This window comes from Paracoccus sp. IB05 (genome assembly GCF_016405985.1).
Lineage (GTDB): Bacteria > Pseudomonadota > Alphaproteobacteria > Rhodobacterales > Rhodobacteraceae > Pseudogemmobacter.
This window is the reverse complement of record NZ_JAEFCF010000009.1, coordinates 1-57,671: the sequence shown is the minus strand read 5'-3', so window position 1 is coordinate 57,671 and position 57,671 is coordinate 1. Positions and strand designations below refer to the sequence as shown.

The 57,671-nt window shown below is 64.0% G+C and carries 40 protein-coding genes and 2 pseudogenes (1 of these 42 running past the window's edge); 15 read left to right on the top strand and 27 right to left on the bottom strand.

The window, feature by feature from the left end; all coding sequences use genetic code 11:
• The 3 genes from JC607_RS08235 to JC607_RS08225 all read right to left on the bottom strand — a co-directional run.
• Positions 1–458: the 5' portion of a hypothetical protein gene (locus tag JC607_RS08235; RefSeq protein WP_370584773.1), read on the bottom strand. The gene continues 253 nt to the left of window position 1, outside the view; only the first 458 of its 711 coding nucleotides appear in the window; it begins with the start codon at positions 456–458; its stop codon lies off the left edge, out of view.
• 156 nt (positions 459–614) lie between these two features.
• Positions 615–4,022, bottom strand: coding sequence for a caspase family protein (locus JC607_RS08230; protein WP_198836459.1), 3,408 nt, complete (start codon positions 4,020–4,022; stop codon positions 615–617).
• Between the two features lie 234 nt (positions 4,023–4,256).
• Complete coding sequence (locus JC607_RS08225; protein WP_198836458.1) at positions 4,257–6,089, bottom strand: ABC transporter ATP-binding protein/permease; 1,833 nt, start codon at positions 6,087–6,089, stop codon at positions 4,257–4,259.
• A 255-nt stretch (positions 6,090–6,344) separates the two neighbouring features.
• Here JC607_RS08225 and JC607_RS08220 point away from each other — a divergent pair, with 255 nt between their 5' ends.
• Positions 6,345–6,797 (top strand): helix-turn-helix transcriptional regulator, encoded by a 453-nt coding sequence (locus JC607_RS08220; RefSeq protein ID WP_198836457.1) that lies wholly within the window; start codon positions 6,345–6,347, stop codon positions 6,795–6,797.
• Here the strand turns inward: JC607_RS08220 and JC607_RS08215 are convergent.
• Positions 6,778–8,292 carry a LysM peptidoglycan-binding domain-containing protein gene (locus JC607_RS08215; protein ID WP_233092776.1) on the bottom strand — a complete coding sequence of 505 codons (1,515 nt, stop codon included), beginning with the start codon at positions 8,290–8,292 and terminating at the stop codon, positions 6,778–6,780. The genes JC607_RS08220 and JC607_RS08215 overlap by 20 nt on opposite strands.
• A gap of 169 nt (positions 8,293–8,461) precedes the next feature.
• On the opposite strand from JC607_RS08215, the gene JC607_RS08210 reads away from it, so the two are divergent.
• Positions 8,462–9,028: a TIGR00730 family Rossman fold protein gene (locus tag JC607_RS08210; RefSeq protein WP_092896542.1), complete on the top strand. Its 567-nt coding sequence runs from the start codon at positions 8,462–8,464 to the stop codon at positions 9,026–9,028.
• A 63-nt stretch (positions 9,029–9,091) separates the two neighbouring features.
• Here JC607_RS08210 and JC607_RS08205 read toward each other — a convergent pair whose 3' ends face one another.
• From JC607_RS08205 to JC607_RS08175, 7 genes are all read right to left on the bottom strand, one after another.
• Positions 9,092–10,156, bottom strand: coding sequence for a TraB/GumN family protein (locus tag JC607_RS08205; RefSeq protein WP_198836456.1), 1,065 nt, complete (start codon positions 10,154–10,156; stop codon positions 9,092–9,094).
• 233 nt (positions 10,157–10,389) lie between these two features.
• Positions 10,390–10,989: a superoxide dismutase gene (locus JC607_RS08200; protein WP_198836455.1), complete on the bottom strand. Its 600-nt coding sequence runs from the start codon at positions 10,987–10,989 to the stop codon at positions 10,390–10,392.
• 229 nt (positions 10,990–11,218) lie between these two features.
• Positions 11,219–11,677, bottom strand: a complete 459-nt coding sequence (locus JC607_RS08195; RefSeq protein WP_198836454.1) for a hypothetical protein — start codon at positions 11,675–11,677, stop codon at positions 11,219–11,221.
• Between the two features lie 192 nt (positions 11,678–11,869).
• Entirely contained in the window at positions 11,870–12,418 is a 549-nt protein-coding gene (locus JC607_RS08190) for a sarcosine oxidase subunit gamma (protein ID WP_198836453.1), read from the bottom strand.
• Entirely contained in the window at positions 12,411–15,422 is a 3,012-nt protein-coding gene (locus tag JC607_RS08185; protein ID WP_198836452.1) for a sarcosine oxidase subunit alpha family protein, read from the bottom strand. The genes JC607_RS08190 and JC607_RS08185 overlap by 8 nt, the downstream gene beginning before the upstream one ends.
• Positions 15,419–15,742 (bottom strand): sarcosine oxidase subunit delta, encoded by a 324-nt coding sequence (locus JC607_RS08180; protein ID WP_092896530.1) that lies wholly within the window; start codon positions 15,740–15,742, stop codon positions 15,419–15,421. The genes JC607_RS08185 and JC607_RS08180 overlap by 4 nt, the downstream gene beginning before the upstream one ends.
• Positions 15,743–15,827: 85 nt before the next feature.
• Positions 15,828–17,075: a sarcosine oxidase subunit beta family protein gene (locus JC607_RS08175; protein ID WP_198836451.1), complete on the bottom strand. Its 1,248-nt coding sequence runs from the start codon at positions 17,073–17,075 to the stop codon at positions 15,828–15,830.
• A gap of 335 nt (positions 17,076–17,410) precedes the next feature.
• Between JC607_RS08175 and ccmI the strand changes: the two genes are divergently transcribed.
• From ccmI to JC607_RS08160, 3 genes are all read left to right on the top strand, one after another.
• A complete protein-coding gene (gene ccmI / locus JC607_RS08170) occupies positions 17,411–18,820 on the top strand; it encodes a c-type cytochrome biogenesis protein CcmI (protein WP_198836450.1) in 1,410 nt (469 codons plus the stop codon).
• Positions 18,817–19,293 (top strand): Holliday junction resolvase RuvX, encoded by a 477-nt coding sequence (gene ruvX / locus JC607_RS08165; RefSeq protein ID WP_198836449.1) that lies wholly within the window; start codon positions 18,817–18,819, stop codon positions 19,291–19,293. Before ccmI ends, ruvX begins: the two co-directional genes overlap by 4 nt.
• Positions 19,294–19,381: 88 nt before the next feature.
• Positions 19,382–19,621 (top strand): DUF1289 domain-containing protein, encoded by a 240-nt coding sequence (locus JC607_RS08160; RefSeq protein WP_198836448.1) that lies wholly within the window; start codon positions 19,382–19,384, stop codon positions 19,619–19,621.
• A 615-nt stretch (positions 19,622–20,236) separates the two neighbouring features.
• Here the strand turns inward: JC607_RS08160 and JC607_RS08155 are convergent.
• The 3 genes from JC607_RS08155 to JC607_RS08145 form a co-directional block, all read right to left on the bottom strand.
• On the bottom strand, positions 20,237–20,590 hold the full coding sequence (locus tag JC607_RS08155) for a hypothetical protein (RefSeq protein WP_198836447.1): 354 nt from the start codon (positions 20,588–20,590) through the stop codon (positions 20,237–20,239).
• A 310-nt stretch (positions 20,591–20,900) separates the two neighbouring features.
• Positions 20,901–22,481 carry a chaperonin GroEL gene (groL, locus tag JC607_RS08150; protein WP_198836446.1) on the bottom strand — a complete coding sequence of 527 codons (1,581 nt, stop codon included), beginning with the start codon at positions 22,479–22,481 and terminating at the stop codon, positions 20,901–20,903.
• 131 nt (positions 22,482–22,612) lie between these two features.
• A complete protein-coding gene (locus JC607_RS08145; RefSeq protein ID WP_198836445.1) occupies positions 22,613–22,855 on the bottom strand; it encodes a hypothetical protein in 243 nt (80 codons plus the stop codon).
• A 158-nt stretch (positions 22,856–23,013) separates the two neighbouring features.
• Between JC607_RS08145 and JC607_RS08140 the strand changes: the two genes are divergently transcribed.
• From JC607_RS08140 to JC607_RS08130, 3 genes are all read left to right on the top strand, one after another.
• On the top strand, positions 23,014–23,742 hold the full coding sequence (locus tag JC607_RS08140; RefSeq protein WP_198836534.1) for a Crp/Fnr family transcriptional regulator: 729 nt from the start codon (positions 23,014–23,016) through the stop codon (positions 23,740–23,742).
• Positions 23,743–24,036: 294 nt separating this feature from the next.
• On the top strand, positions 24,037–24,318 hold the full coding sequence (locus JC607_RS08135; protein ID WP_198836444.1) for a hypothetical protein: 282 nt from the start codon (positions 24,037–24,039) through the stop codon (positions 24,316–24,318).
• 518 nt (positions 24,319–24,836) lie between these two features.
• Positions 24,837–25,724, top strand: a complete 888-nt coding sequence (locus tag JC607_RS08130; RefSeq protein WP_233092774.1) for a transglutaminase family protein — start codon at positions 24,837–24,839, stop codon at positions 25,722–25,724.
• 39 nt (positions 25,725–25,763) lie between these two features.
• Here the strand turns inward: JC607_RS08130 and JC607_RS08125 are convergent, their stop codons facing one another.
• The 3 genes from JC607_RS08125 to JC607_RS08120 form a co-directional block, all read right to left on the bottom strand.
• The gene (locus JC607_RS08125; RefSeq protein WP_370584772.1) at positions 25,764–34,109 is read right to left on the bottom strand and encodes a GH36-type glycosyl hydrolase domain-containing protein; all 8,346 of its coding nucleotides are present in this window, start codon (positions 34,107–34,109) and stop codon (positions 25,764–25,766) included.
• Between the two features lie 152 nt (positions 34,110–34,261).
• Complete coding sequence (locus JC607_RS25780) at positions 34,262–34,396, bottom strand: hypothetical protein (RefSeq protein WP_255532403.1); 135 nt, start codon at positions 34,394–34,396, stop codon at positions 34,262–34,264.
• A gap of 813 nt (positions 34,397–35,209) precedes the next feature.
• Complete coding sequence (locus JC607_RS08120; RefSeq protein WP_198836442.1) at positions 35,210–35,455, bottom strand: hypothetical protein; 246 nt, start codon at positions 35,453–35,455, stop codon at positions 35,210–35,212.
• Positions 35,456–36,047: 592 nt separating this feature from the next.
• Between JC607_RS08120 and JC607_RS08115 the strand changes: the two genes are divergently transcribed.
• Entirely contained in the window at positions 36,048–40,352 is a 4,305-nt protein-coding gene (locus JC607_RS08115; RefSeq protein WP_198836441.1) for a CheR family methyltransferase, read from the top strand.
• 157 nt (positions 40,353–40,509) lie between these two features.
• Here the strand turns inward: JC607_RS08115 and JC607_RS08110 are convergent, their stop codons facing one another.
• The 6 genes from JC607_RS08110 to JC607_RS08085 form a co-directional block, all read right to left on the bottom strand.
• Entirely contained in the window at positions 40,510–41,880 is a 1,371-nt protein-coding gene (locus JC607_RS08110; RefSeq protein WP_198836440.1) for an HlyD family type I secretion periplasmic adaptor subunit, read from the bottom strand.
• Positions 41,877–43,685: a type I secretion system permease/ATPase gene (locus JC607_RS08105; RefSeq protein WP_198836439.1), complete on the bottom strand. Its 1,809-nt coding sequence runs from the start codon at positions 43,683–43,685 to the stop codon at positions 41,877–41,879. Before JC607_RS08105 ends, JC607_RS08110 begins: the two co-directional genes overlap by 4 nt.
• Positions 43,686–43,753: 68 nt before the next feature.
• Complete coding sequence (locus tag JC607_RS08100; RefSeq protein ID WP_198836438.1) at positions 43,754–46,906, bottom strand: calcium-binding protein; 3,153 nt, start codon at positions 46,904–46,906, stop codon at positions 43,754–43,756.
• A gap of 266 nt (positions 46,907–47,172) precedes the next feature.
• On the bottom strand, positions 47,173–47,448 hold the full coding sequence (locus JC607_RS08095) for a hypothetical protein (protein WP_198836437.1): 276 nt from the start codon (positions 47,446–47,448) through the stop codon (positions 47,173–47,175).
• 197 nt (positions 47,449–47,645) lie between these two features.
• Positions 47,646–49,112 carry a calcium-binding protein gene (locus JC607_RS08090; protein ID WP_198836436.1) on the bottom strand — a complete coding sequence of 489 codons (1,467 nt, stop codon included), beginning with the start codon at positions 49,110–49,112 and terminating at the stop codon, positions 47,646–47,648.
• Positions 49,113–49,292: 180 nt separating this feature from the next.
• On the bottom strand, positions 49,293–49,991 hold the full coding sequence (locus JC607_RS08085) for a response regulator transcription factor (RefSeq protein WP_233092773.1): 699 nt from the start codon (positions 49,989–49,991) through the stop codon (positions 49,293–49,295).
• 671 nt (positions 49,992–50,662) lie between these two features.
• Here JC607_RS08085 and JC607_RS08080 point away from each other — a divergent pair.
• Positions 50,663–50,911, top strand: coding sequence for a hypothetical protein (locus JC607_RS08080; protein WP_198836435.1), 249 nt, complete (start codon positions 50,663–50,665; stop codon positions 50,909–50,911).
• Positions 50,912–51,359: 448 nt separating this feature from the next.
• Here JC607_RS08080 and dusA read toward each other — a convergent pair whose 3' ends face one another.
• A complete protein-coding gene (gene dusA / locus JC607_RS08075; protein ID WP_198836434.1) occupies positions 51,360–52,343 on the bottom strand; it encodes a tRNA dihydrouridine(20/20a) synthase DusA in 984 nt (327 codons plus the stop codon).
• A gap of 113 nt (positions 52,344–52,456) precedes the next feature.
• On the opposite strand from dusA, the gene JC607_RS08070 reads away from it, so the two are divergent.
• Positions 52,457–53,545 carry a site-specific integrase gene (locus JC607_RS08070; protein ID WP_198836433.1) on the top strand — a complete coding sequence of 363 codons (1,089 nt, stop codon included), beginning with the start codon at positions 52,457–52,459 and terminating at the stop codon, positions 53,543–53,545.
• 55 nt (positions 53,546–53,600) lie between these two features.
• Positions 53,601–53,954: a DUF1304 domain-containing protein gene (locus JC607_RS08065; protein ID WP_198836432.1), complete on the top strand. Its 354-nt coding sequence runs from the start codon at positions 53,601–53,603 to the stop codon at positions 53,952–53,954.
• A 19-nt stretch (positions 53,955–53,973) separates the two neighbouring features.
• On the opposite strand, the gene JC607_RS25355 is transcribed toward JC607_RS08065, so the two are convergent.
• Positions 53,974–54,741 carry a S9 family peptidase gene (locus tag JC607_RS25355; protein ID WP_233092769.1) on the bottom strand — a complete coding sequence of 256 codons (768 nt, stop codon included), beginning with the start codon at positions 54,739–54,741 and terminating at the stop codon, positions 53,974–53,976.
• Positions 54,742–54,773: 32 nt separating this feature from the next.
• A pseudogene (locus JC607_RS25775) lies at positions 54,774–54,929 on the bottom strand (ClbS/DfsB family four-helix bundle protein); the annotation flags it as partial.
• Between the two features lie 53 nt (positions 54,930–54,982).
• On the opposite strand from JC607_RS25775, the gene JC607_RS08055 reads away from it, so the two are divergent.
• Together JC607_RS08055 and JC607_RS25995 are read left to right on the top strand one after the other, a co-directional pair.
• A complete protein-coding gene (locus JC607_RS08055) occupies positions 54,983–55,333 on the top strand; it encodes a DUF1801 domain-containing protein (protein ID WP_198836431.1) in 351 nt (116 codons plus the stop codon).
• Between the two features lie 228 nt (positions 55,334–55,561).
• Positions 55,562–55,750: pseudogene (locus tag JC607_RS25995) on the top strand (MliC family protein); the annotation flags it as partial.
• 38 nt (positions 55,751–55,788) lie between these two features.
• Here the strand turns inward: JC607_RS25995 and JC607_RS08045 are convergent.
• Complete coding sequence (locus JC607_RS08045; protein ID WP_198836429.1) at positions 55,789–56,679, bottom strand: LysR family transcriptional regulator; 891 nt, start codon at positions 56,677–56,679, stop codon at positions 55,789–55,791.
• A 78-nt stretch (positions 56,680–56,757) separates the two neighbouring features.
• Between JC607_RS08045 and JC607_RS08040 the strand changes: the two genes are divergently transcribed.
• On the top strand, positions 56,758–57,657 hold the full coding sequence (locus JC607_RS08040; RefSeq protein WP_198836428.1) for an NAD-dependent epimerase/dehydratase family protein: 900 nt from the start codon (positions 56,758–56,760) through the stop codon (positions 57,655–57,657).
• Positions 57,658–57,671: the final 14 nt, after the last annotated feature.

Here is a 57,671-nt window from a genome sequence, read left to right as displayed (position 1 = left end):
GCGATGGCCTCAAGCGCCGCACGACGCTCGGCTGCGGGCTGATCCGCCCCTGCGACAATCACCCGCCGCAGAATCGCAAGATCACGCCAGGCCGGGTCAAGGGTCTGATCGGCGATCACCTTGTCCAGCGCTGCCAGCGTGGCCGGCCTGTCTTCCTGCGGGTCCGAGGCTTCGATCATATCGCGGATCACCGCCTGGGAGCCGGTGGCGGGAATCGCCGCCAGCGCCTCGCGCCGCGCTTCGGGCGAGCCGGTATCCAGCGCCTCGAGAAGCGCGTCGCCAAAAAGCTCGGCCCGTGCCGCGTCCCGGGCCTGTGACCATTGCTGCCAGCCCGAACCGGCCACGATCACCAGGATCAGGACGCCGCCGACCCAGCCCCAGCGGCGGAAAGCCCGTGTCAGCTTTTCGCGGCGAAGCTCGTCGGTGACTTCGTCAATGAAACTGTTGGTGTCGCTCACTTGCCCCGGGCCTTCCTGCCGTCAGTCCTTGTTCCGCCACGTCTTACAGGGATTCCGGCAATCTTGCCAAGTCCCGCGCGCCCCTTTAGGCCCCTATCCGCCCCCATGACCTGTGCCAGGGGCCTGCCTCTGCCGCCCGCGCCTGCCCCTGCCGGGTCAGGGCACCGGCGCGGCATCCGCCCCCGTCCCGGCCCGCAGGGCCGCAAGCCTTTCGCCGTAAATCGTGATCCAGTCGTGGAACGGCCCCTCCGGCAGCCGCCCCGCGCTTTCAAGCCCGTTCAGAAGCGCCACTGACTCGGTGAGATAGACCGAACCATCGCGGTAGTAGAAACTCGCGCGATACAGGCTCTGCGCCAGATCGGTCACATTATAAGGGTTTTCCGGTTCGACCCCGGCAAGCCAGCGCAGGATCGCCAGCGCTTCTTCCTCATTGCCGCGCCCGGCTTCGAGCTCCGCGAGGAAGTAGTTCGCGTCTGACAGAAAGCGCAGCGCATAGGCCAGGGCACGCTGATCGACGAGAGAGGCCGGCTTTTGCCCCGCGATCCATTTCCGCAGCGCCACCGCCGCCTCGTAATCCTGTTTTGCGGCGGTGAAATTCTCCTGCGCCATCAGCACCCGGCCCGCATTTTCCAGCGCCGAGGCGTAATCCTGGGCGGCCATCACATTCCAGGGATCCGCGGAGGACGCCGCGAAAGCAAAGCCCGCCGCCTCGCGATACGCCGCAAGCGCCGCCGTGAGATCACCCGAGGCTTCCAGCGCGCTTGCCAGCCGGTTGGCGGCGAACATCCGGTCCAGAAGCAAACTGGGGTCATTCGGGCGCAGCACAGCCACCCGGTCCATCCGTTCAACCGACTGGCGGGCAAGATCGATTGCGCGGGGAATATCCTGCAAAGCCAGCAGAACCTGGACCTGGATGTTCAGGCCGATGCTCAGCTCGCGCAAAAGCGAGACATCCTCGGGCCGGTCTGTGGGCGCCGCCGCCCGCACCGCCTCGCGGATCTCGCGGCTTTCATCCAGCAGCGGCAGCGCCGCCGCCGGCTCATTACTGCGCCAGAGCGCCTCGCCCATCGAGACGAGGGTAAAAGCGACATCCAGCTGGTAAAGCTGCACCGTCGGCGCGGTCGCGGCCAGCCAGCGACGGATCTCGAGCGAACGCGTGTAAAATTCGCGCGCGGTGGTCGCATCGCCCAGTTCGCCATAAATCCGCGCCAGCCGCTCCAGCGAGATCGTCAGATCGCGTTGCGGCGGCAGGTTTTGCGGGTCGATATCCACCACCGCCTGCCGCAGGATCAGCGCCTCATTCGCCGCCTCAAGCGCCTCGTCAAGCGCGCCCTCGCCGAGATAGAGGCCGCCGATCCGCTCATAGGAAATCGACAGATCACGCAGCCAGATCGCGTTTTGCGGGTCAAGATCGACCAGCTCACGCCGGAGCCCGAGCGCATGCTGCCAGTTCATCAGCGCAGAGCCGGTGTCACCCATTGCCAGCAGCACATCACCGATCCGCGACAGGGTGACGGCGCTGTCGCGCTTATGCACGACATTGCCCGGATCCTTCGCCTGCTGTTCGTCGCGGATCTTCTGCGCCTCCATCAGCACCGCCAGCGCCGAATCATATTGCTGCTCGCCCATCAGCATCTCGCCCAGCCGCTCATAGCCAACCGCCAGATCAAGCTGGTAGCCCGCGATGCCCGGATGTTTGTTGACGAGGTCCTGGCTGATCCCGAGCGCGATGTCATAGGCCGCGCGGGCGCGTTCATAATCGCCAAGCGCCGACCAGACATCGCCGAGCTTTTCCTGCGTGAACGAGACATCGCGCGCATGGGTCACGCTGTCCGGCGACAGGTCATAAAGCGCCAGCGCAATCTCCAGCGCCGCCTGATGCGCGGCAAGCGCGCCCTGGAAATCCGACAATGTCAGCCGGATCGAGCCTCGGCTGTTCAGGATCACCTCGCGCTCGCGACGCAGATCCTGGTCCTCGGGCCAGGCGGCTATCAGCGCGGCGGTCAGGTCATCGGCACGGGCATAGTCTGCATCGGCCTCGGCCAGGAAGCCCTGCTGCGCCTTGATCTCGCCCGATCCTTTCAGCGCCCACATCAACTGGCGGCGCCAGCCGATATCATCCGGTTCGGCGCGGGTCAGGCTGTCAAGATAATCCACCTGGCTGAGCGTGATGCTCAGCGCGGAAGAACTGTTGCCCGCAACCAGATAGAGCCAGGCCAGATCGCTGAGGGCCAGCGCATAGGCCTCTTTCGCATCACGGTCAGGCAGATCGGCGCGGACCCGGTTGTAAAGCTCGGTCGCATGGGTGAGATCGCCGATCGCCAGATCATAGCGCAGGCTGGCCCGCGCCGCATTGGCATTCAGCACATGGGTCGCCGCCTGCGACAGGGTGCGTGCCACGAGATTGTCGCGGATCGAGCTTTCCGATTTCGCATCAATTGCCGCCGCTTCGGCCATCAGCACACGGCCAGCCTCCGAGGCCCCAAGCGCGAATTGCTCCTCGGCCTTTGCCCTGAGTTCCGAGACCCGCGGATCATCCGAGGCCAGCCGGAGCAAATCGGATTCAAAAGCCGTATAAGACAGGGCAGCCTCTTCCAGCTTGATCCGGCGCTCCCCGGCTGAAAGCTTTTCCAGATCCCCCGTCACCACCGCACGGTAAAGCGGCGCCAGCGGCATGTCATTTTGCGCCGCCACCGCCTCGACCTCGCCGCGCAGGTCGGGCGGGTATTTCTCCATCGCGACCAGAAGAAGCTCGCGTTCCGGCAGATCCCCTTCGCCCGAGAGGTAGACGAGGCGCGGCAAGCCGCTTTCGATATAGGGCATCTGGCGCCCGCGCGAGCGGTCATAGACATCTTGCTGCACGAGGGTCAGTGAAAGCCGCAACTCGGTGCCTTCGCGGCCGAAATGACGCAAAAGCGCCTCGGTGAAAGGCGAGTTCTTGCCATTGCCATCGGCAGCGGTCTCGCCCGGGGCGGCGGCAAAAGCGATCAGCGCGCCATCGGCCCGCCCGATGCGACCAAGTCCCGGCACGGTCTTTGGCGCATCACCGCTGTCATCCGCCAGAGCCACCGCGCCGCGCCCGTCCGGATCCGAGGCGCCATTGCCGGCAAAAGGATCGTCGCGACAGGCATCGAGCAGAAAGACCGCATTGGGCGAAATGGCCGCGAGCGTCTCCTGCACCTCGGACAACGGCAGGGATGAGGCCGCGAGCCCGGCGGCGCTTTTCGCCTCGGCATCGACCGGCAGCAGGTAATTCACCCCGTCAATCGCCACGCCATGCCCGGCATAAAAGACCAGCGCCAGATCGGCGCCGGCACCATCCGCGCGAAAATCCTCCAGCGCCCGGCGCATCCGCCTCAGATCGCGGTCCGTCTCGGTCCAGACCTCAAACCCGAGCCCCTTGAGCATATCCTCAATCGCACGGGCATCATTCACCGGGTTCGAGAGCGGGCGCAGATGGCGATAGTCCTGCGCGGCCAGCACAAGCGCCACACGCCGTTCGGCCAGAGCCGGCGCCGCGAGGCCGAATATCAGCAGGAGAACAAAGAGAAAGCGGCGCAGCATCTGAGTGATCCGGAACTGTGGCCAGTCTCGCGCTGCGACACGCCCGGGTCAAAGGGAAAATCCGCACCGCCGGCTGAGGGAATCCTGACCGGGCAAGAAAGGGGGCGCTGCCCCCTCGCGGCTTTGCCGCTTCCCCCGGGATATTTAGAGACAGAAAATGAAGAGATCCGGGCTCATTTTCTGTCTCTTAAATATCCCCGCCGGAGGCATCCGGGCTGCAAAGCCCGGAAAAGGTCATGCCGCCGCGTCCTCTTCTTCGGCGCGCTGCTGCGCCCACATCGCAGCATAGCGGCCGCCTTTGGAAAGAAGCGCGTCATGGCGACCCTGTTCGATGACACGGCCCGCTTCCATCACCAGGATGCAATCCGCATCCGCAATGGTCGAAAGCCGGTGCGCGATGGTGATCACCGAGCGGCCCTCGCCCATTTCATGCAGGCTCTCCTGGATCGAGCGCTCGGTCTGGGTGTCCAGCGCCGAAGTGGCCTCATCGAGGATCAGGATCGGCGGGTTCTTCAGGATGGTACGCGCTATACCGACCCGTTGCTTTTCACCGCCCGAGAGCTTCAGCCCGCGTTCACCGACGGTGGTGTCATAGCCGTCCGGCAGGCTCTCGATGAAGTCATGGATCTTTGCCGCCCGCGCCGCCGCGATGATATCTGCCTCGGTCGCATTGGCGCGGCCATAGCCGATATTATAGCGGATCGTGTCATTGAAGAGCACCGTATCCTGCGGCACGACGCCAATCACGTCATGGAGCGAGCTTTGCGTCACATCGCGAATATCCTGGCCGTCGATCCGGATCGCCCCTCCGGTCACGTCATAAAACCGGAACAGGAGCCGCGCGATGGTCGACTTGCCCGAACCGGAATGCCCGACCAGCGCGAGGGTCTCACCCGGGGCCACCCGCAGGCTCACGCCTTTCAGGATCTCGCGCGAGGGATCGTAGGAAAAGAACACATTGTCGAAGGTGATCTCGCAGCCGTTAACCGCGATCGGCTTTGCATCGGGGGCGTCCACAACTTCAGCTGGCTGCGACAGAAGGCCAAACATCGCCCCCATATCGACCAGCGCCTGGCGGATCTCGCGGTAAACCGTGCCCAGAAAGCCGAGCGGCAGGGTGATCTGGATCATATAGGCATTGACCATGACGAAATCGCCAACCGTCAGCTGCCCCTGCTGCACGCCCAAAGCCGCCATCACCATCACCGCGATCAGCCCTGCGGTGATCAATAGCGTCTGGCCGACATTGAGGATCGAGAGCGAGAGCCCGGTCTTCACCGCCGCCGATTCGTACAGCTTCATCGCGCCGTCATAGCGCTCGGCCTCGCGAGCTTCTGCGTTGAAATATTTGACGGTTTCATAGTTCAGCAGGCTGTCCACCGCCTTTTGATTGGCGTCGGTATCCTGATCATTCATCTCCTGACGGATTTTTACCCGCCATTCGGTCACCGCGAAGGTGAACCAGACGTAAAGCGCAATCGTCACCGCGACGACGACCGCATAGCTCACCCCGAAGGCAAAAGCGAAGATCAGCGTCACCAGCACCAGTTCGAGGATCAGCGGCCCGATCGAGAACAAGAGGAACCGCAAGAGGAACTCGACCCCTTTCACACCGCGTTCGATGATCCGCGACAGTCCGCCGGTGCGGCGCGAGATATGGTAGCGCATCGACAGCCGGTGAATATGGCTGAAGGTCTCAAGCGCAAGCCGCCTCAGCGCCCCCTGGGCGACCCGCACGAAGACCGCATCGCGCAATTCCTGGAACAGCACCGCGCCAAGCCGCGCCAGCCCGTAAGCCACCACCAGCCCCACCGCGCCAAGCGCCATGATCCGCGCCGGATCCGCCGCGCCCTCGCCGGCAAGGCCGTCCACCGCCAGTTTGTAAAACCAGGGTGTGATCACCGAAATCACTTTGGACACCAGGAGGAAGGCCAGCGCGATCATCACCCGGCGCCGGACCCAGAGCTGGTCTTTCGGCCACAGATGCGGCGCAACCCGCAGGATGGTCTGCCAGCCGGAGGCCGGCGCATCGGGCGATGCGGAGGGAATTGGGTCGGGAGCGGACATGGATGGCCTTCGCGAAGAGCTGCCATTGCGGGCTTTATGTGCTGCGGCCGCAAATTCTGCGGCCTGGCGCAATGGTGGCTTGAGTTATTTCAAGGTTTCATGAATAGTTGAAACATGGATCAGAGTAAAGACCCCGATCACCCAGGCATAACGGATCTTCCGGACCTGGCACGCCCCGCAGATCTCGCCGCCAGGCCGGGACCTGCGGCGTTCCGTGCGGCGCCCTCCGGCGAAGCCGGTCTGGACGCTCCCGGGATGGCCGCTCCCTTTGATCCGCTTCAGCGCGGGCAGGCCCTGCGCGCTTTCTCGGCGCTGTCACATGGCGACCGGCTTGATCTGATCCGCCTGCTGGTTCCCGCCGGACCGGACGGGCTGGCTGCGGGCGAGATCGCGCGCCTGCTTGGGCTTTCGGCCTCGCGGCTGTCGTTCCACCTGTCGCAACTGGAGCAGGCCGGGTTGCTGACCGCCCGCAAAGTGGCGCGGCATGTGTTCTACGCGGTTGATCCCGCCGGTGTCGGAGCCGCGATTTCGCATTTGCTGAATGATTGCTGTGCCGAGCATCCCGAAGTGATTGCCTGCTGCCAGGGCAATATGACCAGGGCCGGGCCGCCGCAAAGCGGCAGGCCCGTCGCGAACCAGCCCGTTGCGGAACAGACTGCCGCCAACCAGTCTGGCGCAAACCAGCCGGTCAACGCCCCGGAATCGTAAAGACCTGGCCGGGATAGATCAGATCCGGATCGATGATACGGTCGCGGTTGGCCTCGAAAAGCTGGACATACAAGACCCCCTCACCGAATTCCTCGCGCGCGATGGCCCAAAGCGTATGGCCAGGCTGCACCGTCACCGAAATGGCGGGCGACGCCGGCAAGGCGGTCTGTATCGGGATCCCCGGCACAGCCGGAGCGGGCGCTTCAGCACCGGCGGGCGCCGCTGACGCGAGCGGCTGTTCTGATGTTTCCGGCAAGGCGGCTTCTGCCCTGGCCAGCGCGGCAAGCTCTGCAGGTACTGCCTCGCTTGCGGCCTGAGCCCCGGGCTGCGGCTCCGGCTCCGGCTCAGGCGCCGCCGCCACGACAGCAAGAGCCGCGGCCTCTGCCGGCTGCGGCGCTGCTTCAGGCGAAAGCCCCTCGGGCCGGGTATTTTCGGGCGGCGGCGTCCCGGTGGCAGCCGCATCGACACCGCCCCCCGCCAGCGTCGCCAGCGCCTCGGGTGTCTCACGGCGGAACGGGATCTCGACCCGCGAGGTCACCTTGCCCCCGCCATCCAGCTGATCAACCCGCAACGTATAGAGCCCCGGCGCAATGGCCGGGATCTCTGCCTGCCAGCCGCCCGCCCCTTCGACCCCGACCTCTGCCGGCCCCACCGGCTGGTCATCAAGATAGAGACGGATAAAGGCCCCGGGCGCGCCACTGCCGCCGATCTGCACGATGCCGGGCGACAGATAAGAGATGGTCTGGACAAGCACCGGGGACACCAGATGTGTGTCCGCCGGGTTTGCGGGCTGGAGGAGCACGACCCCTTCCTCGCTGATCTTCAGCGCCACCGGAGCAGCCTCTGCGCCTGCTTCGGCAATCGCAACCGGTGCGAAATCGGGAAGCTGCTCCGCCGTGGCTGCGGCTCCCGTTGCGGTCTCTCCTGTTGCGGTCTGCGCCGCAGCATTCTCCGCAGGCGGCACAACCGCACCAGTCACCGGCCCCATCGCGATCACCTCGGCCGACGGGATCCGCCTTCCATCCTCCAGCACCATCACAAGGCTGAGGATCGCGGGCGACGGATTGGGCGCGAGCGTGGTCACCAGCGCAAATTCGCCGCCACGCGTCACCCGCGTCATGCCGATCTCGGCCCCGTCGATAAGAACCAGCACCTGCGCATCCGCCTCGCCGAGCCCGCCGATGGTCGCATGACCGCCCGGAGCCACCGCCCAGGTGGTGATGACCGGCGCCGCAATATCTGCGGCCCCGGAAGGCGCATCGGCGGCAGCAACCGCCCCGCCCTGCCCTGCCTGTGCGGCACTGTCCTCAGCCTGTCCATCCTGCGGAAGCTGCGCGATCTGCGCGGCAGGCTGCGTCCCCTCGTCCCCGCCCGTGCCACCACCGGCGTCCGGTCGCCAGCCCGATATCATCACCCCCAGAGCAAGAGCCGCACCCGCACCCGCAACCGATACCACCGTACGCGCGCCCGCGCCCAAGTCACTCCAGGCCTTCATCCGTTCCCCTCTCCGTCACCGTCGCGCGATCCGCGCGGCCTCAGCCCCCTTCCGGCCGGACAGGTTTCCCCGACGCCTCTTCGTCAGGTTTCCCATCGCATCCCGGCAGGTTTTCCCCTAAAGGAAACCCCGATATCGCCCCCGCTGGCAATCGAATTCAGGAGTCCCAATGCAGCTTCCCTCAATCTGCGTCTTCTGCGGCTCGCGCCCCGGATCCAATCCCGCCCATGTCGCCACCGCCCAGAGCTTCGGGCGTGAAATCGCCGCGCAGAAATGGCGCCTCGTCTACGGTGCCGGCGATGTCGGCCTGATGGGCGAGGTCGCCCGCGCCGCCCAGGGGGCCGGCGCCACCACACTTGGCGTGATTCCGGTGCATCTGCTGGGGCTTGAAAAAGGCAAACGCGATCTGACCACTTTTGTGATCACCGAAGACATGCATGAGCGCAAAAAGGTCATGTTCATGAATTCGGATGCGATTGTGGTGCTGCCGGGCGGCGCCGGCAGCCTCGACGAATTTTTCGAAGTGCTGACCTGGGCGCAGATCGGGCTGCATAAGAAACCCATCTTCCTGCTCGATACCGATGGCTACTGGCAGCCGCTGCTCGCGCTGATCGACCATATCATCCGCGAGGGCTTTGCCGATGCCTCGCTGAAAACCCAGTTCAGCGCCGTCCCCGATGTCCCGGCCCTGACAGAGGCGCTCACAGCCGCGCTCCAGGCCCGCCTCACCGCCTGAGCCATTCCTCTTGACCCAAATACTCCCGCCGGAGGCATACCCGGCGGGCCATGGTCACCGGGCTCAGGGCCTCTCGCCCGGCAAAACCACCCGCTCCACATGGTAGCCGGCATCGCGGATCATGCTCACCAGCCCCAGATCCCCCGGCAGATGCGAGGCCCCGACCGCAATCACCGCATTGCCCTGACCGGCCAGGCTCCGGATCTTTTCCATCCAGATCGCATTGCGTTCGACCAGCAGATAGCGCTCGGCAAGATCCACCACCTCACGCCCGCGCGCCGCACCCAGCACCTGTTCCGCCCAGGCATCCGACCAGGCATCCATCAGCCCGATCCGGCCCTCGAGATAAAGCGCGAAACCGGTCTCCCGCAGCCCGGCAAGCGCGGAATCCGGCCCGAGATAAAGCCCGTATAGCAGCAGCGCCGCCCGTGCCGCCGCCGCGCGTTCCGGCGCCGTCAGCTCTGCGCCCAGCTCCCATGGCTCTTGCAGCCCCGCGATCCGCGCCCCCGCAAGCCAGCCGGTCTGAGCGATGAAATAGTCCTGGGCCGGCATGAAGGGGGTGAAATCCGAACAGGGGTCTGACAGCAACAGGCTGAACAGACCGGCATCGGTCATCATCGACATATAGCCCGGATCCCAGCCAAAGGTCTCAAGCCGCAGCGCGATATGCTCGAGGATCTGTGGCGGGAAATCCGCGCGGTCATCCGGCGCGGCGCCCGGGCGGATGAACATCCAGGCCTGGTCATTGGCGCGGCGGATATCGGCGCGGGTGTCGGGCTGCGCATTGAACTCCAGCGCCACAACATCAGCAGTTTCAAGCACCTCGCGCAGCTCTTGTGGCAAATCAAGCAGGCGGCGCTCAGAGACATGATAGGTGCCCCAGAGCCAGGAGATCTGGCCGCCCGGCGCGGTGATCTTCCAGAACCGCCCGAGGCTGTTCGGCACCTCCCCGGCGATGGCAGAATAGCGCGCCTCTTCCGCGACGGACAGAACCTCGCGCCAGACCCGGATCTCACCCGTGCTACAGGCCTCGCGCGTGAACCAGTCCTGGGCCGCGGCCGGCTGCGGCAGCCCGGGCATTGCGCTGAGCGCCAGGCAAAGCGCCGGTACCGTTTTTCTCCACCCCATGCCGCCGGCTCCTGCCCTTAACCATTCTCCGGCGCCGACTTTCGCCCCGGGCCAGGGGAAAGGGAAGATGCGTTCCGTACAGGTCCGGAGCATCCGCGACGCGCCGGGCTGCCCCTGGTCAGGAGGCGCAAAGCCAGGATCTTGCGCACAGGATCCCGTGGCAAAGCCGCGCCGAAAAAAGGCCCCGCCAGCGCAATGCGGCGGGGCCCCTTTTGTCATCCGTCAGGGACGGATCAGAGTTTCGCGGCGACGGCTTCCCAGTTCACCAGCTTTTCGAGGAAGTTCGACAGGTAGGCCGGACGCTTGTTGCGGAAGTCGATATAGTAGGAATGCTCCCACACATCGCAGCCCAGAAGCGCGGTCTGACCAAAGCAGAGCGGGTTCACGCCATTCTCGGTCTTGGTGACCTTGAGCGACCCGTCCTTGTCTTTCACCAGCCAGGCCCAGCCCGAACCGAACTGACCAGCGCCGGCTGCGGCGAAATCTTCCTTGAATTTCGCAACCGAGCCGAAGCTCTCGGTCAGCGCCTTTTCCAGCGCGCCGGGGATCCCGACCTGGTCCGGCCCCATGATTTCCCAGAACAGATTGTGGTTCCAGTGCTGCGAGGCATTGTTGAAAATGCCATTCTGCGCCACAGCGCCAGCCTGATAGGTGCCGACGACGATCTCGTCGAGCGACTTCTTCTCCCATTCGGTGCCGGCAATCAGCTTGTTACCATTGTCGACATAGGCCTTGTGATGCAGGTCATGGTGGAATTCCAGCGTTTCCATCGACATGCCAAGCGGCTCAAGGGCGTTGTATTTATAGGGCAGATCGGGAAGATGAAACGTCATCGGACTCACTCCTGTTCGGATGGGGCGTTACGTCTGGAATAAGGGCGCATCCGCCCCGAAGGTCAAGCCCGGAGAGGCAAATGAACCCGCTCGCATTGCGGCGGCGAGGAGAAAAACTGGCCTCTCGCGCCAATATCCGCCAGGGAAACACGGTCACGCGCGCCCGGGATTTGCGTCATATCGCCGGACCCAAACAACATACCGCGCTGCAAAAAGCGGGGATCAGGGGTCAGCCCCGCGACTTGCCCTTGCGCCGCGTTTTCTGCTGTTCTTCCTTGCAATTGCCGTAAACAACAACCGGCGTATTGTCATAGCCATGCGCATGGCTGCGGACCGAGATCCGCCCATCGCCCTGGTTCCATTTCGCGCTGTAGCCAAAATTCGCCCGTCGGCCAGTCTTCTCGTCGCGATGGTTTTTAACCACCCATTCCAGCCTGATCTTCTTGCTTTCCGCGGTCTGACTGGCCTCGATCGGCTCGCCATAGATTGCATGAATCAGCGGATCATAGACCGCAACCGGGCCCTTGCCCGGCTCAAGGGAGATGACCAGCGGTGTGGTGCTGAACCCTCGATTTGCTTTGACATCGAGATCGCAGATCAGCACCAGCGCATCGGCGCGCGTGGCTGCGAGCGTCCCGGCAAAGGCAAAGACAACGATGGGAAGGAAGCTGTTAAAATACCGGATCATCTATATTTCTCGCTGGAATCGCTGGCCGGTCATGGCCCGCAGTCAGGAGACCCTGCAGCAACGGTGTTTTCAAGCCTGAACTTCCGTCACAAAGATGAAAGCGACGCCGGGAGGTTCCGGCGCCGCTTTCAATCATGCAGGGTCAATGACAGAGGGGGGCGGGGCGCTCATCCCCGGGCAAAAGTCCAGAGATCAGATCTCGCTGCCCGATTGCGCCGCATGGGTCAAAAGCCCCATCACATAGCCCGCGACAGAACGGAAGCAGACCAGCGTATAGCCGCCATCTGCCGGCCAGAAGGCCGCCGCCACCTGGGCAAAGCGCGAACGGCGGATCTCATCCGCCTCCACCTTATCCAGATCGGCCGGGGTCAGCTTGCGCAGCACCTGATCGGCCTCTGGCCCGGTCACGCGAAACACCGCCCGCGCATCCGAGACATCGACCGCCAGGTGATGCGCCCCCTCCAGCGCCGCCGCAATCGCGCCGAGCGCTTTCGCCACATCGGCGTAAGGCAGGACGAGCAGGAATTCGTCATTGCTCATCCAGCCGCAGCTTTTCGCGCCCTGATGGGTGATCTTGCGCGCCCCGGGCAGATCGCAGCCGGTTGCGGCTTTGATCGCCGCCTCCAGCCCCTCAGTGCCGGGTTTGGCGCGCAGCGTGATCATCCCCAGCGGGCCGATCTCTTCCACGCGGGCAAAGCCCTGGGCCACCGCGCCTTGCAGGGCAGAAACCGGATCAGACATTCTGCTTCTCCCCTTCCTTGTCATAGAAAACCGGGTCAACCACCTTTGCCGCGACCGAGACGCCGCCGGTCATGGCGGTGAATTCGACCACTTCGCCCATCCGTGCCGGGCCATCCTTCAGAAGCCCCATCGCGATGCCTCTTTTCAGCGTCGGCGAATGATAGGTCGAGGTGATGCGGCCCTGGGAATTGCGGAACCCGTATTCATTTGTGCCCGCCGCGATGACATAGGCGCCATCCGGGATCACCGAACCGTCCAGGCTTTCAAAGCCCACCAGCTTCCAGCGGTCTTTTGCAGCGAGGAAGGTGCGCTGCTGGCCGCGTTTGCCGAGGAAGTCTTCTTTCTTCTTCGAGATCGCCCAGTCGAGATTGAGATCCTGCGGGATCACCGTCCCGTCGGTCTCATCCCCGATCATGATAAAGCCCTTTTCGGCGCGCAGGACGTGCAGGCCTTCGGTGCCATAGGTCTGCAGGCCCAGGGCCTGGCCCTCGGCATACAGGAGCTCCCAGAAGGCAAGCGCATGGCTCGCAGGCACTGCGATCTCGTAGCTGAGTTCCCCCGAGAACGAGATGCGGTGGACGCGGACGGGGAAGCCCGCAAGCTCGCCATCTTTGAAGGTCATGAAGGGGATCGCCTCTTTCGAGACATCCATGCCACCCAGTTTCTCCAGCAGTTTGCGCGCATTGGGGCCGACAACCGCGATCTGGCCATATTGCTCGGTCAGATTGGCGGTATAGACCTGCCAGTCCCACCATTCGCATTGCAGCCAGTCTTCCATCCAGCCATGGATCCGGTCCGCCCCGCCCGAGGTGGTGTGGCAGAGCCAGGTGTCCTCGGCGATGCGGATCACCACACCGTCATCGGACAGGAAGCCCTGCTCATTGCACATCAGCCCGTAGCGGCATTTGCCGATCCCGAGATTCGACATGACATTGGTGTAGAGCATATCGAGGAATTTCCCCGCATCCGGCCCTTTCACGAGAATCTTGCCCAGCGTCGAGGCATCCAGCAGGCCCAGCCTTTCGCGGGTGTTCAGCACCTCGCGATTGACGGCCTGGTCATGCGTTTCACCCGCACGCGGATAGGTATAGGGCCGCTGCCAGAGGCCGACCGGCTCCATATAGGCGCCATGGGCGAGGTGCCAGTCATGCATCGGCGTCTTGCGCAGCGGCTGGAAGATATTGCCCCGAGCCTCACCCGTCAGCGCGCCGATGGTGACGGGCGCATAAGGCGGGCGGAAAGTGGTGGTGCCGACGCGCGGGATCTGTTCGCCCAGAGCATCAGCAAGCACCGCGAGCCCATTGATATTCGAGAGTTTTCCCTGATCCGTCGCCATGCCGAGCGTGGTGTAGCGCTTGGTATGTTCCACCGAGACATAGCCTTCGCGTGCCGCAAGCTGGACGTCGGAAACCTTCACGTCATTCTGGAAATCGAGCCACATTTTCGATTTCAGATCGATCCCGGCCGAGGCCGGCATGATCCAGACCGGAAGCATCGCGCCTTCTTCTACGACATCCGCCGAAGCAGTCGCAGCCGCGCCCGTCTTATGGCCAGTGGCCTCAACCGCCAGAGCCGCCTGCGCGGCCGCATCGCTCAGCGCCTCTGCCGCCGCCAGCGCGCCATTGGCGGCGCCTGCCGGGTAGACCATGGCGGTGCCGTCCTCACCCAGCGGCGGGCGGGTGGCATCGGGGCGGAACAGCGCGCGCGCCTCGTCCCAGATCAGCTTGCCGCCGCAATGCGACCACAGATGCACGACCGGCGACCAGCCGCCCGACATCGCGACCGCATCGCAGGCGATCTCTTCCACCGCGCCGCCCTCACCGGCCTGGAGGCCGATGGCGACGCCGGTGACGCGCTTGCCACCTTTCACCTTAACGATGCCGCGCCCGGTCTCGATCCGGATGCCCATGGCACGGGCACGGGACGGCAGCTCACCGGAGGTCGAGGCGCGCGCATCGACCACGGTGACCTCAAGCCCCGCCTCTTTCAGCGTGATCGCAGTGCGGTAAGCATCGTCATTATTGGTGACGACAACCGTGCGCTCGCCAGGCGAGACCGCGAAATTCACGGCATAATCGCGGGTGGCAGAGGCCAGCATGACGCCGGGAATATCATTGCCGGCAAAAGACAGCGGCCGCTCCAGCGCGCCGGTTGCGGCAATGACTTTGGTGGCCCGGATGCGCCAGAGGCGTTTCCTCGGCCGCCCGTCGCCGGGGGTGTGATCGGCGATACGTTCCTCGGCCAGAACATAGCCGTGATCATAGACGCCAGAGACCATCGTGCGCGCACGGAAGCTGACATTCGCCATGCTGCCAAGGGTTTGCAGCGCCTGGGCGATCCAGGCTTCGGCCGGTTTGCCATCGATGATATCGCCATCGACCGGCGCGCGGCCGCCCCAATGCGCGGTCTGCTCGAGGAGGAGCACTTTCGCGCCCGAAGCCCCCGCAACCAGCGCCGCCTGCAGACCGGCAATACCGCCGCCCGCAATCAGGATATCGGCATGGCCATAGGTATATTCATAACGGTCGGCATCTGCCTCTTCCGGCGGTTTTCCGAGGCCGGCCGAGCGGCGGATGATCGGCTCGAAGAGATGTTTCCAGGCCGAACGCGGATGGATGAACGTCTTGTAATAGAAACCTGCCGGGAGGAAGCGCGCAAGTTTGTTGTTTACCGCGCCGATGTCGAATTCCAGCGAGGGCCAGTGGTTCTGGCTGGCGCTGGTCAGCCCGTCAAAGAGCTCGGTCGTGGTGACGCGCTGATTGGGTTCGAACCGCGCGCCCTCGCCCAGGGCGACCAGCGCATTGGGTTCTTCCGGGCCCGAGGCCATGATACCGCGCGGGCGGTGGTATTTGAACGAGCGCCCGACCAGCAGCTGATCATTGGCCAGAAGCGCCGAGGCGAGAGTGTCGCCGGCAAGGCCGCTCAGCTTTTTGCCGTTGAAGGTGAATTCCATCCGGGCCGATCGGTTGATCAGGCGCCCGCCTTTTTGCAGCCTCGCGCTCATTTCCAGCCCTTCCAACCCGGCCGTTTCGCCTGGATCTTTGCAATCAGTTCCGCAGGGGGTTCCGTGGTCTGGGCCGGATATGTCCCGAAGACCTCGAGCGTCGCGGTGTCGCGCGCGGCAAGGAACCATTTGCCGCAGCCATAGGCATGGCGCCAGCGTTCAAAATGCACGCCTTTGGGGTTCTTGCGCGCGAACATATAGGTCTCGAATTCGGCGTCAGAGGAGCCTGGGCCAAACCGTTTCAGATGCGCCTCGCCACCGGGGGCAAGTTCGGTTTCCTCGGCTTTGACGCCGCAGCAGGGACATTCAAGGATCAGCATTGGTGCGCCCTCGGGCTGGCCGCGAGCCGGGGGCGCTGCCCCCGGGCCCCCGGGATATTTAGAGACAGAAAATGAGCGGGAACCATCAATGGGCCACCCCGGCGGCGACGGATTCGTCGATGAAGCGGCCTTCCTTGAAGCGCCACATGTCGAATTCCCGGGCCAGAGCGCCCGGCTCGCCTTTGGCGATCAGCTCGGCCATGGCCCAGCCGGAGCCCGGGATCGCCTTGAAGCCCCCCGTTCCCCAGCCGCAATTGATGAAGCAATTGCCGAGCGGGGTTTTCGAGATGATCGGCGAGCGGTCGCCGGTCATATCGACGATGCCGCCCCATTGGCGCAGCATCTTGAGCCGCGAGATGATCGGGAAGGTTTCAACAAGGGCGCGCAGCGTTTCCTCGATATGATGGAAGGAGCCGCGTTGGGTATAATTGTTGAACCCGTCGGTGCCGCCGCCGATCACCAGCTCGCCCTTGTCGGACTGGCTGATATAGCCATGGACAGTATTGGCCATCACGACGATGTCGATCACCGGTTTGATCGGCTCGGAGACCAGCGCCTGAAGCGCGATTGATTCGATCGGCAGCCGGAACCCCGCCATTTCGGCGAGCACGCCGGAATGACCGGCCACGACAATGCCAAGCTTTTTGCAGCCGATCTCGCCGCGGGTGGTTTCGACCCCGGTCACCACGCCGTTTTCCTGACGCACGGCGGTGACTTCGCAATTCTGGATGATATCCATGCCCATGTCGGAACAGGCCCGCGCATAGCCCCAGGCCACGGCGTCATGGCGCGCTGTGCCGCCCCGCGCCTGCCACTGACCGCCCAGAACCGGATAGCGCGGCCCGTGCAGATTGATGATCGGCACGACTTTTTTGACCTGCTCGGGCTCCAGCCATTCGGTGGTGACGCCCTGCAGCTGGTTCGCGTGAACCGTGCGCTTATAGCCCCGGACCTCGTGATGGGTCTGCGCCAGCATCAAAAGACCGCGCGGCGAGAACATGATATTATAGTTCAGATCCTGGCTCAGGTTCTCATAAAGCGCGCGCGCCTTTTCGAAGATCGCCGAGGAGGGATCCTGCAGATAATTCGAGCGGATGATGGTTGTATTGCGGCCGGTATTGCCGCCGCCGAGCCAGCCCTTCTCGATCACCGCGACATTCCTGATGCCGTGGTTTTTGCCTAGATAATAAGCCGTTGCGAGACCGTGACCGCCAGCGCCGATGATGATCGCGTCATAGTGCTTCTTCGGCTCGGGCGAGGCCCAGGCCTTTCCCCAGCCGGAATGGTAGCGCAACGCCTCGCGGGCAAGGGCAAAGACCGAATAACGCCTCATCTGGTGAACCTCCGCCGCGCGTTTCGCATGTCGCTTTCATAGCCTCCGGTTTCCGGTCATCCCCCCTGCCCGGCCCGTAGTCGTGACCAGGGCGGGCGGGGAATGCAGGCCCGGAACCGGCCTCTTATCTTCTGCCCGACAGCTGGAAAACGCCACCGCCTTCACGCGGCACAATCGGGAAAATTACGACACCGCGACCTCGTGGAGGCCCCGGCAAGACCGCAGGCCTCTGCCCGCCTGTCGGGCTGCGTCGATTGGCCCGGCAGCGCGGGCTTTTGCAAAGCCGGTAAAACCATTACATCACCCACAGGGTTGATGCGCGGATGATGGGGCAGATGATGGATGGACTGGGCGATGCCACCGGGTTCTGGATGGTGGCGGCGATGCTTGCGGGCGGGATTGCGATCCTCCTGACCCTCAGCCTGTTCTTTGCCCGTAGCACCCCGCCGGAGCCAGAACTCGCACGCGATGTCAGCCTTTATCGCCAGCAGCTTGCCGGGATCGGGCAGGAAGAGGCGCGCGGCGTGCTCACCGGGGACGAGGCGCAGCGGCTTAAGGCCGAAATCGGGCGCCGTCTGCTGGAGGCAGACCGTCAGAACCGGCGCGCGGTATCGGGTGCGGGCTCGTCGCGCGATCTGGTGCTGGCGGCGGGGGTGATCGTGCTTGCGGTGGCGGGGGCGGTCTTTCTCTATCTGCATCTCGGGCGGCCCGGGCAGCCTGATCTGCCAATGGCAACGCGGCTGGCCGAGGCCGAAGCCCGTATGGCAACCCGGCCCTCACAGGCGGTCTATGTCGCGAACCTGCCCCCGATCATCCCGGCCGAGCCGGAGCCGGATATGGTCGAGCCGCTGCAAAAGCTGCGCGAAACGGTGGATCCGGCGGTGACTGACAACCTCCAGGGCCTCGGGCTGCGCGCGACCATCGAAGCGCGGCTGGGGAATTACGCCGATGCGATCCTCGCGCAGCGGCGTCTGATTGAGGTGCGCGGCGCTGAGGCCAGCGCAACCGATTACAGCTTTCTGACGCTTTTGCTGGTGGAACAGGCCTCTGGCTATGTCTCGCCCGAGGCCGAGGCCGAGGTGGTCCGGGGGCTTGGCCTTGACGGGCGCGCCGGGCTGGACCGGGTGGCGGATCTTTTGCTGGCCGCAGCCCAGGGCTTCCAGCCCCAGGGCGAGGACCGCGCGGTGCTGACGGCGCTGCCGCCGGTCAGCGAGGCCACCGGCCCCCTCTTCCTCTATGCCGGCGAGCTCTATGCCCAGGGCGGGCGACCGGACCGGGCCTTTGCGCTCTGGCGGCCGCTGATCGAACAGGGGCCGCAGGATGGTTTCTGGGTGCCGCGCCTGCGCGATCAGATCCGCGCTGCGGCCTGGTTTGCCGGGGCCTGGGATTATCAGCTGCCGGAGGCAGAAGCCGCAGAAACCGCCGCCCGGGACCCGGCGCTGCGCGGGCCAGGTGCCGAAGACATCGCGGCCGCCGCCGGCAAGAGCGAGGCCGAGATCGCCGAGATGGCGGCGGGCATGGTTGCGGGCCTCAGTGCGCGGCTGCAAAGCGAGGGTGGCTCGGGCGCAGAATGGGCGCAGCTGATCCGCGGCCTTGTGGTGCTGGGCCGGTTGGACGAGGCGCGGGACATGCTGGAGCAGGCCCGCAGCGCCTGGCCGGAGGGGTCTGAAGACTCTGAGGGCTCAGAGCGCGCGCTGATCGAAGCCGCTGCCAAAGCCCTCCCGGCAGCAGAGGTTTCCCCATGATCCTTGACGATATCTCGGAGCTGATGGCCGAACTGCCGCCCTCCGGCGCGATCATCGGTCTGGATCTGGGCACCAAAACCATCGGCGTCGCGATCTCGGACCTGCGCCGCTCGGTCGCCACGCCGACACTCGTGATCCGGCGCGAGAAATTCACCCTCGATGCCGCGCGGCTGCTGGAGCTGATAAAGGCGCGCGAGGGGAAGGCGATCGTGCTGGGCCTGCCGCTGAACATGGATGGCAGCGAGGGGCCAAGGGCGCAATCGACCCGCGCCTTCGCCCGCAATCTGGAAAAGCTGACGCCGCTGCCGATCACCTGGTGGGACGAGCGGCTGTCGACTGTTGCGGCGGAAAGGGCGCTGCTCGAGGCGGATGCGTCGAGAAAGCGTCGGAAAGAGGTGATCGACGCGGTGGCGGCGGGCTATATTCTGCAAGGCGCGCTGGACCGGCTGGACCAGATCGCGCGCCATGGATGAGCGCGGTGCCGATGACCAGATGTCCGATGACCGCCGGACCGGTGACCCTATGACCCAAGATCCGGGGCCGAAGACAGAAAGGCATATCGTGAAGGACGACATCTGGGCCCGCAACGAGATCGAGAGCCCCTGCGTGAAGATCTGTGTGATCCATTCCGACGCGAAGATCTGCGTCGGATGCTACCGCACGCTTTCTGAAATCGGCGCCTGGTCCTCGATCACCGCGCCCGAACGCCGGCGTATCATGGATGAGCTTCCCTCGCGCGCGGCCTCGCTGGTAAAGCGCCGCGGTGGACGCGCGGCCCGGCTCGGCCGGGGCGAGGATTAAGGGCGGCAGTCGGGTTCCCTGCCCCCGCGCGGCTTTGCCGCGTCCCCCGGAATATTTAAGGACAGATGAGGGGGCATGGAGCCGATGTCATCTGCCTCTGGTTTTTCCCGTGGAAGGTGACAAAGGGCCGCCCGAAAAGCGTTGCCCTCCCGCCGCCCCGGATCTGCGTCTGCGGCGCGCAGTGATACAGTTTTATACGCCAGGGGATGCGTCAGAATCATCGCGCATTGCTGCACCTGCGACGCATGCTGATCCCTCACTGGCCGTGTGACTGCCCTGGCACCCTCGCCGCTGTGCCCGGCAAGGCAGCCGCGTGACGGGGCTGCGTGGCGTGGTTCGCTCCCTGTCGGGAACGAGCGCGCGGTCAGTGATCACACGGTGCCCGGCATCCGGCGCGATATGAAGCGTTGAGACGTGGCGGGCGGCAGTGCCGCCTGGCCGGTGCAAAGATCCTGCGACGCGACGGCGCTGAACATGGTGTTCCGTGTCGAAGATCTGCCCCCCTGCGGTAACGCCAGCACGCCCCGGGGCGATCCCGGGGCGTGCTGCGGGACCTTGCGATCGGGCCGCACAATGCGCCGGCCTGATCGAAATCTTATATGATCAGAGCCGCGATCAGGCGGTGGGAAGCTCCAGCGCGGCGAGGCATGCGGTCGCAAGAGCGCGATCCGGCGCTTCACGTCCGGGCATCGTCGCCCAGCCGGTCGCAATCAGCGCATCGCGCCTGCCGGGAGTTGTTGCCTGCCGGATCGTCGCGATCTTGGTGACACGTTCGGGATCGGCGGCAGACATTGCCAGACAGACCGGGACGAGGGCGGCAACGGTCTGCTCGCTCGCCGCAGTCTGTGCCATTCGGCTGGCGCCGCCTGCGGTGGACCATCCCGCCCATCCGAAGCCGATCACAACCACAGCGATACCACCGAGGATAGCGCCATAAATGCCGGGTTTGAGCCATTCAGGAGGTGTCATCTTTGTGTCCTTTCAGGATGCAGGCGTCGTGGGCGAAAATCATCCGTGGATGCGCCTGACGCGAAGCGGGGGCGGATCAGAGGCTGATATTGTCTTGCAGCCAGAGAAGGTGATCTTCGGCCAGAGGCGGCCTGAACCGCTCCGGCCGGGGTAGGACAATCTTACAGGATGGCCGCGCCCCCGGGACTGATTGATGTTAGGATCGGCCGCGATGGTTCTGGATTCTTGCCGAAATTCGACAGAGTCAGACCGCCAGATCGCTGCCGGGGCCGGCCCCGCGGCAGCCGATCTTGCCGGCAGCTGAGTGTCTTCACAGGTGTTCGGCGATCATGACTTCTGTGGTGATCAGAAGGCCCGCAACCGATGCGGCATCTTCCAGCGCGATACGCACCACCCTGGCCGGGTCCAGGATACCCGCCCCGAACATGTCGACAAAGGTTCCGGTCTGCGCATCATAGCCATAGCCGGGACGTCCGACCTCAGAGATCTTCCCCGCGATGACGGCCCCATCGGCTCCGGCGTTCACGGCAATCTGGCGCAAGGGGGCCTGCAGCGCCCTGCGGATGATCCTGATCCCGGCATCCTGATCGGGATTGTCCCCTTTCAGATCCGCCAACAGCTTGCCCGCAAGCAAAAGCGCCACCCCGCCACCGGGGACCACCCCCTCTTCGACCGCCGCGCGTGTCGCATGGATCGCATCATCAATCCTGTCCTTGCGTTCGGTCACCTCGGTCTCGGTGGCGCCGCCGACCCGGATCACCGCAATGCCGCCCGCAAGACGTGCCAGGCGTTCCTGCAGCTTCTCTTTGTCATAATCCGAAACCTGCTCCGCGATCTGCGCGCGGATCCGGCTGACCCGTGCGGCGATTGCCGCCTTGTCCCCCTGGCCGTCGATGATGGTCGTGGCGTCCTTACTGACGAGGATTTTTCTCGCCTTGCCCAGCCGGGCCAGGGTCACATCCTCAAGCCGCGTTCCCAGATCGGCCGAGATCACCTCGCCCCCGGTGAGAATGGCGAGATCCTCCAGCATGGCCTTGCGGCTTTCGCCGAAGCCGGGAGATTTCACCGCGACAACCTTCAGCCCCGCCCGGAGCCTGTTGACGACCAGCATCGCAAGCGCCTCGCCACTGATGTCTTCGGCGACGATCAGCAGCGGCCTGTCGGCCTCCAGCACCTCCTCGAGCAGCGGCAGCATCGGCTTCAGCGCCGACAGTTTGCTGTCGAGCAGCAGGATCACAGCCTCTTCGAGCCCGACACTCATCTTCTGCGGATCGGTGATGAAATGGGAGCTCAGCCAGCCGCGGTCGAATTGCATGCCTTCGACCATTTCGGTCGTGGTCTCCCTGCCTCTGGCGTCTTCGACGGTGATCACGCCCTCTTTGCCAACCCGCTGCATCGCATCCGCGATCTGGCGGCCGATGGCCGCGTCGCCATTGGCCGAGATCATGCCGACACGGGCAATCTCGTCACTGTCGGTGACCGGGCGCGACATATCCCTGATGCCTGTGACCGCGAGACGCACGGCCCTGTCGATGCCGCGCTTCAGATCCATCGGGTTCATGCCGGCGGCCACGGCTTTCATGCCTTCACGGACAATGGCCTGGGCGAGCACCGTGGCGGTCGTCGTGCCGTCTCCGGCCTCGTCATGAGTGCGGGATGCCACCTCCCGCACGAGGCGCGCGCCCATATTGCCGAACCTGTCCGAAAGCTCGATTTCCTGCGCTACAGTCACGCCGTCCTTGGTGATGCGCGGCGGCGCAAGGCTCCGGTCCAGGATGACGTTGCGCCCCTTTGGGCCAAGGGTGATCCTGACCGTATCGGCAAGGATATCAATGCCTTTCATCATCCGGCTGCGGGCTTCATCGCCGAATATGACATCTTTTGCAGACATGCTGTTTTGCTCCTCGCGCTTCGGTATCGTGCAGGCGGGGACACCACCCGGCGACCCCCGGGGATGCCCCCGCCTGTGGGCCGTCTGGTCTGTGCCTCCGAAAGACTTGCGGACTGTCAGGTCCGCCCTGTTCAGCCCCGGTGCAGACCGGATGAGTTCATGCCGGCATTGATCCCGTTGATCAGGCCGGCAACGCTCTGATGCACTTCCCTCTCTGCTGCATCGCCCACCGCATTCTCATGCACCGCCGCCGCATCGCGCAAAACGCCGGCGATTTCGCTTTCGGGCAGAAGCCTGTGGTCACTGATGGCCAGCAAAAGCGCCTCGCAGATGGAAAGCGCGGCCATGCCTGCATGATCTGTCTGGACGGGCATCACGCGTGGTCCTTTTTGGTGTATAAGGGATCGGGACAAGACAGAATCCCGATGCGCTGCTTTATCCTGACAGGAAGCTCTGCCGGGCGGACTGATCCAGAGCAGCCTCACCGATCCAATTTCTGCATTCCGCCCCTTTTCGGGAGACGCCGTTGAAGCTGGTCGAAAGCAGTCCCCTGACCCGGAAACTCTCGGCCTTTGTGGCCCTGTCCGAGGCTGATCTGGAAACGCTTGCGCGCTTTCATCACCGGCGCAGAACCTTTCCTGCCGGGCATACGATGATGCATGAAGGCCAGTCCAACGCTTCCGCCTTTATCCTGGCCGAAGGCTGGGCCTGTTCTTACAAGATGCTGCCCGATGGCGGGCGTCAGGTTATCAACTTCCAGATTCCCGGCGATTTTCTGGGGTTGCGCAGCATCCTGTTCCGCAGCTCGGACCTCAGCCTTGAGGCGCTGACAGATATCGAAGCATCCGAGGTCTTCGCGCCGGATATTCTCGGCGCCTTTGCCAGGGCGCCCCGGCTTGCGACCGCTGTGCTCTGGGCGTCCTCGCGGGACGAGGCGATGATGGTCGAGCATCTGGTCAATCTTGGACGTCGCTCGGCGGTCGAGCGTATGGCGCATCTGCTGCTGGAACTCGGGGCACGGCTGAACCTTGTCGGGGTTGGCGACAGGACGGGGTTCTCCTGCCCGCTGACACAATACCACCTGGCCGATGCGCTTGGGCTGAGCGCCATCCATGTCAACCGGGTGCTGCGGCAGTTGCGGGAGGATGGAATGGTCACCTTCCAGAAAGGCAGGGTTGTCTTCAACGACCTGGCCCGGCTGCAATCCCTCGCAGGCTTCGATACGGCCTATATGGATCATGAAGGCCCGCTGTTGCGCTGAACAGGCTGGCCGGGACGACAAAGGCGGGCGACGGCATGGGTCCAAATCGGGGGGGGCCACATCGGGGAGCCACATCGGGGGGACCCTGGGTTGTTTGTCGCCCGCGCCGGATCGCCACCCTCCCCAGGAAATCCGACCGCCTGCGTCCATGTTGCTGTATTTTTAAAGAAAGCTAACACCCATCAGCCCCGTCCCTGCCCGCCGGTCCTATGTTTGACCAGACCTTGCCGTCGCATGTCTGCGGGTCTGACGCGACGCGCGGGCATGCGATTCAGACCAGATCGGGGGCCACAGATGAACATTCGGTCATCCAGGAAGCGCGTGACTTTCGCCCATTCCTTCACCTTGCCCGGCTACGTGGACCTGCTCCCCGCCGGGCCTTATGATATCCTCATCGAGGAAGAGCTTTTGCAGGGGCTGAGTTTCGAGGCCTGGCGCAGAACCTCGACCTATATAATGGTCAGCGACCGCTCCGGTCGGGATGAGATGCGCCCGGTCACCGAGAAAGACCTGGAAGCCGCAGTATTCCGTGATCTGGCGCCACGCCCGCCGGGGGCCGCGCAAAATGAGCGATGATCCGGGAAACCCCGATGCCCGGCGCCGCGCCCGGGGCCAGGTGGCAGCAACGCTCCGCCGCAATGCCATCAGGGTGGCCGAAGCCCGCCCTGATGGCGCAAGGCCGGATCTGCCACATGTTTGGAACTGGAAAAGCCCGGATTGCAAAGGCCCGGGAGGCAGGGATGCTGAATCCGATCCGGTGCGTGCCCGCAGATCAGAGGCGGCTGACCGGGAGCGATCGAATACGGGCGGCAGGTGGCGGGCGGCTGACTGCGCGCGGGGCGACAGTCCCATGAACGCGGATGTGCCGGACGAGCCCCATTTGCAACGTGCCCTGGCGGATGCGCCAAAGATGCGTCTCTGCCTGCGTTGCGCGACGGCGTTCCCGAGCGAGGGGTTCGGCGAACGTATCTGCAAACGCTGCAAAGGATCACATGGCTGGAAAAACGCCGCAGACTTCCATCACGCAACATCCCGGAAGACCTGAGGAGCTCACAGGCGTCCGGGCTGTTCCACAGGACAGAACTGGATGCCGGTTGACCATTCTCACAACCTTTCACAAAACCCTCTATCGCTACCGCACCGAGGTCTTTCTTGGGCAACACCGGCTGATGCTGCGCCCGCGTGAATCGCGGGATCTGCGCCTGCTGTCCCATAGCGTTTCCGTGTCTCCGGACGCGGATATGACCTGGGCGCATGATGTGGCGGGCAATACCATTGCCACAGCAACATTCGCAAAACCAACGGCCTATCTCGAGATCGAAAGCCGGGCCAGGATCAAGCTGACGGCGCAGGTCTGGCCCGTCTTCTCCATCGCGGCTCCGGCGATAAACTGGCCCTTCCGCTACCCGGAGGACGAATGGAGCGATCTTGGCGCATTATCTGCGCCACAATATGCTGATCCGGAAGGTCACCTCCTCCGCTGGGCCGAAGGCTTTGTCTGCAGCCGCCCGACCGACACGCTGTCCCTGCTGAAGGATATCAGCACCGGGGTGGCCAACCAGATTTCCTATCAATGCCGCGAAACCGAAGGCACCCAGACGCCACTCGAGACGCTCCGGCGTGGCTGGGGCGCCTGCCGGGATTTTGCGGTCCTGCTGGCCGAAGCGGTGCGTGTTCTGGGGTTTGGCGCCCGTATCGTGTCGGGCTACCTGTTCAATCCTCAGAATGATCTGCCTGGCACAGCCGGGCCGGGCTCGACCCATGCCTGGACCGAGATCTATGTCCCCGGCGCAGGGTGGATCACTTTTGACCCCACCAATCGCAGCGTCGGCCCGAAGAACCTGATTCCGGTGGCCGTGGCCCGCGATGTGCGTCAGATCGTGCCCGTCACGGGCAGCTTCACCGGCAGCAGTGACGCGCTGATCGAAATGGCGGTCACTGTCACTGTCTCGGAAGACGCTTGCGCAGAGACGCCCGGCTGAGACGCCTTGCGCAAGCGGCCGGATTGCGGCGGCCTTCGCTCAGGCAGCGCCGGTCTGAAGGTGGATCCTGAGCCGATGCTGCGCGCCGTCCAGGGCGACCCGCATCTCGCCGCCCTGCGCGGTTACCGCCCCTTCCGGTGCAGAATTTCCCTGCGTCACGCTTATATCAAGGCTGGTGCCGGCGATGCGCAGCTTAGCGGCAAAGCCCGGCCAATGGGCAGGCAGACAGGGGGCGATCCGCAGATAGCTCCCCTCGCGCCGGATGCCCAGTATGCCCTCGACCGCCGCGCGATACATCCAGGCCGCTGAGCCGGTATACCATGTCCAGCCGCCCCTGCCCTCATGCGGGTTGACGGAATAGACATCGGCGGCCACAACATAGGGTTCGACCTTGTAGCATTGCGTGTCTTCCGGTGTCAGCGCGTGATTGACCGGGTTCAGCATCGCGAAAAGGCGCGCGGCCCCGTCACCATCTTTCAGCTTTGTCCGCGCCAGCACCGCCCACATCGCCGCGTGGCTGTACTGGCCGCCATTCTCGCGCAATCCGCGAGGATAGGCCGCTATATAGCCCGGATCGGGGCCAGATCCGGGATCAGCCTTGTCAAAGGGCGGGGTGAACAGAAGGGCGATGCCCGGTTTCGGGCGGATCAGGTGCCGGTCGAGCGAGGCCATGGCCTGCGCGGTGCGCACTGGGTCAGCCTGTCCCGACAGCGCCGCCCAGCTTTGCGCGATGGAATCGATCCGGCACGCGGAGCTTGCGGCAGAGCCAAGCCATGTTCCGTCGTCAAAGGTCGCGCGGCGGTACCAGTCTCCGTCCCAGGCTTCGCGCTCAAGCGCCATGCGCAGCCCGTCGGCATGCGCCTGCCAGCGCGCGGCACGGGCCGGATCGCGGCTCACCGCCAGGGGAAGAAAGCGGTGCAGCGTGTCAAGCAGCAACCAGCCAAGCCAGACACTCTCGCCCCGCCCGCCCTCGCCCACCCGGTTCATGCCATCATTCCAGTCTCCCGTCCCGATCAGCGGCAGGCCAAGCCCGCCTGTGAGCGTGATCGCCCGGTCCAGCCCAAGCGCACAATGCTGCCAGAGCGCCGCCTTGCTGCCGGAGATATCGGGCAGGAAGAAGGCATCCTGCTGGCCGGGCGCCAGTGCGGGCCCTTCGATGAAGGGGACCTCCTCGTCCAGCACCGACGTATCGCCCGTCACCGCAACATAATCGGCGACAGCATAGGCCAGCCAGACGCAATCATCCGAGATCCTCGTGCGGACGCCCTGCCCGGAATGCGGCAGCCACCAGTGTTGCACATCGCCCTCGGGGAACTGCCGTCCGGCTGCGCGCAAGAGATGCGCGCGTACCCGCTCGGGTTGCGGCACAGTCAGCGCCATGCCATCCTGCAACTGATCGCGAAAGCCATAGGCCCCGCTGGCCTGATAAAACCCGGCCCGGGCCTGCACCCGGCAGGCCAGCGTCTGGTATTGCAGCCAGCCGTTTACCATGATGTCGGTCGCGCGGTCGGGTGTCGTGACCTGAACCGTACCAAGCACCGCTTCCCAATGCGCCTCGACCTCGGCCAGCAAGGCATCAGGATCGCCTGCGCGCAGGCGGAGGATCAGGCTTTGCGCCTCTTCGGCAGAGGCCGCCTGGCCGAGGAAATGATCCGTGACGATCTGTTCTCCGGGCGCCAGATCCAGCTGGCGTTCCAGCGCCATGCAGGGATCAAGGCCCGCGCCGCTACGTCCCGAAAGCGCTTGCCCGGGGCCCAGCGCCAGGGGACTGGCCAAAGTGCCGCCCCGGCCCAGAAACCCGGTGCGGTCAGCGGTAAAGCCGCTTTGCGCGCCCGCCATATCGACGAACATGACCCGGTCCGGAAAGGCGATATTCCACGGATTGCGGGCAAAGAGCGCGCCGGTTTCTGCATCGCGCCCGGTGATCAGGAACGGCGCAGCGCCCGCACGCGACGGGCCCATGACCGGCTCGGCATAGCTGATCACAGTCAGCCGCCTTGGCTGCCCTGACAGGTTCCGCAAGCTCAGGCGCGAGATCCGGACCGGCTCGGTCAGCGGGACGAAGTGCAACAGATCAAAGCCGATCCCGCCCGCCTCATGCCGGAACCGGCTGTAGCCAAAGCCATGACGCGCGATATGGCGGCCTGGCTGGTGCAAGGGCGCGGCGGTGGGCGAGAACACCTCGCCGGTGACGTCATCGCGGATGTAGAACGCCTCGCCCGCCGGATCTGCCACGGCGTCGTTCGACCAGGGGGTCAGGCGGTTCTCACGGCTGTTCTCTGCCCAGGCGCTGGTGCTGCCGGTGGCCGAGACGTGAAAGCCAAAGCTGTCATTGGCGATGACATTGATCCAGGGCGCGGGGGTCGGGGCGCCCCTGTCAAGGACCGTGACATATTCCCGTCCCTGCCGCGCAAAGCCGCCAATGCCATTGAAGAACTCCAGCTCTTCGACCGGAGGCGGGCTGGCCGCGGCGGGGCGCTGCCGCAGGCGCGGCGCGGCGACCGCCTCTTCGTCAGTATCCTCTGCCAGGATCGCGGCGATCTGTTCGGCCAGGGGGCCGCGCCGCGCCACCAGAAGCACCCGTGCCACCGAAATCAGCAGCGCCCGCGCCTCGGGTGAGATCAGATCGGCGCGCAAGGCATAGACCTGCCCCCCGCCGCCGACCCTGACAGTGCGCGCGCCCCGCAGTGCGGCGTCGATTGCCGATTGCAGCCCCTGCACATAGGAGGCGGGATGCTCGTTCAGGATGACCAGATCCACCGCGAGGCGTTTGCCGCGCCAGTATTCCTGCGCCAGCAGCACCTCATGCACCTGCGCCATGTCATCGGCATCATCGATGCGCAGCAGCACGATGGGCAGGTCGCCCGAGACCCCCATCGGCCAGAGCGCCGATTGTTTGCCCGCCCCCCTGGCGATCAGATCAGGCCGGGCGCGAAAGCGCGGATCGCTGAACAGGATCGGCGCAGTCAGCCGCTGAAACGCCGCCGCCTGCAGCGGGGTCGCACCGAGATGGCGCAGCTGCACCTGGGCCTGGGTCCAGGCCAGGGTGCGGGCACGGTCAAAGGCGCTGCGATCATGGTGGCGGTCAATCAGGTCCAGCAATTCGGCCCGGCCCGGCGCGGCCACGGTCCAGAATGCCAGCCGCACCGTGCCGCCGGCCGCGATCCGGACCCGCTGGCGCAGTGCAAAGACCGGATCCAGCACAGTGCCTATGCCGCCCGCCAGCCTGCCCCCGGGCCTCAGCGCCTGCGCCGAGGACATGTCATTGTCGCGCCCGATAAAGGCGGCGCGGTCGGTTTCAAATTCCATTGCCGCCGCAGTCTCCCCCTCGACCGTCAGGAAATGGGCGGCCCAGACCGGTGCCTCATCAGCCGCGCGCGACCTGCGGGTGGCTATGATCGCCCCGAATTCGGGCAGATATTCCGTCTCGACGAACATCCGCGCAAAGGCCGGATGCGCCGCATCTGCCGCCGGTGTGGTCAGCGCGAGGCCGAGGTAAGAGGTCAGCTCCACCTCGCGCGGGCGCCGCGAGGAAGAGCTGATCGAAACGCGCCGCACCTCGGTGTCGTCCTCGCCCGAGACCAGGACATCCATTGTCGTGGTCAGCGTGCCCGCACGATGCGCAAACAGGGCGCGATCCTCGAAGTATTGCACTTCGCGGTCTTCGGCCCCGGCTGAGCCTGCAACCGGATAAAGGCGCCCATCCGCCAGATCCCACAGCCAGAGCCTGAGACCATCGCTGTCGCAGGTCGGATCGGGTTGCCAGCGCGTCAGCGCGATGTCTCCCCAGCGGGTATAGCCGCCGCCCGTTGCGGTCAGCATCACCGAAAGCTGCCCGTTCGACAGCAGATGGCTGAAAGGCGGCCCCTGCGGCGGGCCCGTGATCTGCGCCATGCGCTGAATGTCGAGCGCGGTCGTGCTGTCGGGAACAACAACCGCCTCGGGGCGCGGGGTCACCGCCGGAATGTCGCGCGGAATGCGTTCCTGCAACAGGAGCTCGGTGGCGCGGATCATCGGCTCGGCATGGAAATGCGCCCTCATGCGGCCGGAATGCAGAACATTCGCGATGGCAACGATGGTCATGCCCTGATGATGCGCCATATAGCTGCGCACCACGGCAACGGCCTGGCCTTCGGGCAGCCGCGAGGGGGTGAAATCCAGCGCCTCATAAAAGCCGTAGCGCCCGCGGCCGCCTGTCGCCTCCAGCGCGGCATAGTTTTGCTGAGCCCTGACCGGTGCGAACATCGCTGCAAGCCCGGTGGCATAGGGGGCCACCACCAGATCGGTGGCAAGCCCGCGCTTCAGCCCCATCCCCGGGATGCCAAAGGTGGAATACTGGTAATTCATATCCAGATCGCGGGCATTAAAGCCGGATTCCGATATGCCCCAGGGAATGCCGCTCTGGCGGCCATAGGCGCGCTGCCAGGACACCACCTGCCGGCTGGTCTGATCAAGCAGGCTTCCCGCCGGCTCCTCCATCACCAGCGCCGGCATCAGATATTCGAACATCGAGCCCGACCAGGACACCAGCACCGAACCGCCCCGCGCCGGCCTGGCCGAGCGGCCCAGCCGGAACCAGTGACGCACCGGAACATCGCCTTTGGCGATGGCAAACAGGCTTGCCAGCCGGGCCTCGGATGCCAGCAGATCATAACAGCTCTCATCAAGGGCGTTGTCGTCACGCGACCAGCCGATCGACAGGAGCTTGCGATCGGGATCGAACAGGAAGGCGAAATCCATCGCCAGCGCCATTTCCCGTGCCTGTGCTGACAGGGCGTGCAGGCGCGGCGGCAATGCTTCGGGATCATGCGGATGGGCATTGCAGGCGCATTGATCGCACAGGGCCTGCAACCATCCCCGCAGGCTGTCAGCCAGCGGATCGCTCGCCAAAGCGCCCTTTGCCTTGACGGCGAGACGCAGGATGGCAGGCCAGGCAATGCTCTCGCCCGGGGCGAGGATCGCGGCTTCCAGATCGTCGAGCAGCGCGCTGATCCGGGAGCCATCGCCCCCCTGTGAGCGCCCTTCCAGCGAGCGGCGGGCAAGGCTGAGCGTGTCGGTGAGACCTGCGCGTTGGGTTTCGCTGTCCGGCAAGCCGTCCTCCATCGCCCAGGCGTCGCAGGCATTTGCCAGGGTGATCAGATGCCCCGCCAGATTGCCGCTGTCCACCGAAGAGACATAGGCCGGGCTGAGCACCTCGCCGTCCAGGGTCCGGTACCAGTTGTAAAAGTGGCCCTTTTGCTTCGGCAGCGCCTGCATCGTGGCAAGCGTCGCCTCCAGCCGCGCCGTGGCCTCGAATGTGCCGATCCAGCCGAAATCGCGCGCCGCCACGCAAGACAGCAGATAGAGGCCCATATTGGTGGGCGATGTGCGGGCCGCCGTCAGCGGCACCGGAACTTCCTGAAAATTGTCGGGCGGCAGGTGTCTGTGCTCCGCCGTCACGAAGGTCTCAAAGTAGGACCAGGTGGCGCGGGCGATCAGCCGCAGATCCCGCGCCGCATCGGGGGTAAGGGTCTCCTGCGGCGACCGGGCCGATGCATGGCTGATCCGCCATGCAATCAACGGCGCACAAAGCCACAATGCTGCAAAAGGCAGCGCCAGCGGCGCCGCTGCCGGCGCGATGAGCACGGCCACCCCCACCAGCGCAACGCCAAGGCCGATGCCGCCGGCCATGAAGCATGCGAGGCGCCACGGCCCGGGTCTCGCCCCGCCCGCGGCCTGCGCCGCCGTGGTCCATTGCAGCAGATGGCGGTGCGAAACGCCGCTCCGCCACAGGCTGCGCAGGATCGCATCCATCATCCGCCAGGCGGTATCGGCAAGGAATGTCACCGCCAGCCCGACCCGCAGGCCCGTCATCGCCAGATCGCCCGCCGCCTGGCGCAACAGGCCCGACAGATCCAGCCCGGCCCGGTGCGGGATCAGCCCGAGAACCGCCGGCCACACCAGCGGTACAGCAAGCGCAGCGAGCAGCAGCAGCGTCGCGGCCAGTGCGGCCCCTCCCGGCAGCACCCATCCCAGCACCAGCGCCGCCAGCATCGAGGGCGCGATCAGCGAGCGGCGCAGCGTATCGGCCATCCTGACCCGGCCCAGCATCGGCACGGCGGGCGCAAAAAGCCAGCGCAGGAGCTGCCAGTCGCCCCGTGTCCAGCGGTGCTGGCGGCGCGCGGCGATATCGGTGCGACCCGGAAATGTCTCGACCAGCTCAACATCCGAGGCAAGACCGGCGCGGGCAAAGATGCCCTCCAGCAGATCATGGCTCAGCAGGGTATTTTCGGGCACCCGATCGCGCATCGCGGCCTCGAAAGCGTCGATGTCATAAATGCCCTTGCCGGTGAAGGCGCCCTCGCCGAACAGATCCTGCCACAGATCCGAGGCTGCGGATGCATAGGGATCCATCCCGCCGGGACCGGCGCTGGCCTTATGGTAAAGCGTCGCCGGAGCGCCCGGCTCCAGCGCCGGGGTGACACGCGGCTGCAGGATGCCATAGCCGCTGGTCACGCGCTGCACCTCCGGGTCGAAGACCGGCCGGTTCAGCGGATGGGCCATCTTGCCGATCAGACGCGCCGCCGTGTCACGCGGCATCCGGGTGTCGGCGTCCAGCGTGATGACATAGCGCACCGCAGCGGGAACAGCCGGCACCTCGCCGTCGGCTGTGCGAAAGCCGGTATCCGTCGCACCGCGCAACAGGCGGTTCAGCTCATGCAGTTTGCCGCGTTTGCGCTCCCACCCCATCCAGACCCCTTCGGCGGGGTTGAACTGCCGGGGGCGGTGCAGATGCAGGAAGCGCGGACCGGCCGGCCCCGGCGGATGACGGCGGTTCAGGGCAGCGATACCTGCCTCTGCCTGAGCCAGCAGCGCCGCATCTTCCGGCATGACCTCCTGAGGGGCATCCACATTATCCGTCAGCAGGATGAAGGTCAGATCGCCCCCTGCCCCGGAAAGGTGATGCACCTCCAGCGCCCCGATCTGGTCTTCCAGATCCTTGCTGCCGGTGACCAGAACCGGCACCGCAACGACGGTGCGCAGCTGTTCCGGCACTCCGCCCCGCAGATCGAGGCCGGGGAGCAGTGTCGCCCCGAGACCGGCCCCCGCCAGCCGGTCCACCAGCATCACCGCAACGCCGCTGACCGGCAGCACCATGGCAAGGAGCCAGATGAGACCGGGGCCGCTGTCCGCCACCCAAACCGCGCAGAGCGCCAGCAGGGCCAGCGTCAGACCGCAGATCGTGCCAAGATAGCCCCGCAAGCCCGCAGCGATCCCCCAACGGCGAAAGCGCTGCCGGGCAGAGGGGCGAAACCCGATCTGCCGCTCGAATGCCTGCCGTCCGGCGGCGATCAGCGACCAGCCCGGATCGGCCTGCGCCTCTCCCGCCAGGTGCACTTCTGTGCGGGCCCGCGCCTGTTCCACGACGGCAGTCTCGCTGAGCGCGCTGCCGCGCGACAGGTCTTCGACGGCGCTGCGGTACAGGTTGCGGCTGGAAAAATCCATCTCGCCATAGCCCGGCTGTTCCCGAAGCCGTGCCTCGACCAGACTGACGCTTTCAAAGAGATCGGCCCAGTCGGTGGCCGAGATGCTGCGCATCGCGGTCACCACATTGCGCAGCGTGACATTCGACGCCCCCTGCCGTTCCTGGGCGTGGCGCACGACCGTATCGATGCTGGTCCCCTGAGCCTCCAGCCGTTCCTCGAGCCAGCCAAGTGCCGGATTGGTGCGCGGATCGCGGTCGCGCAGGCGTTTGGCCAGCTGGGCCGCGAATACCTCGGACAGGGGGCCACGCGCGCGCCGTTCGACCTCGGGCAGCAGCGCCGCATGGGCCTGGCCTGGGGCACAGATCTGATCGGCAAGGCTGTCGGCCTCGGCCCGCTCGGCCCGGCCCAGCGTCATCTGATCTGCTAGCCGCCGCAGATTCTCGACCAGCACGATGCGCAGGGTGATGGCCACGGCCCAAAGCTCGCCGATCGTCAGCGGCTGGACCGTCTGATAGGCCAGCAGAAAGCGGCGCAGGATCTTCGGGTCGAAATGGCTGTCGGTATGGGCGACAAAGGCCCAGGCGATACCGAAGACCCGCGGATACCCCGCAAACGGCCCCTCCGCCAGCTTGGGCAGAAGACGGTAATATCCATCGGGCAGATCGGTGCGGATCTCGCGGATCTGCGCTTCGACCAGATGGTAATTGTCCAAAAGCCAGTCGGCCGCCGGAACCACATCATGGCCGGCAGCCACTTCCCGGGCGCTGGCCCGCCAGGCCGCGAGCAGGACCCTGGCATTGGCATCAAGCCTGCGGCGCAGCGGCGGCATCCTGTTGCGATGTGGGGCAACCGATTGTGCCGCGGCCAGCGTGACCGCGTGCTGCTCCAGCCGCTCGACGCTGAACAGCTCTGCCCGCACAGGCGCGGTGTCTGACCAAAGGCCGGCAGGACCGGGGGACCCGCCTGCGGCGCCGGGAAACCCGCCTGCGGCGCCGGGGCCGGTCTCACCTCTCCTCTCCCTGCTTCCGCCCCCGTTTCGCAACCATGCCGCGGCCGAAAGGAGAAGGCGGATCAAACCTTTTTCTTCTTTGGCGCTGCCGCCGCAAACAGGGTGCCCTTTTCGAACAGCGGTGCCGCGACGGGCGCGACCTTGACCTGTTTGGGCTTTTTCGCTTCGCGGTTGCCGCGTTTGTTTTCTTTGGCCACGATACTATCCTTTGATGATCCGGCCCTGGGGCGCGGATATGGGGTTCGGTCCCTGCAAAGGCAAAAGCCGCAGGGTCGGATCAGAACCGGGAATCGGAAACACCCCTGATCTGCGAGGTGCCGACAATTTCAGGGTATCAAGGTAAACGGGGTCGGGCGGAGGCTTCTCGACGCAGGACCAACAGTCGCAGGAACAAGATGGGGTCGGACAGCGCAGAAGACAAGGCGTGGATTGCGCAAACCGGACATCCCTACGAAATACCGCCGATGTCGCAGACCCGGCGACACACCACATCGCCGCCCTGCCCTGGCAGATCGGGGTGCGACGGCAGAACAGAAAGATGCCCCCCGGACCGGGAGAGGTTTGCAGCGGTCTGTTGTCACAGCCGGGGCCCGATGTCTGATGTCTGATGTCTGATGTCTGATGAGCGCCGCGACGCTGTTATCCGGAAAGCTGGCAAGGCCGGGTTGCGGGCGGCGGAGGTGCTCGGCCCCCGCCTGACCGCCTGACTGCCTGACCGCCTGACCGACAGCACTGTGTTCTGAAAACATGCCGGCCGGTTCGTCGGACATGTCGCCCTTCGGCTGGCGCTTACTGGCGCAGGCATGACCCGCATATCAGAGGCGGCAGATCGCGGGCTCTGTCCGGGGCCTTGGCCCTTATGGGGCCAGAGCCTGGTGATGCCTCTCTCGCCCGGGTGCACCGTGACCGGCGCGGAGACCCGGTGGTTTGTCCTGAAGAAAGCCGATCGGTTGCGTAACGGATCCCGCAAAGGTCATGCGAAAGCCGCGCTCTGCGCTGGCCCGTTATGCTCAGGCGGGCGGCGGTCCGTAACCCGGGCGACGATCCCTGCTGATGATCCGCATCAGGCGATCAACGCTGATGATGGCATCGGGGCGCAGCGGAAGCCCTGCCCCACCCGAGGACAGCTGTGAAAGCTCTGAATGCTCACGCGGAATATATGTCAGCACATTTGTCGCCCGGCGCAGGCTGCGCGCGGCCTCGACCTCACTGCGCAGGGTATCAATGAACATCCGGGTCAGATCTTGCTCCGTCATCTGGTCTCTCCTTTTCCGTGGCGGGGTTGCAGGATCTTTTTCGCGCCGGGCGGCGCAGGCGATCCCAACAAAGAGCTGCAGCAATCGTTCAGTCGGACAGGCGATAGGGGACACTTTGTGCGGACAGGTGGGGTTCGGCTGGCCTGGCCTGGCCTTGCCAGCTGCCAGGTTCAGATTGTGACAGGCTCTGCCAGACAAACGCCGCATGCCCCGCAGTGCCGCCCGGGCAGCCGCATCACCCTGCAATCCTGATAAGCGTGCCCCCCAGGTCAGGGCAGTCAGACATAGCGGGCTGCCCCCGGGTTGCGGACCTGCACATCCGACATCAACTCGTACCACTTCAGGCTAAGCGGCAAGTTTGCTGCTGCACAGACACGGAATCTACTCAGGCATGGGGCGAGGCGCATGGGCGAACAGGTACTGAGCCCTGCAAAACGCCGGATGCGTTACCGAAAGATAAATAAAATATGCGTGTTTAATTGCACTTTTCTGCTATAGTCAGATTTCCCGGCACATTTTCTGCCGCCGATTGCATTTGTACCGTCCGTTGGGCGCATTCGCCGCCCGACTTCAGCGTTAAAAGGTATCGGCCATGTCGGCATTGACCGGAAACGGCCCGAGTCCTTCCAGACCCGTCATTGCCATCGGGGCATCGGCGGGTGGTCTGGAAGCGTCCCGTACCCTGCTGAAATTGCTTCATCCGGATCTGCCGGCGGCACTGATACTTGTGCTGCATCTCGACCCTTCGCATGACAGTATGATGGTCGGGCTTCTGGAACCCGACATGGGGCTGACTGTGGTCGAGGCGGTCGACGCCATGCCTCTTTGCGAAGGGCGGGTTCATGTCATCCCTCCCGGTGTCTTTCTGACGGTCGAAGAGGGGGTTCTTCGTCTGGCGCCCCCCGCCCATGGAAAACCCGTGCGGCTGCCCTTTGACACCCTGCTGCGCTCCCTTGCCCATGAGGCAAATACACAGACCACCTGCATCATCCTGTCGGGCACGGGAACGGATGGCAGCATCGGCATCGAAGCCCTGGCCGACAGCGGTGCGGTGGTGATCGCTCAGGACCCGCATGAGGCGGGATACAGGGGAATGCCGGAAGCCGCGATTGCAACAGGCCGTGTCGACCATATCCTGAAAACGGCCGCAATGCCGGCAGTGATCGACGCCATCCTGGCCCGGGGGCCGCGAAAGCCGGCGCCCCGGGCCGGCGGCGCCTCTGCTGCGGTCAGAACCGGGGCATCGGATACCGCCTTTACCGCAATCATCGACCTGGTGGGACGTCACACCAAGCAAGACATCTCGCTCTACAAGCCCGGGACACTGACCCGACGGATCGAGCGGCGCATGGCGCTGGCCGCCTGTGGTAAGGATGGGGCGGATCGCTATCTGGCGATCCTCAGGTCGGATGCGGACGAGCTGACCCGTCTTTCTGCGGATCTGCTGATCCATGTCACAGGCTTTTTCCGCGATCCTGCGGTCTTTGCCGAACTGCGTGACAGGACCATCCCGGATCTCCTGAGCGCTTTGCCGCCCGGGCGACCGCTGCGGCTCTGGGTTGCCGGTTGCAGCAATGGCGAGGAGGCCTACAGCCTCGCCATCATCTGCCTTGAGGCAATGGCGCAAACCGGCATCACAGCCGGGTTACAGATCTTCGCCACGGATGTGGATCCCGAGGCCATCGCCACGGCGCGCGACGGGTTTTATCCGGCAGAGATCGCAACCAGCGTCTCAGCCGACCGGCTGGCACGGTTCTTCCTGCCCGATGAGAACGGCTGGCGGGTCACGCCCGCTTTGCGCGAGACGCTGGTCTTTGCCGAGGCCGATCTGCTGTCGGATCCGCCCTTTTCGCGCCTTGATCTGGTGTCGTGCCGCAATGTGCTGATCTATCTTGGCGCCGAAGCGCAGCGCCGGGTGATCGGGTTGTGCAGTTTTGCCTTGCGCCCCGATGGCCTGCTGCTGCTGGGCCAGGCCGAGACACCGGGTCCGGAGGATGGCCGTTTCACCCTCGCCAACAAAGACGCGCGGCTCTGGCGCAGGAACGGGCGGGCGCAGTCAGACGGCCTTTTTGCGACCGCCGGCCCGCGCCCCATGCCCGTGCCACCCGTACGACGCACGACCGATCTGGCCGATCTGTGCCAGAAGATCCTTCTCGAAAGCTACGCCCCCGCCGCCGTGCTGATGAACCGCCGGCTGGAATGCCTGTATTTTCTCGGGTCAACAGAGCGCTATCTGAATCTGCCGCAGGGCCATCCTGACAACACATTCCCGGCGCTGATCCCGAGATTTCTGCGCGTCAGGCTGCGGGAGGCGGCAGCGCTTTGCGATGCCCGGACGCCGCTGGTGACCGTAACCGGCGGGCGCCTGAGCTGCGGGGCCGGCTACAGCATTGCGCTGCATGCGCTCTCCGCCGGGAACGAGCCGCTGCTTCTGGCCTGCTTTGTCGATGATGCCCGGCCTTTGCCGCTTTCCGGCTCGGCCACCCCGCAAAGCCAGGAAGGCGCGCTTGTTCCAGCGCTGGAAGCCGAGATTGCGACGCTTCGCGACGATCTCCTGCAGGCGCAGCGCGATCTGGAAAAGGCGATCGAAGCCAATGAGGCCGACACCGCCGAAGCCCGCTCGATCAGCGAGGAATTCCAGGCGACCAATGAAGAGCTGCTGGCATCGCGCGAAGAGCTGCAGTCCCTGAACGAAGAACTGACCGCGCTGAATGGCCAGCTCCAGGAATCGCTGGAGCGGCACCGCACCACGGCGGACGATTTGCAAAATGTTCTCTACAGCACCGATATTGCCACGCTGTTTCTGGATGCTGACCTCAATATCCGCTTTTTCACACCTGCGGCGCGTACGGTCTTTCGGGTGATCGCCACCGATGTCGGTCGTCCGCTGGCTGATCTGGCCGCCCTGTCCGAGGATAGCGGACTGATCCCCGATGCGCGCGCCGTGCTGAAAACAACGGTTCCGGTCGAGCGCGAGATTGCGGGCGCGGGCGCGGGCGCCACAGCCGGCGAGGTCTGGTTCCTGCGCCGGATCCAGCCCTATCGGACCAGCGACGGGCGCATCGACGGCGTGGTGATCACCTTTACCGATATCAGCGAACGCAAACGCACGAATGCGGCGCTGGTCGAGGCAATGCATGAAGCGGATCGCGTGACCCGGGCGAAATCGCGTTTCCTCGCAGCCGTAAGCCATGATCTGCGCCAGCCCCTGCAATCTCTGACCCTGTTGCATGGGCTCATGGCGCGCAACCAACAGCCTGACGAAGCGGCGCGGCTTGCGGCGCTGCTCGAGCGCATATTGGGGTCGATGACCGGCATGCTGGATTCGCTGCTGGATGTGAACCGTATCGAATCCGGCATCATCCGGCCCGCCATCCGTTCTGTTCCGGTCGCGCCCCTGCTGGAGCGCATGGCAGAGGAATTCGGCCCGCTTTGCCATCAGAAAGGCCTGAGGCTGCGCGTCATCCAAAGCTCCGCCTGGGTCCGGACCGACCCGCAACTGCTGGAACAGATGCTGCGCAACCTTTTGTCGAATGCGCTGAAATACACGTTTCGCGGCAGCATCCTGATCGGGTGCAGGCGCAGGGATGGCGCTGTGCAGCTTGTGGTCTGCGACAGCGGTATTGGCGTGGCAGTCTCCGAACTCGAGGCGATATTCGAACCCTATTACCAGGTCGGAAAGTCCACACTGCAGTCTGCACATGGTCTCGGCCTTGGTCTTTCGATCGTAAGATGGCTCGGGACATTGCTGGGCCACCCCGTTTCGCTCCGCTCGGTCGCAGGCACGGGCTCGGCCTTCGCGATCACGATGGCCCAGACAGAAGCCGCGCGCGCCATCGCGCCTCCCGAGGCCGGATCCCCGGAGGCGCAGCCCCTCCGGCGGGTCGGGCGGATCCTTCTCGTTGAAGATGACGAGCCGCTGCGCATGCTGCTTGGCGGTCTGCTTGAAACCGAGGGGCATTCCGTCATCGCTTTCGGGGATCCAAAGCTTGCGCTGCACTGGGCGGGCGACGGCAATGGCGCCCCCGACCTTCTTCTGACCGATATGGCGCTGCGCGGCGATATGAGCGGGCTGATGCTTGCCACTGAGCTCTGTCGCCTGACCGCAAGCGACGTTCCCACGATTATTCTGACCGGCGACATCACGGTCGCAACCATGCGCAGCATCGCGGCGACACCCTTTCACCAGATCTCCAAACCCGCCGCATTGCAGGCCCTGCTGCGCCGCGTCTCAGATATCCTGCGGACCAGCCCTTCTGACCCGGGCGATCGCCCCGCAATCCCGGGCAGCGCGACGATCCATGTCGTGGATGACGACCCCATGATCCGCGACACCCTGCGCAGGCTTTTCGAATCCGAGGGCTGGAAAGCCGCCACCTGGGCCTCGGCCGAGGCCTTTCTGGCAGGCTCACGGCCTGTCAGGGGCGATTGCCTGATCGTAGACGGGCTCTTGCCCGGGCAGGGAGGTGTGGCGCTGCTGGAAACCCTTCGTCGCCTGAACATCGACATTCCCGCGATCATCCTGACAGGCCATGGCGATGCGGCAATGGCCGTGGCCGCGATGAAGGCGGGCGCGTCTGATCTCATCGAAAAGCCGGCCAGCGCGAAAGACCTGCTTTCGAGTGTTGCGCGTGCCATTGCCGGCTCGCCCGGCGACCAGGCGAAAAGCGAGGCACGCCGGGCGGCACAGGCAATCTTCGCATCCCTCACCCTGCGCGAGCATGATGTACTGGCGCTGGTCCTCGAAGGGGCGGCGAACAAGAACATCGCCGCCAAACTCGGGATCAATCAGCGCACGGTGGAAAATCATCGCGCCGCGGTCATGCGCAAAACCGGCGCTTCCTCGCTGCCCTCTCTGGTCAGACTGGCGCTGGTCGCGGGCGTCTCGATCACCTGATCCCCGCCTGCCCCGCCTGATCCCCGGGGAGGAGTGCTGTCTCGCAAGCCTCGCCTTTCCATCCCGAACCCCTGGCCGGGGGTCTGGGTCTGGCAGGGCCGGTTTGCTCCCCGGGCGGCCTCCGCCCTGCCCGCCCGTCGCTGTCCCGGAAGCATGCCTATTCTTCATGAAAGCTGCGCCTGAAGGTCGCGAGGATCGGCTCGAACAGATAGGCCGCCATTGTGCGCGTCGAGGTGACCAGCAACACATCCGCAGGCATTCCGGGAACCAGCTCATTGTCTCCGATCAGCGCGAGGCTTTCGTCGGATACCTCGACCCGGGCGAGGAAATAGGCCTGGCCGGTGGCCGGATCGGTCATCCGGTCACCCGAGACCGAGATCACCCTGCCCTTGATCTTCGGCAGCCGGAACGAGGCCAGCGCAGTCAGGTGAACCACCGCCTCCATGCCGCTATGCACGGAATCGATATCCATGACGGAAATCCGCGCATCGATCAGCAGACGTTCCTGGTCGGGGACAATCTCCATGATCGGCTCGGCCGGACGGATCACCCCGCCCGCAGACATGAAGCGCGAATTCACCACCTTGCCACTGACCGGCGCGGTCAGGACGGTACGGCCGAGGATGTCAGAGCTGACATTCAGCTGCTCGGTCACGGTGGCGAGCTGGGCGCGGGCCGTATCTGTCTCGGTGGCCAGCTCATCCGCGCGCGCCGCATCCAGCGACAGAAGCTGCAGCGCGACTTCGGCGCGTTTGTCACCCACTTCGGACATCAGCGCGCTCAGACGACCGCTTTCCCCGGTCAGGGCCGTCTCCTGTCGCCGCAATTCCAGCAGCTGCGGCATGGTCGCCAGCCCTGTATCAAACAGCGCCTGTTTTGCTGCCAGCTCTTCGGCATTCAGCGCCAGCTGGCGTTCAATGCTTTTGCCCTGGGCTTCCAGCGCGGCAACCTGGGCCATAAGCTGTTCATCGCGGGACTTCAGGATGCTCTTCTGCGCTGCGAGATAATCACGCTGCCGTTCGAAAATGGCGTTCTGGTCATGGATCACCGCCTGCGCGCCCGGCATATCCGCCACCAGCTCCGGCGGGTAGGTGACGGTTTCGGCCTGCAGGGTCTCGGCGCGAAGCCTCGCGACAATCGCAAGGGCGGTCTGGTATTCCGCCAGCACCGCATCATGGCTGGCCTGTGCCTGACGCCCCTCAAGCGCAATGACCGGCTGCCCCTGCGCGACCTCATCGCCGTCGCGCACCAGGATCTCGGCGATGATGCCACCCTCATAATGCTGGATGATGCGGCGATTGCCGTCCGGGCTGATGACGCCCGAGGCCACGGCGCCCGAGGCGATCGGCACCAGTGCGGCCCAGGCCGAAAAGCCACCAAGGAAAATGGCGATCAGAAGAAACCCCGTCAGCGCCGGCCCGAATATGATCCGCCCGATCCCCGGCGGAGGTTGCACGGGGGCCGTCAAAACCAGCGGCGGGCGCCGAAAGTTCACCGTGGGCAACCGGGACACATTGCTGGTGGTCATGACTGGAGCTCCCGTTCGCTTCCCTGCGCGGCGGAGCGGTTCACGACCGGGCCGCCCTCCGCTGTGGCCTCCGTTGCGCGTGGCACGCTGGCCATCCCGCCCGCCGCCGCAGAGCCGCTGCGCAGCCGCGCCAGAATTTCGTCACGCGGGCCCTGCATCTCGATGCGCCCGTCGCGCAGAAAGACCAGATGGTCGGCACAGGCCAGCGTCGAGGGCCGGTGCCCCACGATCACCATGGCAGATCCCGCGCCGCGCATGTCACGGATCGCCGCCGACAAAGCCGCCTCGCCGGCCTGGTCGAGATTGGCATTCGGCTCATCGAGCACCACGAGGCAGGGCGTGCCGTAAAGCGCGCGGGCCAGACCGATACGCTGGCGCTGGCCGCCCGAGAGCCGGGCACCGCCCTCGCCGATCTGGGTATTGTAGCCATGCGGCAGCGACTGGATCAGCTCATGCGCATGGGCGAGCTGTGCCGCCTTGAGGACCGCCTCGTCGTCGATCTGGCCCATGCGGGCAATATTCTCGCTGATGGTGCCCGAAAACAGCTCCACATCCTGCGGCAGGTAGCCAAAGGCGCGGCCAAGCTGCAACGGATCCCAGTGATGCAGTTCGGATCCGTCCAGCCGGATCTGGCCGCTGCCAGGCGCATTCAGGCCCAGAAGCACCCGGCACAGCGTGCTTTTGCCGCCGGCCGAGGGGCCGATCACCGCCGTCACCTCACCCGGGCGGATGGTCAGCGAGACCCCGTCCAGCACCGGCGCACGCGCGCCTTGCGGAATGAAACTGACACGGTTCATCGTGATACGGCCGGTGGGCGACGGCAGCAGGAAGCGCTCCGGTTCGGCGGGAATGGCACCCAGCCGGGTTTTCAGCCGCCGGAACGCGATGCGCGCGCCCATGAAGTTGCGCCAGGTCGACATCGCAGCCTCGACCGGGCCAAGCGCGCGGCCCAGAAGGATCGACGAGGCGATCATCACCCCCCCCGAGACATTGCCCCTGATCACCAGCCAGGCGCCGAGGCCAAGTATGGCCGATTGCACGAAAAGCCGCAGGAACTTGGTCAGGCCAAGGATCAGCGCGCCGCGCTCGGCGGCGCGTTGGGTGGCCGAGAGGGCCGCGTTGTTGCTTTCCTCCCAGCGGGCGCTGAGCGCGGGCAGCATGGCCATGGCGCGCACCACTTCAGCATTCCTGATGGTCGCATCCGCCGAGCCCTGCGCCGCCATGCCTGCCAGCGCCGCGTTCAGTGTCGCCTTGCGGGTCAGCCATTCATTCAACAGGCTGAGCCCCAGCAAAAGCACCGCGGCGGTGACAGCCACCATCCCCATCAGCGGGTGCAAAAACCAGATCAGCAGCAAAAAGACCGGCGTCCAGGGCGCATCGAAGAACATGATCAGCCCCTGCGAGGAGACGAAGCCCTGCACCTGGGCGAGATCGCGCAGCATCTGCCCGCCCGCCGTATCGCCGACAAGCCGCGCCCGCACCCCGCTTGCCAGCAAGACCGGCCCCAGCCGCGCATTCAGCCAGCAGCCCAGCCGCACCATCATCATCGCCCTGAGCGCATCGAGCAGCCCAAGAACCAGCAGCGCCCCGGCGATCAGCAGCGTCAGCATGATCAGCGTCTCGACCCGCCCCGTCACCAGCACCCGGTCATAGACCTGGAGCATGTAAAGCGGCGAGGCCAGCATCAGCACATTGATCGCAAGGCTGAAGGCAAACATCACCCAGGCCGCTGACCGGCAGGCCCTGATCGCGCGGTCGAGTTCACCGCTCTGATTGCGTAGCGCAGCTGTCTTTTCACTGACCATGATCTGCTTTCCGTTGTTTTCCCGGTGCCGTTTCCGGCCATCCCGGGCCGTGGAAGAAGGGAATGGCCTCAGGCGATCAGGCCCGGGTCGACGGTCAGGTCGTTCTGCACAAGGAAAGTCAGCGCCGCAGAGGCCGCGGCGACATCAGCCGTGGTGCCGAGGAGGACATAGGTCGTGTGGGTTGCGCCGACAAAGCGCCCGGCCAGCAGCCCCCCGGCCAGCCCGACCAGCGAGATCCCCCCGGCATCAAGGCTGTTGAGCTGCAGATCCTCGCCCGCCTGATAGTCGCGGATCGTATTGGTGCCGGCCAGAATGCGGAACGTGTCCATCCCGGCCACCGTGCCTGGCCCGTCTCCGAAGATATTGCGGGTGCCCGCGCCGCTGGCCACCAGCAGATCCTCGCCGCCGCCGCCATAGATCAGATCATTGCCGGCACCGCTGACGATTCTGTTGTCCGCAGCACTGCCGACCAGCTGGTCACTGAAAGCCGAACCGATCAGCGCCTCGATCCCGTTCAGGATATCGCCTTCGGCGTCGCCCCCGGCCCCCAGCGTGCTGCCGGTCGCGCTGAGGCCGACATTCACCCCCGCAGTCGAGGCCGAATAGTCTGCGGTATCAAGCCCAGCCCCGCCAATCAGCGTATCCGCCCCGGCAAAGCCCACCAGCTGGTCATTCCCCAGCCCGCCCTCCAGCCGGTTGGCCTGTTCCGATCCGTGCAGCAGATCGTTGAAGGCCGAGCCGACGGCGTTTTCCATCTGCAACAGCGCATCGCCTGCCGCATCGCCGCCCTGGCTGGCCGAGCCGCTGGTGCCGGAATAGAGCCGCGCGAAGACCGCGCCCGCCGAAAGCGAATAATCTGCCGTGTCGACCCCATCGCCGCCCACCAGGATATCGGCGCCAGGGCCCGCGCGGAAAATGTCGTCGCCGGCGCCGCCCTGCATCTGGTTGGCGCCGGAATTGCCGACCAGAAGATCGCCGTAAGCCGAGCCGATCAGGTTCTCGATGGTGCTGAGCTGGTCGCCCGCCGCATCACCGCCGATCCCGGTGCCAAAGCCGCTATCTGTCAGGGTGACAAAGACCCCCGAGGCGGAATTGGCATAGCTGGCAGTATCGACCCCATCGCCGCCGATCAGCAGATCCGCGCCGCCATTGCCGCGCAAAAGGTCATTGCCCGCGCCGCCTTCCAGCCGGTTGGCCGCGCCCGACCCGATCAGCTGATCCGCCTGAGCCGAGCCGATCAGGTTCTCGATCCCGTTCAGCAGATCGCCCGCCGCATCGCCGCCCGATGACAGGAACCCGCCATCCGCCGCGTCGCTGAGCAGTGCGATCACCCCAAGCGCCGAGGTCGAATAATCCGCCGTATCGATGCCATCGCCGCCCAGAAGCGTATCCGCGCCCGCCCCGCCGCGCAAAAGGTCATTGCCCGCGCCGCCGGTCAGACGATTGGCGCCCTCATTTCCGGCGAGGAAATCGGCATGGGCAGATCCGATCAGGTTTTCGATGCCGCTCAGAACATCGCCCGCCGCGTCGCCGCCGGCTGTGATCGCCCCACCGCCGGTGGTCAGCTGCACCGATACTGCCGTGGCAGAAGTAGAATACTCCGCCGTATCACTACCAAGGCCGCCGGTCAGCAGATCCGCCCCACCCCCGCCCATCAATGTGTCGTTCAGCTCTCCCCCGGTCAGGGTGTCATCAAAGGCAGATCCGATCAGCCGCTCGATCAGTTGCAGGCGGTCCCCTTCGGCATCGCCGCCCAGACCGATCCCGACCGCAACCGGGTCTGCAACTGTGGTGTTGAGGCTGACATTCACCGCCGCCGCCGAGGCGGAATAATCCGCCGTGTCATTGCCGCCCTGGCCGATCAGCGTATCTGCCCCTGCCCCGCCGATGAAGGTATTGGCCGAGGCATCGCCGATCAGAATATCGCCAAAGCCCGAGCCGATCACCGATTCAATGCTGATCAGGACGGATCCCGCAGCCGCTCCGCTGCCGGTGCCGGACCCCATGTCATACCCGACCGCGCCCCCCGCCGAGAAATCGGCGGTGTCGATGCCATCGCCGCCATCCAGCACATTGGCGCCATTGCCGCCAGTCAGCGTATCATCGCCGCTGCCACCATAGAGGCTGTCATTGCCTTCATTGCCCTCGATCCGGTCATTGCCGCCGCCACCCGTCAGGCTGTCATGACCGCCATTGCCGATCAGCCGGTCATCGCCCTCGCCGCCATCGGCCAGATCATTGCCGTCACCTGCGAGGATCTCATCTGCGCCGACACCGCCATAAAGGCTGTCATTGCCGATCGAGCCATTCAGGAAATCATCGCCATCCCCGCCGCGGATGAGGTCATGGCCCAGGCTGCCCAAAAGCGTGTCAGCGCCCGCGCCGCCGTCCAGCACGTCATCGCCATCGCCGCCATTCAAGAGATCGGCGCCGAACCCGCCAAAGACGGTGTCATGGCCAAATCCGCCCTGCAGCGTGTCATCCCCGCCGCCGCCATAAAGTCGGTCATCGCCGAAGCCGCCATCCAGCAGATCATTGCCGCCGGACGGATCGGTATTGGTGCCATCAGGCAGGCCATCACCGTCCAGATCATCGGCCACCCCGTCCAGATTGGCATCAGCCATGCTGTCGCCGAACAGGATGTCATTGCCATCCATGCCGCGCAGAATGTCATCCCCGCCATTGCCGACGAGCTGATTGTCAAGCCGGTTGCCGCTCAGCAGATCGTCAAAGGCCGAACCGGTCAGGTTCTCGATGCCAGAGAGCACATCGCCCGTCGCGTGACCGCCATTGCCGCGTGCCGTTTTCGTCGGATCGGCCGCGAGGATCACCGTCACCGCCGCGTCCGAGGCGGTGTAATCCGCCGTATCGACGCCCGCCCCGCCGTTCAGCACATCGCGCCCGGCGCCACCGACCAGAATATCGTCCGACCCGGCGCCGTTCAGCGTATCGTCGCCGGCGCCACCGTCCAGATAATCGCCGCCCGTGCTGTTCGGTGCGACCGTGATCACATCATTCCCGCCGAGACCTTCAATCCGCAGCCTGCCATTTTCGGCGCGGGTCGGCGTATCCGCCCCCTCGGTGCCGGTAATGACGGTATGACCCGAAGCCGCAACAAATGCGACCGCCGCTACCCCTGCCGGTGGTGCAGGCGGGATGATAAGGGGGTCAGGCGTTCTGGCCCGCGACGTGATTATTCTTGTCGACTGAACAGTAACCATATCGCATCTCCAGAACATCATCATTGAAACCGGAAGGATATCCGGCAGATATTTCAGCAGTCGCGTTTTCGTTGATAAAAATGGTCATATTTCCGGATAATGATTATTTTCAGATTCGAATATCCGGTTATTCACTTCATCTGAATATCAGGCCGTTTTGCTGAAATATTACAGTCAGAAAGGATCTCCCGGCGAAAAAGAGGGCCTCGCGACGCGAGGCCACTCCTCGTTATGCCCCGGCCATACCAGGGGAACGATATTGCAGGTCAGGCAACGGCAGCCCAGCCGGTTGCCGTGATGGACGAGTAGTCATCATTGACGAAAACGACAAGGTTCAGCTCGGTTGCACTGTCATCGCCATAGGCCTGAACGTCAATCGAGAACACCGCTTCGTTGCCGTCGATGCAGACATCGACATTGTAGTCGTGATTCACCGAAACGTCGCTGGTGAAATCCACAACTGCACTGTAGTCGATATCGACGGTCGCCGAATAGTCATAGCTGGCATCGAAGTCGACGTCCGAATTGTTCCAGTAGGTCATATCAATCTCCTGTTGGTTCGCTGTCCCGGCAGATCCCGGCCATCATTTACTATTCCAGTTATTCAGACAGCACAAAGGCGCGAAGGTTGCATAATACTAAGGGCGTAACCTGAAATTTCAAAACAGGTGACAAAAGGATATATATATGCCGGAGGCAAAGCCCCCGGCATATATAAATTTCATAGCATTGAGGATTATCAGCCCAGGTCGCTGATCTGATTTCCGATTACAAGCAAATAGGCCTGCGAGTCTGCATATACGCCAGCGTCATCGCCAAATACATCTCGCATGATGGCCTCGGCCTGATAATCGCTGAGCATTCCCCTGATGGGGATTGCGGATCCATAGCCGGGATTCAATACAAAGAACTCGTCAAGTGTGAGAACCGAAGTCCGGCCATCAAACCGGAAGGTGATTTCCAGATCATCCCTGTCACAGGCGCTGCGGCCGAGTGACAGCATGGTTCCGTTTCGAAGCGCCATTGTCGCGGGATCATCCCAGCCCGCGCCTGGCCCCATAAGCCGGTCCCCTTCGGCGATACGAAAATCCTGGATAACATCATCATCGAAACGATCGGTGATCAGCCAAAGATCCGCACCGCTGCCGCCGCGGTAAATATCGTCGTCATCCCCGCCGCGCGCGCCCATGCGGAAAACATCATTGCCGGCACCGCCCGTCAGGATATCCCGGCCGATCCCCCCATCAAACAGATCATTGCCGGCACCACCGTCAAGGGAATCACTCCCCGCACCGCCCAGCACCATATCCTCGCCGGAGCCGCCAAAGAGGCTGTCATCACCGCGCCCGCCGAAAAGCCAGTCGTCTCCCCCTTCGCCCCAGAGACCGTCCTCACCGGTGCCGCCAAAGGCTGCGTCATCTCCCTCACCCGCGAAAACACTGTCTTTACCATCCTCTGCAAACAGCCAGTCATCGCCGATACCGGCCCGGATCATGTCCTTCCCCGCCCCGGCATAAAGCAGCGTGTCACCGGCGCCTGTGGTGATCATATCGGCCTGGCGCGTCCCGGTAATCGTCGTGAATTCAATTTCTTGGTAAACTGCGGCCTGTGCTGACATCACGACCGAAGACATCTGGCCCTCGACGGCAAAGATGTCGGCCTGAAGCTCAGCAGAGCTGTTTTCGCCAGCTGCCGTGATATTTGCCGCAAACGTGGCCACATTGCCGCTCATGGCCCCGCCCTGGGAGCCCGCCGCGTCCGACGCCTGCCCGGACGAGGTGAACCCGAGCATTTGCGGAAGTGCCAGCGTGACCGAAAGGAAGGACAGCCCACCTGACATCACAGCGGCGTCCCCCTGGGCAGTGGCCTGCAAATCCAGCGGCCCCTGGCCCGCAAGATCGACGCCAATATACCCCGAGACATAGCCGGATTCGCCATCCGGGCCGGATGCCGCGCCAAAGATGCTGGCCTGGCCATAGGCGAAACTCAGCAGCCCGCGACTGACGACATTTACGGTAAGGACTGCATCGGCCAGCGTCGCCGCGCCATAGGCGTCCACAGCCACCGAGACCGTAACCGAGATTGCGGATACCACCGTGAGACTGCCTGTCGTCACGGTTTCACGCGGCGATGTGCAGGACATCGCGCCCGGCGGCAGTCTTTCGGTGCAATGGCCCCGGCCAGAATAGCCTGTTCGAAAACTCATGGCGATCTCCTGTGACTGCTACAGGAATAGCGGCTCGCGGGTGAGTCAGGCCAATGCAATTACGTATCTACACCTTCAGATGTATGCCCTCCTCCTGAACAGAGCATATCTGAGCCCATGCTGCCGAAAACATCGGAATGAACCCGCATTCTCAATGGCGAGGATGGGTTTGGCCAATTGCTATTTCGTTTTTTGATCCAGAATGTGGCCATTGACGCGGTTCCCCGCAAACAAGGCCACCTGCGTACGGTTTGCCGCCCCAAGTTTGCGCATGATCTGCCGGACGTGCACCTTGACGGTAGATTCCTGCATATCCAGATCGCGCCCTATCAGCTTGTTCGATCTGCCCTTGCAGAGACAATCCAGCACTTCATGCTGCCGGGGCGTCAAATTCGTCAGGGAACCCGGGCTGTCCCCGACAAATTTCACATCGACATATATCCTGACTCTTTCCCGCAAAATCGCTTCGCGCGGAAAGGACACTCCGCCTCCCAGAACGAAGGTCAGTGTCCTCATTGCCAGATCCGGCTCGGTGTCGGTGGTGATGAAACCTCTGAAACCTGCTTTCGCGGCAGTGGTCATTTCCTCAGCATCATTCAGATCCGATATGATCAGACACGGTGAATTGGATAGCGCAAACCCTTCAAGATCGGAAATGCCGAACAGAGTGCATTTTCTGATCCCTGTCCCCCCGACACTGAGGATCGTCAGCCTTGGCTTCATCCCAGTGTCATATCCGCCATCGGCAGGGTCATCACCGACCAGCTCCAGTTTCATTGCCTCTGCCCAGGATGCGAGAAAGGACGCGAGAGCGGCGCGTCTCAGCTTTTTGACATCGACAATACGAACGACATCACGAATCACACAACTGTCTGCCATCTGCATTCTCCATCACACCAAAGGAAATCATGACAGATCAGGTTCCTTTTTACCTGTTCCAGCCATCACATCCATTCGCGCGGAACTCAGGATTTACCGGCGGAATATATTTCCGAATGAGGAGATATATTCGCCAGACACAACAATTAAATTGCCTGTTTATATTTCATGTAGCGTTGAACTGCGATTACCTTTTCCGAACACCCGTCTCCCCTGACCTTCATTCAGGTCCGGCTGATGAAATGTGTTTCCCCTGCTTCAGGTTCTTCAGCCCTTCAGCCGCAGCAGAGCTTCCTGCCAGCCTCCCGATCCGAGTGAGCCCCCTGCCAGAACGCAGGTTACGCCGGGTTACTGAGGTCGCACAGGATCGGATTCTACTCAGGGTGCGGCCGATTGATCTGGCGCTTCTCGCGCGAACCGGGCTCGGCCGGCAGGCCGGTCAAGGGGCAAGGTCTGCTGGCCGACGGCTGGCGCAAGATCAGAAACTGCTCCGTCAGAGGCTTTTGAACTAGGGGCATGCCTTTGATTATATTAATATCCGCCGCAGGGCAGCACCTCCGGATCAGAGGCAGCGGACAACCGGCACATATCACCACCGGGCCGTCGCGGCCGGAGCGAACAGGCCCATGTTTCGTGGGCGCTTTTTTTGCCAGGCTTGAGGCAAGAGGGTCATGACGGGCACGGCCAGCTTCACGGATCAGTCCAACCGCGATGCGGTCGCGCAGATCACGGAACCGGTCTGGTCGATCAGTGAAATCCCGGAACGTCGGAACCCGGCCCTGAAGCGCTCTGCCGGGGAAGTGGCAGCTGATGCCCGCGCCCTGGCCTGGGCATCGCGGCGAATGGCTGAATTTCTGGCATCCATTGATGCCGCGAGTACTGGCAAAACACTCTCCAAACCCTCCCTCATGCCCGCCTGAAGAACTGCCCGCGCCGAGGCGAGAAAGGTGCCAGACCAATGGCCCGGCCTTGCCCTTCCCTTCGAACGGTGATCGGTGGCCTGCTCTCGGCTGATCCGCAAACCACCGCCCATAGTGTCCAGGTCAAGATCCGGCCAGGGTCCATCCGCCCCGACAACCTGCCTGCAAAGCTGCTGGCACTGTCGCACGCTGCCCCTCTTGCGGCTATTTCGTGCGGCTCTCGTCCCTGGAATATGGTTCTGCGATGGCGCAGGCCGTGGCAATTATTGTCATGCAGGCCCTGATGGATGCGCCCCGACGGCTTCGCCATTGATGGCAGGCCAGGGCAGTAACCCGCCAGCCAGGCCAGGTGAACAAACGGAGGCATATCAAAGCAAAGAACGGCGTTCTCAGCGCGGGAGCAAATCAGCGGCCTGTCAGGCACGAGCCCGCCTCGGCCGGAGGTCTGTCACGCAGGCAGCCGGGTGACCTGTTCCAGCGCCTCCAGCACGACATCACCCCCTGCGCCCTCACGGCTGGCTTTCGTTGACAGCACCTGACGCCAGCCCCGTGCGCCGGGCAGGCCGTGAAACAGCCCCAGCATATGGCGGGTGATCTGATGCAACCGCCCGCCATCAGCGATATGGGCGTCGATATAGGGAAGCATCTGCCGCACCACCCCATCGCGCGACAGCAGCCGCTCCTCACCCCAGAGCCGATCCGCCCCGATCAGCACATGGCCGGGATCGTGGTATGCCGCCCGACCGGTCATTACGCCATCAAGCCCCTGATCAAGCAGGGTTTTGGCGCTGGCGAGATCGGCGACACCTCCGTTGAGGCAGATGGTCAGGTCTGGGAAGCGGGCCTTCATCCGCAGGACGAGATCATAATTCAGCGGCGGGATCTCGCGGTTCTCTTTCGGCGAGAGCCCCTGCAACCAGGCCTTGCGCGCATGGATGATGAAATGCGTGATCCCAGCCCTGGCGAGACGCTCGATAAAGGCAGGCAGCACCGCCTCTTCGTCCTGATCATCAACCCCGATCCGGCATTTCACCGTCACCGGCACATCCGCCTCGGCCTGCATCGCGGTCACACATTCCGCGACGAGATCGGGATCCTTCATCAGCACCGCGCCGAAACAGCCCGACTGCACCCGGTCGGAAGGGCAGCCGCAATTCAGGTTCACCTCATCATAGCCCCAGGGGCGCGCGATCCGCACCGCCTCGCCCAGTTCGCGCGGGTCAGAGCCGCCGAGCTGCAACGCCACCGGATGTTCTTCGCCCGAAAAGTCCAGCAGCCGCGCTTTGGGCCCGTGAAGGATCGCAGGCGCGGTGACCATTTCAGTATAGAGCATGGCACGGCGGCTCATGATCCTGTGAAAATAGCGACAATTTCTGTCCGTCCAGTCCATCATAGGGGCCACGGATAGTCTATGCGATTGATTTTTATGCATTTTTATAGTATCTTCAATCCGTTGACCCAGTTTGTCCCTACGCCAGGTTACGCCCCGATATCCCCGAATTTCCCCCTTTACGACGACTCATTGCACACAGAGCGCACACGAAAATGGCCTCAATCTCCAAGCTTCCATCCGGCGCATACCGGGTCCAGATCAGACGGAAAGGCCGCTACGCGAGCGAGACTTTCCTGCGTCGGGACGACGCGCAGAAATGGGCCCGGCAAGCTGAGACGCTCGTCGATCAGGGGCTTCCCCCCAACAGATCGTCCATCTCTCGTCTGCACACCTTCGGTGACCTGATTGACCTTCATATAGCCGATATGTGTGCGGTAGGGAAACCACCCCGCCGCAGCAAGGAAGCTACCCTTGCGACACTCAAGCGCGACCTCGGCAAGGAGAAGGTAGGTCACCTCGATCGACACAAGCTGATCGAGTATGGTCGCAAGCGCGCGGACCAGGGTGCCGGCCCTGTAACCCTCGGCATCGACATCGGCGTGATCAAGATGATCCTGACCCATGCTGCCGCCGTTCACGGGCTGGAGATTTCAGCTGAACCCGTCGATCTCGCCCGCGTGGCGCTCAAGCGGCTCGGTCTGATCGGTAAGGGCGTCGAGAGAGATCGCCGACCGACAACGGCTGAACTCAACCGCCTTTTCCGTTGCTTTGATGATAACGCACGTTTGACGATGCCAATGTCCCGCATCGTACAGTTTGCCATCGCGACTGCGCTCCGTCTCGACGAAATTTGTCGGGTTGATTGGAATGATCTGGACATAGGGCGGCGTATGTTGGTGATCCGCGACCGTAAAGATCCTCGGAAAAAAACTGGTAATGACCAAAGGATCCCTCTGTTTGCTGCGACTGGGTTCGACGCATGGGCCTTGGCAATGGAACAAGCCAAGCACGTTGGGACCCCGAAAGGACCGATTTTCCCGTACAATTCCCGATCCGTAGGAACAGCGTTCCGTCGCGCATGCGCCGAGGTCGAGGTCGACGACCTGCACTTTCACGACCTGCGACATGAGGGCACAAGCAGATTGTTCGAGTTTGGTCTTTCCATCGAACAAGTTGCTCTGGTGACAGGGCACAAGGATTGGAAGATGCTACGGCGATACACCCATATTCGTCCTGAAGCTCTGCACGGTCTTGTTTCTGCGCGAGCGCCCTACCCCGCCCACACCTTCGCAGCTGAGTGATAGGGGCGATCTACCGGGATACGTCGGAAACACCGAAACTGAAGGAGGTTCGTCCATGATCGCCAACATTCTGATCGCTGCGATTGCGGCGCTTCACTTCTACATCTTGGTCATCGAGATGTTTCTCTGGACCACACCGAGAGCCCGGCGCGCGTTCAATCTGACCCAAGACCTCGCGGCAAAGACCAAAGTGATGGCCGCCAATCAGGGCCTTTACAACGGGTTTCTGGCAGCGGGGCTTATCACGGGCCTTGCGATGGGGTCGGCCGGGATGGCTTTCAAACTGTTCTTTCTGATCTGTGTGGCAGTTGCAGGGATTTTCGGTGCGGCGACAGTGACAGGCAAGATCCTGTTCATCCAGACGCTGCCCGCGCTGCTGGCGCTTGGCACACTTCTGGCGGGAATATGAGACATAGGGGCTAGGGTGCTCAGAACGGGAACTGAGCGTCGATATATTCGTCCATATGGGCTGCCCAGAGTGCCGGTTTGAACATCAGCGCGTGGCCTGCACGCAGGGCGATAAACTGGCCCAGGCCGCCCGCCTCCAGAAACTGCGCATGGTTTTTCACGCAATGGGCGATGCTGTAATATGGGTCATTGCTGCCGTGGAGCCAAAGTGTGGAAACACCTGCGGTTGCCCCGCGACGGAAGAGCTGCGGGTTAAGCGTCTCATAGCCCGGGCAGGCTTGCCCGAGCCAGCCGCCGTTGAAATTGACCGCCGCTTTGAACAGCCCCGGCCGCATACCTGCAAAGGCGATGGCGAGGATCCCGCCCCGCGACACTCCGCCGATGGCCAGACGGGTCATGTCGACGCCTGCCAGCGCGGGCAGAGAATCCATCACATCGTCTATATCTTCGACGGCACGCTCAAACCCGGCCAATGCAATTGCCGTGTGGCAGGAGTAGCCCCCTTCCGGGGTCAGCCCTTCGCCATAGACGCCGCCTGACTTCCCCCTCCCGCGCCGCTGCGGGAAGATTGTGATCCAGCCGCGCTGCGCGAAATACCCGGCGATGACGGCAGGGCTGATCGTGCGCCGGAAGACCGCCTCATTCAGCCCGCGTCCGGTCGATCCATGATTGAAGACCATTGCCGGAAAGCGGCCCGCGCCGGGTGGGGTTGCGATGACGAGTTCCAGCTCTGAGCCCGCCTCGCGGGAAGGAACGAAAGTCTTCGTGATACTATAGAGGCGCGACATAATTGGCCCTGTTTGTGCACCCAGCTGTGGATCCGGCCGCGTACCTTGGTGTAATGGGATAAGGTATTAACCCGGATCACCCGGCCCTTCGTACATTTTCCATACCACGGCTTGCCATGAAGCTCGGCATCGGAGCGGGCGGTGATCGTCTCTGACAGCCGCGCTTTGGCTGATTGCAAACAGGTCAACAATGCGGATGGTTGACCCGAAAGGGCTGCGGCCCCGATCAGGGAAGGACCAGATGGACAGGATCGCGCAATATCTGGAGGACCTGCGCCTGCAGGGATCTGAGCTTTACCCGATTGTCAGCGCACTGCGTCAGCTGGCGCTGGCGGCGGGACCGGGCGTTACCGAGGACTTCAAGTATGGCGGTATTCTGTTCGCCACGTCGCGTAATTTTTGCGGTGTCTTCGCCTATAAATCCCATGTGACTGTCGAGTTCAGCGAAGGTCATACACTTTCGGATCCCTTCCTGATGCTTGAGGGCAAGGGCAAGCTGCGCCGTCATATCCGGCTGGAAAGCGAAGCAGACATCAAGACAAAGCAGGTGGCCGCCTATATCACTGCCGCCGCCGTTCACAGCCGTTCGTGATTTGCAGGCAGGCAAGACGGCTCATTATGCTCGATGAAAATAAGGGGCTTTCTCCATGCGTACCCTTATCCTGGGTATTGGTGCGCAATGATCTCCGGTTCGGCCTTTGCCGAGGTGTCCTTGTCGATCCCGTTGCAAGCCGGAGCGACCAGCACAGTGAAAACCGCAACCTATAGCTGCGCCGGGGGAGAGCCCTTCCAGGTGTAGTATCTCAATGCCGGGGCCAATGCGCTGGCATTTGTGCTTGTCGAAGGTGAGGAGCGCATCTTCGTCAATGTCGTTTCAGGGTCGGGAGCACGCTATGCTTCGGGCCCGTATATCTGGTGGTCGAAGGGCGAAAACGCCACGCTTGAGAATGAGCTGGAGGAAGGCAGCCTAAAGGGCTGCGTTTCAAAGGATTTTCCGGAAGACCACTAAGGAGCCGGGCAGCGGCACAGGTCGCGGAAGTGTGCTTTTCACGCATCAGGCAGTCCGGCTGCGCCTGAGCCCAGCATCCGCACCTTCAGCAAGTCCAGGAATGCTCTGATCTGAGGCTGCCGCAGGGCTTGTGGCCGTGTGACAAGAAAGACCTCCAACCCGGGCAGTGACAGATCGGGGAATGGCTCGGCTAGCCCGGTTGCCAGAACCCGGGGCAAGACTGCGGCGCCATGGCCACGCCGGACCGCCTCGAGTTGAGCCGCAAATGAAGACACCCGGATGCGGATGTTGCCGAATCCGGCGGCCCGCGCGGCTTTCACATGTGGAAGCTGGTCTTGTGGCGGCAACAACCCGATCATTGGCAGGCTCTCGGGTGCATTGCCGAGCGGGGATGCCAGATCCGGCATGGCAAATATGCCAAACGCCACGTCGGGCAAGCGCGTGTAGATCAGCGAGGGCTCGCCCATATGCAGCGTGCGGATGGCGATATCCGAGGCACCCTGCGACAGTTTCACCAAATCGGGTGTGACGGTGAAATCCACCGTGCATCCAGGATGCCGTGTCGTGAACTCTGCCGCCGCATCGGTGACGGGGCCGATGAAGCCCTCGCCTGCGGTGACCCTGACGCGACCAGAGAGGCCGGTGGTTTCCGGGGGCGGCACCAGCGCAGTTTCAAAATCCTGCGCCGCCTGGACCAAGGCTGCGCCACGCGCGGTCAGCTTGGTGCCATCCGCCCCCCGCTCGACCAGCGCCGCGCCGATCCCGGCCTCGAGCTGAGTGATCCGGCGCGAGAGCGTCGAGGCCGCCATCCCGAGCGCTTCGCCCGCGCGCAGGAAACTGCCGCGCCGCGCTACCGCCAGCAAAAGACGCAGATCATCCCAGTTCATCTCGTCACCTCGCTTTGCACTCAGGCAAAGCCGTTTTGCCATGGTGTACGTTCTGCGCAAAGCCCTGCCGCGCTATCTGCAGGGCAACAGGCGCATTCCGCGCCGGGCAGGATAATCGACATGCACACCGTCTTCGTCACCGGCGCGACCGGGCTTCTGGGCAACAACCTCGTGCGGCTCTTGCTGGAGCGCGGCCTGGTGGTGCGGGCGCTGGCCCGATCGCAGGCAAAGGCAAGGGCGCAGTTCGGCGAAATCCCCGGGCTGACGATCATAGAGGGCGATATGCAGGATGTTGCGGGTTTTGCGCCGGCGCTCACGGGCTGCGATGTGGTCTTTCACACCGCTGCCTATTTCCGCGAGAGCTATGGCGGCGGCAAGCATTGGGCGATGTTGAAACGGATCAATGTCGATGCGACGGCCGAGCTGATCGCCGCCTCATATGCGACAGGTGTGCGCCGGCTCATCCATACCAGCTCCATCGCCGTGGTGAACGGTCCGCGCGGCGCGCTGATCAATGAGAGCATGACCCGCGACCCGCAGGATGCCGATGACTACTACCGTAGCAAGATACAGTCCGATGCTGTTGTGCAGGATTTCCTGCGCAGCCACCCCGAGATGTTTGCGGCCTTCGTCATGCCGGGCTGGATGCATGGCCCCGGTGATCTGGGGCCGACGGCGGCGGGTCAGTTCACGCTGGATTATCTGAAACAGGCGCTGCCCGGGATTCCACCCGGAACATTCTCATTCGTCGATGCGCGGGATGTGGCCTTCGCCATGGCCGCTGCAGCCGAGAAAGCACGAAGGGGCGAGCACTATCTCGCCGCCGGACACCATATCACCATGCCGGATTTGGTACAAATCTACCAGCAGGTCACCGGGGTTCCCGCACCGAAGCGCAAGATTCCGGTCTCGATCCTGTGGCCCATTGCGGCATTGCAGGAACTGGTCGCCCGGATCACCGGGCGCCCGGCACTTCTGAGTGTTGAACGGCTTGCAATAAGGACCCCGCTTCTGGGGTGATCGGCGTCCAAAAG

Coding starts and splice junctions, on each gene's coding strand:
- JC607_RS08230 (WP_198836459.1), bottom strand. CDS start 4,022: ATGCTGCGCCGCTTTCTCTTTGTTCTCCTGCTGATATTCGGCCTCGCG.
- JC607_RS08225 (WP_198836458.1), bottom strand. CDS start 6,089: ATGTCCGCTCCCGACCCAATTCCCTCCGCATCGCCCGATGCGCCGGCC.
- JC607_RS08220 (WP_198836457.1), top strand. CDS start 6,345: ATGGCCGCTCCCTTTGATCCGCTTCAGCGCGGGCAGGCCCTGCGCGCT.
- JC607_RS08215 (WP_233092776.1), bottom strand. CDS start 8,292: ATGAAGGCCTGGAGTGACTTGGGCGCGGGCGCGCGTACGGTGGTATCG.
- JC607_RS08210 (WP_092896542.1), top strand. CDS start 8,462: ATGCAGCTTCCCTCAATCTGCGTCTTCTGCGGCTCGCGCCCCGGATCC.
- JC607_RS08205 (WP_198836456.1), bottom strand. CDS start 10,156: ATGGGGTGGAGAAAAACGGTACCGGCGCTTTGCCTGGCGCTCAGCGCA.
- JC607_RS08200 (WP_198836455.1), bottom strand. CDS start 10,989: ATGACGTTTCATCTTCCCGATCTGCCCTATAAATACAACGCCCTTGAG.
- JC607_RS08195 (WP_198836454.1), bottom strand. CDS start 11,677: ATGATCCGGTATTTTAACAGCTTCCTTCCCATCGTTGTCTTTGCCTTT.
- JC607_RS08190 (WP_198836453.1), bottom strand. CDS start 12,418: ATGTCTGATCCGGTTTCTGCCCTGCAAGGCGCGGTGGCCCAGGGCTTT.
- JC607_RS08185 (WP_198836452.1), bottom strand. CDS start 15,422: ATGAGCGCGAGGCTGCAAAAAGGCGGGCGCCTGATCAACCGATCGGCC.
- JC607_RS08180 (WP_092896530.1), bottom strand. CDS start 15,742: ATGCTGATCCTTGAATGTCCCTGCTGCGGCGTCAAAGCCGAGGAAACC.
- JC607_RS08175 (WP_198836451.1), bottom strand. CDS start 17,075: ATGAGGCGTTATTCGGTCTTTGCCCTTGCCCGCGAGGCGTTGCGCTAC.
- ccmI (WP_198836450.1), top strand. CDS start 17,411: ATGATGGATGGACTGGGCGATGCCACCGGGTTCTGGATGGTGGCGGCG.
- ruvX (WP_198836449.1), top strand. CDS start 18,817: ATGATCCTTGACGATATCTCGGAGCTGATGGCCGAACTGCCGCCCTCC.
- JC607_RS08155 (WP_198836447.1), bottom strand. CDS start 20,590: ATGACACCTCCTGAATGGCTCAAACCCGGCATTTATGGCGCTATCCTC.
- groL (WP_198836446.1), bottom strand. CDS start 22,481: ATGTCTGCAAAAGATGTCATATTCGGCGATGAAGCCCGCAGCCGGATG.
- JC607_RS08145 (WP_198836445.1), bottom strand. CDS start 22,855: ATGCCCGTCCAGACAGATCATGCAGGCATGGCCGCGCTTTCCATCTGC.
- JC607_RS08135 (WP_198836444.1), top strand. CDS start 24,037: ATGAACATTCGGTCATCCAGGAAGCGCGTGACTTTCGCCCATTCCTTC.
- JC607_RS08120 (WP_198836442.1), bottom strand. CDS start 35,455: ATGACGGAGCAAGATCTGACCCGGATGTTCATTGATACCCTGCGCAGT.
- JC607_RS08115 (WP_198836441.1), top strand. CDS start 36,048: ATGTCGGCATTGACCGGAAACGGCCCGAGTCCTTCCAGACCCGTCATT.
- JC607_RS08110 (WP_198836440.1), bottom strand. CDS start 41,880: ATGACCACCAGCAATGTGTCCCGGTTGCCCACGGTGAACTTTCGGCGC.
- JC607_RS08105 (WP_198836439.1), bottom strand. CDS start 43,685: ATGGTCAGTGAAAAGACAGCTGCGCTACGCAATCAGAGCGGTGAACTC.
- JC607_RS08100 (WP_198836438.1), bottom strand. CDS start 46,906: ATGGTTACTGTTCAGTCGACAAGAATAATCACGTCGCGGGCCAGAACG.
- JC607_RS08095 (WP_198836437.1), bottom strand. CDS start 47,448: ATGACCTACTGGAACAATTCGGACGTCGACTTCGATGCCAGCTATGAC.
- JC607_RS08090 (WP_198836436.1), bottom strand. CDS start 49,112: ATGAGTTTTCGAACAGGCTATTCTGGCCGGGGCCATTGCACCGAAAGA.
- JC607_RS08085 (WP_233092773.1), bottom strand. CDS start 49,991: ATGGCAGACAGTTGTGTGATTCGTGATGTCGTTCGTATTGTCGATGTC.
- JC607_RS08080 (WP_198836435.1), top strand. CDS start 50,663: ATGACGGGCACGGCCAGCTTCACGGATCAGTCCAACCGCGATGCGGTC.
- dusA (WP_198836434.1), bottom strand. CDS start 52,343: ATGCATAAAAATCAATCGCATAGACTATCCGTGGCCCCTATGATGGAC.
- JC607_RS08070 (WP_198836433.1), top strand. CDS start 52,457: ATGGCCTCAATCTCCAAGCTTCCATCCGGCGCATACCGGGTCCAGATC.
- JC607_RS08065 (WP_198836432.1), top strand. CDS start 53,601: ATGATCGCCAACATTCTGATCGCTGCGATTGCGGCGCTTCACTTCTAC.
- JC607_RS25355 (WP_233092769.1), bottom strand. CDS start 54,741: ATGTCGCGCCTCTATAGTATCACGAAGACTTTCGTTCCTTCCCGCGAG.
- JC607_RS08055 (WP_198836431.1), top strand. CDS start 54,983: ATGGACAGGATCGCGCAATATCTGGAGGACCTGCGCCTGCAGGGATCT.
- JC607_RS08045 (WP_198836429.1), bottom strand. CDS start 56,679: ATGGCAAAACGGCTTTGCCTGAGTGCAAAGCGAGGTGACGAGATGAAC.
- JC607_RS08040 (WP_198836428.1), top strand. CDS start 56,758: ATGCACACCGTCTTCGTCACCGGCGCGACCGGGCTTCTGGGCAACAAC.